Source organism: Umbribacter vaginalis (assembly GCA_001552935.1).
Classification (GTDB): Bacteria; Actinomycetota; Coriobacteriia; order Coriobacteriales; family Eggerthellaceae; genus Berryella; species Berryella vaginalis.
Genome location: KQ959688.1, coordinates 93,061 through 133,988 on the forward strand (window position 1 = coordinate 93,061; position 40,928 = coordinate 133,988).

General features: G+C 46.7%; 34 protein-coding genes (1 of these 34 running past the window's edge). 31 read left to right on the top strand and 3 right to left on the bottom strand.

Annotated elements, in window-relative coordinates; translation table 11 throughout:
* The 12 genes from glpK to atpC form a co-directional block, all read left to right on the top strand.
* On the top strand, positions 1–198 hold the end of the coding sequence (gene glpK / locus HMPREF3190_RS04240) for a glycerol kinase GlpK (RefSeq protein WP_066780701.1). 1,299 nt of this gene lie to the left of the window's left edge; only the last 198 of its 1,497 coding nucleotides appear in the window; its start codon lies beyond the left edge, outside the window; its stop codon occupies positions 196–198.
* Positions 199–280: 82 nt separating this feature from the next.
* On the top strand, positions 281–760 hold the full coding sequence (rpiB, locus tag HMPREF3190_RS04245) for a ribose 5-phosphate isomerase B (protein ID WP_066780703.1): 480 nt from the start codon (positions 281–283) through the stop codon (positions 758–760).
* Positions 761–936: 176 nt separating this feature from the next.
* Complete coding sequence (glyA, locus tag HMPREF3190_RS04250) at positions 937–2,190, top strand: serine hydroxymethyltransferase (RefSeq protein ID WP_066780705.1); 1,254 nt, start codon at positions 937–939, stop codon at positions 2,188–2,190.
* A 300-nt stretch (positions 2,191–2,490) separates the two neighbouring features.
* On the top strand, positions 2,491–3,141 hold the full coding sequence (upp, locus tag HMPREF3190_RS04255; RefSeq protein ID WP_066780707.1) for a uracil phosphoribosyltransferase: 651 nt from the start codon (positions 2,491–2,493) through the stop codon (positions 3,139–3,141).
* A 503-nt stretch (positions 3,142–3,644) separates the two neighbouring features.
* Positions 3,645–4,430 carry a F0F1 ATP synthase subunit A gene (gene atpB / locus HMPREF3190_RS04265; RefSeq protein WP_066780711.1) on the top strand — a complete coding sequence of 262 codons (786 nt, stop codon included), beginning with the start codon at positions 3,645–3,647 and terminating at the stop codon, positions 4,428–4,430.
* A 195-nt stretch (positions 4,431–4,625) separates the two neighbouring features.
* On the top strand, positions 4,626–4,826 hold the full coding sequence (atpE, locus tag HMPREF3190_RS04270; protein ID WP_066780778.1) for an ATP synthase F0 subunit C: 201 nt from the start codon (positions 4,626–4,628) through the stop codon (positions 4,824–4,826).
* Between the two features lie 41 nt (positions 4,827–4,867).
* Complete coding sequence (gene atpF, locus HMPREF3190_RS04275) at positions 4,868–5,476, top strand: F0F1 ATP synthase subunit B (RefSeq protein ID WP_066780712.1); 609 nt, start codon at positions 4,868–4,870, stop codon at positions 5,474–5,476.
* Complete coding sequence (gene atpH / locus HMPREF3190_RS04280) at positions 5,466–6,032, top strand: ATP synthase F1 subunit delta (protein WP_066780713.1); 567 nt, start codon at positions 5,466–5,468, stop codon at positions 6,030–6,032. The genes atpF and atpH overlap by 11 nt, the downstream gene beginning before the upstream one ends.
* 11 nt (positions 6,033–6,043) lie before the next feature.
* Positions 6,044–7,615, top strand: a complete 1,572-nt coding sequence (gene atpA / locus HMPREF3190_RS04285) for a F0F1 ATP synthase subunit alpha (RefSeq protein ID WP_449675093.1) — start codon at positions 6,044–6,046, stop codon at positions 7,613–7,615.
* A gap of 12 nt (positions 7,616–7,627) precedes the next feature.
* Positions 7,628–8,551: an ATP synthase F1 subunit gamma gene (gene atpG, locus HMPREF3190_RS04290; RefSeq protein ID WP_066780714.1), complete on the top strand. Its 924-nt coding sequence runs from the start codon at positions 7,628–7,630 to the stop codon at positions 8,549–8,551.
* Complete coding sequence (atpD, locus tag HMPREF3190_RS04295) at positions 8,552–10,015, top strand: F0F1 ATP synthase subunit beta (RefSeq protein WP_066780715.1); 1,464 nt, start codon at positions 8,552–8,554, stop codon at positions 10,013–10,015.
* Positions 10,008–10,421, top strand: coding sequence for an ATP synthase F1 subunit epsilon (atpC, locus tag HMPREF3190_RS04300; protein ID WP_066780716.1), 414 nt, complete (start codon positions 10,008–10,010; stop codon positions 10,419–10,421). Before atpD ends, atpC begins: the two co-directional genes overlap by 8 nt.
* A 436-nt stretch (positions 10,422–10,857) precedes the next feature.
* On the opposite strand, the gene HMPREF3190_RS04310 is transcribed toward atpC, so the two are convergent.
* Both HMPREF3190_RS04310 and HMPREF3190_RS04315 read right to left on the bottom strand, forming a co-directional pair.
* Complete coding sequence (locus HMPREF3190_RS04310) at positions 10,858–11,235, bottom strand: PIN domain-containing protein (protein WP_066780719.1); 378 nt, start codon at positions 11,233–11,235, stop codon at positions 10,858–10,860.
* Positions 11,235–11,912, bottom strand: a complete 678-nt coding sequence (locus tag HMPREF3190_RS04315) for a type II toxin-antitoxin system RelB/DinJ family antitoxin (RefSeq protein ID WP_066780721.1) — start codon at positions 11,910–11,912, stop codon at positions 11,235–11,237. The genes HMPREF3190_RS04310 and HMPREF3190_RS04315 overlap by 1 nt, the downstream gene beginning before the upstream one ends.
* A 404-nt stretch (positions 11,913–12,316) precedes the next feature.
* Between HMPREF3190_RS04315 and fdhF the strand changes: the two genes are divergently transcribed.
* The 16 genes from fdhF to HMPREF3190_RS04400 all read left to right on the top strand — a co-directional run bounded on the left by fdhF (position 12,317) and on the right by HMPREF3190_RS04400 (position 32,086).
* A complete protein-coding gene (fdhF, locus tag HMPREF3190_RS04325) occupies positions 12,317–14,557 on the top strand; it encodes a formate dehydrogenase subunit alpha (RefSeq protein ID WP_082715159.1) in 2,241 nt (746 codons plus the stop codon).
* Between the two features lie 153 nt (positions 14,558–14,710).
* Positions 14,711–15,274 (top strand): 4Fe-4S dicluster domain-containing protein, encoded by a 564-nt coding sequence (locus tag HMPREF3190_RS04330; RefSeq protein WP_066780727.1) that lies wholly within the window; start codon positions 14,711–14,713, stop codon positions 15,272–15,274.
* A gap of 84 nt (positions 15,275–15,358) precedes the next feature.
* Positions 15,359–15,952 carry a 4Fe-4S dicluster domain-containing protein gene (locus HMPREF3190_RS04335; protein ID WP_066780780.1) on the top strand — a complete coding sequence of 198 codons (594 nt, stop codon included), beginning with the start codon at positions 15,359–15,361 and terminating at the stop codon, positions 15,950–15,952.
* A 2-nt stretch (positions 15,953–15,954) separates the two neighbouring features.
* Positions 15,955–17,970 carry a hydrogenase 4 subunit B gene (gene hyfB, locus HMPREF3190_RS04340; RefSeq protein WP_066780730.1) on the top strand — a complete coding sequence of 672 codons (2,016 nt, stop codon included), beginning with the start codon at positions 15,955–15,957 and terminating at the stop codon, positions 17,968–17,970.
* Between the two features lie 13 nt (positions 17,971–17,983).
* Positions 17,984–18,925 carry a respiratory chain complex I subunit 1 family protein gene (locus HMPREF3190_RS04345; RefSeq protein WP_449675107.1) on the top strand — a complete coding sequence of 314 codons (942 nt, stop codon included), beginning with the start codon at positions 17,984–17,986 and terminating at the stop codon, positions 18,923–18,925.
* A 12-nt stretch (positions 18,926–18,937) separates the two neighbouring features.
* Entirely contained in the window at positions 18,938–20,392 is a 1,455-nt protein-coding gene (locus HMPREF3190_RS04350; protein ID WP_066780731.1) for a hydrogenase 4 subunit D, read from the top strand.
* A gap of 9 nt (positions 20,393–20,401) precedes the next feature.
* Positions 20,402–21,055: a hydrogenase 4 membrane subunit gene (gene hyfE / locus HMPREF3190_RS04355; RefSeq protein ID WP_066780734.1), complete on the top strand. Its 654-nt coding sequence runs from the start codon at positions 20,402–20,404 to the stop codon at positions 21,053–21,055.
* Between the two features lie 4 nt (positions 21,056–21,059).
* The gene (locus tag HMPREF3190_RS04360) at positions 21,060–22,661 is read left to right on the top strand and encodes a hydrogenase 4 subunit F (protein ID WP_449675111.1); all 1,602 of its coding nucleotides are present in this window, start codon (positions 21,060–21,062) and stop codon (positions 22,659–22,661) included.
* 11 nt (positions 22,662–22,672) lie between these two features.
* A complete protein-coding gene (locus HMPREF3190_RS04365) occupies positions 22,673–24,406 on the top strand; it encodes a hydrogenase large subunit (protein ID WP_066780738.1) in 1,734 nt (577 codons plus the stop codon).
* A 10-nt stretch (positions 24,407–24,416) separates the two neighbouring features.
* Entirely contained in the window at positions 24,417–24,959 is a 543-nt protein-coding gene (locus HMPREF3190_RS04370) for a formate hydrogenlyase complex iron-sulfur subunit (protein ID WP_066780740.1), read from the top strand.
* Complete coding sequence (locus HMPREF3190_RS04375) at positions 24,959–25,744, top strand: NADH-quinone oxidoreductase subunit B family protein (protein WP_066780741.1); 786 nt, start codon at positions 24,959–24,961, stop codon at positions 25,742–25,744. Before HMPREF3190_RS04370 ends, HMPREF3190_RS04375 begins: the two co-directional genes overlap by 1 nt.
* Positions 25,741–26,241 carry a formate hydrogenlyase maturation protein HycH gene (hycH, locus tag HMPREF3190_RS04380; RefSeq protein WP_066780743.1) on the top strand — a complete coding sequence of 167 codons (501 nt, stop codon included), beginning with the start codon at positions 25,741–25,743 and terminating at the stop codon, positions 26,239–26,241. The genes HMPREF3190_RS04375 and hycH overlap by 4 nt, the downstream gene beginning before the upstream one ends.
* Positions 26,234–27,067 carry a hydrogenase 3 maturation endopeptidase HyCI gene (locus HMPREF3190_RS04385; protein ID WP_066780745.1) on the top strand — a complete coding sequence of 278 codons (834 nt, stop codon included), beginning with the start codon at positions 26,234–26,236 and terminating at the stop codon, positions 27,065–27,067. Before hycH ends, HMPREF3190_RS04385 begins: the two co-directional genes overlap by 8 nt.
* 149 nt (positions 27,068–27,216) lie before the next feature.
* Positions 27,217–28,041 (top strand): formate/nitrite transporter family protein, encoded by an 825-nt coding sequence (locus tag HMPREF3190_RS04390; protein ID WP_066780747.1) that lies wholly within the window; start codon positions 27,217–27,219, stop codon positions 28,039–28,041.
* Positions 28,042–28,093: 52 nt separating this feature from the next.
* Positions 28,094–29,299, top strand: a complete 1,206-nt coding sequence (locus HMPREF3190_RS04395; protein ID WP_066780750.1) for a chloride channel protein — start codon at positions 28,094–28,096, stop codon at positions 29,297–29,299.
* A 384-nt stretch (positions 29,300–29,683) separates the two neighbouring features.
* A complete protein-coding gene (locus HMPREF3190_RS04400; protein WP_449676190.1) occupies positions 29,684–32,086 on the top strand; it encodes an RICIN domain-containing protein in 2,403 nt (800 codons plus the stop codon).
* Positions 32,087–32,256: 170 nt separating this feature from the next.
* Here the strand turns inward: HMPREF3190_RS04400 and HMPREF3190_RS04405 are convergent, their stop codons facing one another.
* Positions 32,257–33,039, bottom strand: a complete 783-nt coding sequence (locus HMPREF3190_RS04405) for a leucine-rich repeat domain-containing protein (RefSeq protein ID WP_066780754.1) — start codon at positions 33,037–33,039, stop codon at positions 32,257–32,259.
* Positions 33,040–33,633: 594 nt separating this feature from the next.
* Between HMPREF3190_RS04405 and dnaE the strand changes: the two genes are divergently transcribed.
* From dnaE to HMPREF3190_RS04430, 3 genes are all read left to right on the top strand, one after another.
* A complete protein-coding gene (gene dnaE, locus HMPREF3190_RS04415; protein WP_449676192.1) occupies positions 33,634–37,440 on the top strand; it encodes a DNA polymerase III subunit alpha in 3,807 nt (1,268 codons plus the stop codon).
* Positions 37,437–38,411: a tRNA pseudouridine(38-40) synthase TruA gene (gene truA, locus HMPREF3190_RS04420; RefSeq protein ID WP_449676194.1), complete on the top strand. Its 975-nt coding sequence runs from the start codon at positions 37,437–37,439 to the stop codon at positions 38,409–38,411. Before dnaE ends, truA begins: the two co-directional genes overlap by 4 nt.
* A gap of 501 nt (positions 38,412–38,912) precedes the next feature.
* On the top strand, positions 38,913–40,295 hold the full coding sequence (locus tag HMPREF3190_RS04430) for a sodium-dependent transporter (protein ID WP_066780762.1): 1,383 nt from the start codon (positions 38,913–38,915) through the stop codon (positions 40,293–40,295).
* Positions 40,296–40,928: the final 633 nt, after the last annotated feature.

The following is a 40,928-nucleotide window of genomic DNA, read 5'->3' on the forward strand; positions in this document are numbered from 1 at the left end:
TCCCATAATTTGGAAAGTAGCGTATTGGGGGCAGCGTATTTAGCAGGCCTTTCAACAGGATTTTTCGACTCGCTTGACACGTTGCGCTCGTTTCATGAAACTGATACGTTTTTTATGCCGAATGCGTCGCGCGAATATGCGCAGGGGCTCATCGCGCAGTGGCATCATGCTGTTGCCTGCGTGCGCCACCACCATTAACATACGTGTGGTACTATGACGACAGCTTTACACGGTATGTATGTTACTAAACGTTCCATAATTTCATAACGAAAGGGATATTATGCTTATTTCGCTTGCAAGTGATCATGCAGGGTTTGATATGAAACAGCAGATCAAAGAATATTTAACACAGCAAGGACATACGGTTATCGATCGCGGACCGTCAAGTGATGCGCGCGTTGATTATCCCGATTTTGCACAGGTGGTTGCGCACGATGTGGCGCATAATCAGGCGCAACGTGGAATACTCGTGTGTGGAACTGGTATTGGTATGGCCATATGCGCCAATAAGGTGCCTGGCATTCGCGCCGCCAATGTTATCAATCCGCAATTTGCGGTGTTGTGCCGCGAACACAACGACGCTAATATCATTACACTTTCAGGGCGTTTTGTAGATGTCGATACCAACCGCCAGATTGTTGATGCGTTTTTGAACACCGAATTTGCTGGTGGGCGTCATAGTGCTCGTGTGGAAAAAATGATGGCACTCGATGCACATGCGGACGCTTCTCCTGCTCACGACACGCAGCAAGGACAGTAGCCCGCTTCGCCCTGTTTGCTGCCGTACGCAGTGAAATTTATACCAGTAACAGAAAAAATACTCCTCTCACGCGCTTTTCGGTTCGTACTTTCTTAAAGTAGAACTACACAAAGGCAAGCACGTACCCTGCGCCCGTGCGCATAAGACGCTGTTTGTATGCGAGGTTAGGAGACCACATGACTTTGAACTATGTTGCAGCTGAAGACCCAGAAGTAGCGGCTGCACTAAAGGCAGAACTTAATCGTCAGCGCGGAACAATCGAGCTGATTGCTTCTGAAAACATTGTTTCACCAGCTGTAATGCAAGCAATGGGCTCAGTGTTAACCAATAAGTATGCAGAGGGGTATCCTGGCAAGCGCTATTATGGCGGATGTGAAAAAGTAGACATCGTTGAAACGCTCGCAATTGAACGCGCTTGTCAACTATTTGGTTGCAAGTTTGCAAACGTGCAACCTCACTCGGGTGCGCAGGCTAATTATGCAGCGTATATGGCGGTTGTAAAGCCGGGCGATACCGTTTTGGGTATGAGTCTTGATAACGGTGGTCATCTCACACACGGATCAAAAGCTAATTTCTCAGGCAAATTATATAATGTAATTCCGTACGGCTTAAACGAAGAAGAACGTATCGACTACGATGAAATTGAGCGTTTGACCACCGAGCACAATCCTAAACTTATCGTGGCAGGCGCGTCGGCATATCCGCGTATTATCGATTTTGAACGTCTTGGCGAAATTGCGCATGCTCATGGTGCGTATTTGATGGTAGATATGGCTCATATTGCTGGTCTTGTGGCAGTTGGTTTGCATCCAAGCCCTGTTCCTTATGCCGATATTGTTACTACGACAACGCATAAAACGCTGCGTGGGCCTCGTGGCGGCATGATTCTCACAAACAGCGAAGAACTGGCGAAAAAGATTAACTCAGCAGTGTTCCCCGGAACGCAAGGCGGCCCTTTGATGCACGTCATTGCAGCAAAAGCCGTTGCGCTGGGCGAATGCTTGCAACCCAGCTTCAAAGAGTACGGCCAGCGTATTATCGCGAACTGCGCTGCTATGGGTCGTGCTATGAGCGAGGGCGGCTTGCGCTTAGTAACAGGTGGTACCGACAACCATTTGTGTCTTGTTGACGTTACACCTGCTCATGTAACTGGTAAAGATGCTGAAAAGCTGCTTGAGTCGGTTGGCTTAACCGTCAACAAGAACACAATTCCTCACGAACAGCTGTCTCCCTTTGTGACCAGCGGTATTCGTGTTGGAACGGCAGCTGGCACCACGCGCGGCTTTAACGAGGATGAGTTCTACACCATCGGTTCGTGCATCGCAAAAACCTTATTTGCTGCCAATGATCAGGCAGAACTCGATCGCGTTCGCCAGCAAACGCAGGCTCTTATTCAAGCTCATCCGCTGTATCCCGAGTTTGATTATTAAGCGTTTCGGTGCGTATGTGCGCGATGAAATGCGCTTAAATACGCTATACTACATATGGCCATATACGGTCGGCATCATACGTGATGCTGGCCGTTGTTATGTAGAAGCAGAAAACCAAAGACAAACTGGTAAAACGATTGCAAATGTGCGTACAATAATGCATACATGCACACAGCTTTCACCCCTTTTAGGCTTGTGCAGTGCGTATGGTACCCATCGTGCTTATCACTCAGTACAACATCGGTGGTTTACTCTATAAGCTGGTAATATAAGCTTACATGCAAATGAGAAAGGATTGCTATGACACAGAAGCACACGTTTGGAGAGCGAGTAGTAGTTGTTGAGCATCCTATGGTGCAACATAAATTATCGCTGCTGCGTGATAAAACAACACCCTCGAAGCAATTTCGCGAATTAGTTCGTGAGCTTGCACTCTTTGAAGGGTATGAAGCAACGCGCGATCTGCCGCTTACTGATTGCAAGGTTGAAACACCGCTTTGCACCGCGCATTGTAAAACACTACAAGGTAAAAAGCTTGCTATTGTGCCTATTTTGCGTGCCGGGCTTGGTATGGTTGAGGGTATGCTTGAGCTTATGCCTGCTGCTAAAGTAGGACATTTGGGAATGTATCGCGACGAAACAACACACGAACCACACGAGTATTATGCAAAAATGCCTGAAGATATTGCATCGCGTGATGTGTTGGTGGTTGATCCTATGCTTGCAACGGGCGGATCTGCTACGGCAGCGCTTAGCTATCTGCGCAAACAGGGAGTAAAAAACATCAAGCTGGCTGTTATTGTGGCAGCACCTGAAGGCATTCAAGCAGTTCTTGAACACGACCCCGCGGTTACTATTTTTACCTGTGCTATTGACGATGGCATGAACAGTGATTGTTACATTATGCCTGGTCTTGGTGATGCTGGTGACAGAATTTTTGGTACGAAATAAGCCTGTCAGCACATTGTGCAGCACATTGTATAGAACGTTGTGTAGCAGCTCTTTATAAACCGTGTTATCCGTTTGCTGTCCTCGATAATTGCTTTTAAATTGTCGATGCAAATGTGGGTTGATACAGGTATAATAAGCGCTGTGTGTGAAATGTTGTGAGTGTTTTACGGAGGGGTGCATGATACTTGCTTTATGCGCTGGGTTCCTATCAGGCGTGTTAGGATTTGTCCCCCTGTATGGTGCCAACGAATATGCACGTCGTTCCTCGATAACGAATTCAAGCACGTATTTAGCGTTGTTTTTCGCTGCTTTTGTATTGTCATTTGCAATTTTAGCTGGCAGTGCTTCGTTGTGCTTGATCTTCGCGCGGCGCAGCGTTGTACTACCATTTGTACTTGCAGAATTTTTCGCACTTGTTGTTATTGCGATACTTTATAGTGTACGTAAGCTTTTAAGGCGCTAGCTTTACACAGGTAGTGTAAAGCCATACAGAAAGGAATGTTGTGAACCCTCTCGACATCGTTAAAGGTTACGTTCCCGAGTTGAAAGAATCATTTGATTCAGCGTTCGTGGCATCATTTGGTTCTGCGGGAATTACACAATACATTTTTTGGATGTTCATTACGTTTGCGCTTACGCTGATTGTTGTGTTGGTTGTTGGTCGCAAATTGCAGATGGTTCCTCATAACAAGTTCATCAATATGGTTGAATACGGCTACCAATTCATTCGCCGTGATGTTAGTGAAGAAACTATCGGGCATGGTTATAAGCGTCATGTTCCTTTCCTTGCAACACTCTTTTTCTTCATTCTTATTTCTAACGTTGTTGGTCTTATTCCTGGTTGCAAAACGCCTACGGGTTCTATTAGTGTCACGTGGGCACTTGGTATTATTTCGTTTATCTATTTCAACTACTGGGGTATTAAAGCTCACGGTGGCTGGGGTTATATTAAATCAATTGCTCCCAGCGGACTTCCTATTTTTATGGTACCTATCATTTGGTTTTTCGAATTCGTGTCGATGGTTTTGCGTGCATTAACGCTTTCTGTTCGACTGTACGGTAATATGTTTGCTGGTCACATGGCACTTGGCATGTTTTCAGTATTTATTTTCTCATTCATTCAATCAGTTATTGAAGGTGCATTTCCCGCAGTAGGCGGCATTTCTATTGTTTGGATGTTGTTCCTTATTGCTCTGTATGCACTTGAAACACTGGTTGCATTTTTGCAAGCTTATGTGTTTACGATTTTGTCAGCTGTGTATATTCAGTTGGCGGTTTCTGAGCACTAGGCACACCGAGCATTCGTGCTCACACGTCGATTGGCGGCACGATACGCCGCTTGCAATATTGCAGCATTGTAGTATTGCAGTGTTTTGATCGGTATCATCGGCACTATTCCACAGCCGTTGACGATAAAGTAAACGCGGTGTCTTTGAGGAACTCAAAGACGGCAAAAGGAGGACATTGTGGAAACTATCTTTGTCATGAGCGCTTTGAAGCTTGTCGGTTACGGCTTGTCTGTTATCGGCCCTGGAATTGGTATTGGCATTGCCTGCTATGGTATGTGCGTTGGTACAGCTCGTCAGCCTGAAATGGCAGGACGTCTGTTTACCGCCTTCATCCTGGGAGCTGCTTTGGTAGAAGCACTGGCACTTCTTGGTTTCGTTCTTGCATTCATTTTGTAATCGACTTTTGACAGCTATCAAAAGCAAAAGGAGGTTACTCAGTGAAGAAAGCATATAAAAGAGCATGGTTGCCCTTAGCTACGTGCGCTCTTGCAGGTAGTGCGCTCTTTGCTTCTCCTACGCTTGCCTATGCCGAATCGAAACAGGGAATAGCGGTTATTCTTCCCGATATGGTTGAATTTATCCCGATGGCAGTTGCTTTTATTATTCTGCTTATCATTTTAGGTAAATTTGGATGGCCGCTGTTTGAAGAGATGCTTACCAAGCGTGAGCAGTCTATTCGTGACGCGCTTGAGCAATCAGAAAACGCGCGCATGGATTCTGAACGCCTGCTTGAAGAGTACAAAAAAGAACTCGACGAAGCAAAACAAACTGCTGCAAAAATTGTAGCTGATGCAAAGCAAACGGGAGAAGCTACGAAAGCTGCACTTACTGAACAGGCGCAACGCGAAGCGGAAGCTCTTATCGAAAAAGCACGCAGCGCTATTGAAACCGAAAAGAAAGCTGCTATTACGCAGTTGCAAGCTTCGGTTGTCGATTTGTCGCTCTCGGTGTCATCACGTTTAATTGAGCATGATTTGTCCGATGAGGAGCATCGCGCTCTCATTGAACGTTATGTACGTGAGGCGGGTAGCTTCAATGACAAATAATCGACTTGTTCAAAAAAAGCAAATTGCTGTTTATGCACGTACTCTTTTCGATGCAGCGTATGCTGAGCAAAAGCTTGAAAGCGTGCTGAATGTGCGCGTTCGTTTGCAGGAACTGTGCCGTGCATTGCGCTCCGATTCTCAAATTGCACAAACGATACAAGATTCTGCGCTAAGCGACGCACAAAAAATGCAGCTTGTGGCATCTATTTTCGATTCCACACCTGCCGATACGCTTCTTAAAGATGTGTTGGGTGTTATGGCGCAGCGCGGCGAACTTGCGCTGTGTCCTGCGGTACAGCAAGCTTTCGAACAGCTTATTGTTTCAGAGTTGAAGCTTTGTGTTGTGTCCGTTACCAGTGCAGTAGCGCTTGACGATCACCTGCGCGAGCTTATTACGAACAAAGTCGAAGCCGATCTTTGCATGCGTGTTGTGTTAGACGAGCGAGTCGATCGCTCACTTCTTGGTGGAATTATTTTAAGTGCTCAAGGTAAATGTATTGATGCGAGTGTGAAATCGCGTCTTGAAATTTATCGTGACCAGCTTAAACGAGCATAAGGTGGAGGTGAATGCTAGTGACTGAAATTACCGCAAGTTCAATCGATCAGGCCTTACGCAAGCAGCTTGAAAACTTAGAAGTAGGCGTTGATTCGCGCGAAGTTGGTACTGTTATTCAAGTTGGCGACGGTATTGCGCGTGTTGATGGCTTAAAAGGCGCTATGGCAGGCGAGCTGTTGGAATTTGTTGGATCGAATGGCAAAAAAGTGTACGGTCTTGCTCAAAATCTTGAGGAAGATGAAGTTGGCGCTGTTTTGCTGGGAGATGTCACCGCAATCAAAGAAAACGACGAGGTTCATACGACGGGCAAAATCATGGAAGTTCCTTCGGGAAAAGGCATGCTTGGCCGCGTTGTGAATCCGCTTGGTATGCCTATCGATGGCAAAGGTGCCATCGAAGCTGAAGGCTATCGTCCGGTTGAATTCAAAGCTCCAGGCGTAATTAGCCGTAAGCCTGTTCACGAGCCAATGCAAACAGGTATCTTGCCGATTGACGCGATGGTGCCTATTGGACGTGGTCAGCGCGAGCTTATTATTGGCGACCGTCAAACAGGTAAAACCGCTATTGCCATTGACGCCATCATCAACCAAAAAGGCCAGAACATGATCTGCATTTATGTTGCAGTTGGTCAAAAGGCATCAACGGTTGCGGGCGTCGCAGAAACGCTTGATCGTTTTGGCGCTATGGATTACACCATTATCGTGTCAGCAACCGCAGCCGATTCTGCACCGTTGCAGTATATCGCTCCTATGGCTGGCGCTGCTATTGGTGAATACTTTGTGTATAACGGTGAAGATGGCAAACCTGCAGGTCCTAAAAATCCTGGTCGTCACGTTCTTATTATCTACGATGATCTGTCGAAGCAAGCTGTTGCGTATCGTCAAATGTCGCTTACACTGCGCCGTCCACCTGGACGCGAAGCGTATCCTGGCGATATTTTCTACCTGCATTCACGCTTGCTCGAGCGCGCTGTTAAGATGTCAGAAGAATACGGTCTTGGTTCAATGACAGCTTTGCCGATTATCGAAACGCAAGCTGGTGACGTATCAGCCTATATTCCTACGAACGTCATTTCAATTACCGACGGGCAAATCTATCTGTCAACTGACCAATTTTTCCAAGGTCAGCGCCCTGCTGTAAACGTAGGTTTGTCGGTATCGCGCGTTGGTGGTTCTGCTCAAACAAAGGCAATGAAGTCGGTAGCTGGTACGTTGCGCCTCGACTTAGCAGCGTATCGTGAACTGCAAGCGTTTACGCAATTTGGTAGCGACCTCGATAAAGCAACGCAAGATCAGTTGAATCGTGGTGCACACATGACCGAGCTCTTGAAGCAAGGTCGCTATGTGCCGCTGTCATTCATGGATCAAAGTATTGCTATTTATGCTGGTGCGCAAGGCTATCTTGACGATATTCCTGTGTCAGATACGGTTCGTTTCCGTACTGAACTGCTGGAGTATTTGCATGCGAATGCTCAAAACTTGATTGATACCGTGCAGCAGGAAAAGAAATTTAGCGATGAAACAAAAACGGCACTTGACGCGGCAATTGGGAGCTTTAAAACCCAGTTCGCGCCCAGTGAGTAAGGCGGCGCGCGTATGCCTAATCTTCACGACATAGAACGACGCATTGGTTCCGTTACGTCAACCAAGCAAATTACGCGTACCATGGAAATGGTAGCAGCTGCAAAGATCAGGCGCGCTACGTCACGTATGGAGCAGTCAATTCCTTGGGCAAGCGCTTTGAGTGAGGCACTTCAACGTACTGCTCAAAGTGCACCCGAGGCACTTGAAGCCTTAAGCTCGCGTCATGATGAAGTTAAACGCGTTGCGTTGGTTATTATGACGTCTGACAGAGGCTTAGCAGGTGGCTTTAACAGCACCATTTTGCGCTATGCAGAAGGTATTATTCGCGACAATAAACGCAACGGTATTGAAACCGATGTCATTTCGTGTGGCAAAAAAGGGCATGGTTACTTGCAGTATCGTGGTATTGAAACCGTGCTTGCGTTTCAGAATTTATCGGCCGATCCAACTTTTGATGAGGCTTGTGAAATTGCACATTATGTGTACGACGCGTATATGAACGGTTCTATCGATAAAGCACTGTTGCTGTTTAACCACGCGAAAAATAGCGCCGAGCAACGTTTAGTGAAAGAAACCTTGCTGCCTATTCCCGAGGAGCGTTTATCGGTTTTGCTGGGGCTTAATCATCACGGCTCACACGATAGTGTTCCCGATGAATTCGCAGATAAGCATCATGTTGATGTTGAGTTTGAGCCCGATGCAGAAACTACGATGCGCTATTTGTTGCGTGAATTTTTAAGCACGGAAGTGTATTTTGCGCTGGTCGACTCGGCTGCTGCCGAGCAAGGCGCGCGTCGTAGCGCTATGAAATCAGCTACCGATAATGCAAATGACATGGTTGAAACGCTTACGCGCTTATTCAATCGTGAACGTCAAGGTGCTATTACTACTGAAATTAATGAAATTGTTGGCGGCGCCGCAGCTTTGGAGGATTAAATGAGTCAAAATCTATTTACACGAGAGGAGCTAAAGGCAACCCTGGGTGCAAAGGGACGTATTGTGCGTATTGTTGGTCCTGTTGTTGACGTTGAGTTTCCACCTGAGCAAATTCCTGCAATTTATAATGCTCTTACTGTGGATGCAGAGACGCAAGCAGGCAGCTTGCACGTTGTGCTTGAAGTAGAAACACACCTTCCAGGTAACCTTGTTCGCTCTGTAGCCATGTCATCAACTGATGGCTTGGTACGCGGTCTTGAAGTTCAAGACACAGGTCATCCGATTATGATGCCTGTTGGCCCTCAAACTTTGGGGCGCATTTGGAATGTAATGGGTGAGCCTGTTGATGAAAAGCCTGTTCCTGATGACATTGAGGGTTACATGCCTATTCATCGTAGCGCTCCTTCATACGAGGAACTTTCTACGACAACTGAAATTTTTGAAACAGGTATTAAGGCCATCGACCTTATTGAGCCGTTTGTACGCGGCGGTAAAACCGGTTTGTTTGGTGGCGCTGGCGTTGGAAAAACCGTTATCATTCAGGAACTTATTAACAACCTGGCGCAAGAGCACGGCGGCACCTCGGTATTTACGGGTGTAGGCGAGCGTACGCGTGAAGGTACCGACCTGTTCCTTGAGATGAGCGAATCAGGTGTTGTGAATAAAACATGTCTGGTATATGGCCAGATGAATGAGCCTCCTGGAGCACGTTTACGCGTTGGCTTGGCAGGTCTTACCGAAGCTGAGTACTTCCGCGATCAGGGCCAAGATGTGTTGTTGTTCATCGACAACATCTTCCGTTTCACGCAAGCTGGTTCAGAAGTGTCAGCCCTGTTAGGACGTATGCCATCTGCTGTAGGTTATCAGCCTACGCTTGCTACCGAAATGGGCGACTTGCAAGAGCGCATTACGTCAACGAAAACGGGTTCTATTACTTCAGTACAGGCTGTTTACGTGCCTGCTGACGACTTAACCGACCCTGCGCCTGCAACGACGTTTACGCACCTTGATGCGCGTACTGTTTTGTCGCGTTCTATTGCTGAACTGGGAATTTATCCTGCTGTTGACCCGCTGGAGTCGTCTTCGCGCGCTCTTGACCCACAAATTGTTGGTGCTGAGCACTATCGTGTTGCGGTTGGCATCCAAGAGTTGCTGCAAAACTACAAAGACTTGCAAGACATCATTGCCATTCTTGGTATGGACGAGCTTTCTGAAGAGCAGAAACTTACCGTTAACCGTGCGCGTAAAGCGCAGCAATTCTTTGGTCAGTGCTTCCATGTTGCCGAGCAGTTCACAGGATTACCTGGTCAGTATGTTAAGCTGGAAGATACGGTACGTTCTTTTGCCGCTATTCTCGATGGTAAATGCGACGACATCCCCGAGCAATGCTTCCGTATGAAAGGCTCAATTGAGGATGTTTATGCAGCTCACGAGAAGATGAAAAAGGAAGAAGCTCATGACTAAGTTCCATTGCGTGATTGCTACTCCTACAGAACAGCTTTACGCAGGTGACGTAAGTTATGTTGGCGTGCCTGGTGCTGATGGAGATTTTGGCGTTATGGCAGGTCATGCTGGTTCTGTTTCTTTGCTTGGAGCTGGTGCGCTTACCATTCGCACTGACGATGGCGCTGCGAATGAGATGCACTATATCGTCTCGGGCGGCATTGCGGAAGTTATTGGAACAACATTGCGTGTTTTGCCGCGTTATGCTGTGTTACGCGAGAAGGTTGATAAGGCCGATGCTGCGCAGCAACTTGAGCAATTGCGTGGTCAGTTTCAGGAAATGACCAGCGAATATCGCACGAACAACCCCATTCAAGTGCGCGCACTTGAGGAGAAAATTGCGTGGTTTGAGAAGCAAAGCGCATAGGTGCGCTGGGCTGCAGCGTTTGTTGCTGTACCGCGCTGGGCTGCAGCGTTTGCCCTTGCAACGTTGAGCTGGGGCGTGCAGTTGCGGCGCTTGGTGTTGCGGCGCGCAGCTTCGATATACCAGATGTATCACGTGAAAGGCTTTGGCTCCACGCCAAAGCCTTTTTCTGTTGGGTGTAGTTTCTTATGTGGTTGGGACGCAGCACTACTAATTTCAACATGTTTGGTTTGCTGATATGTCAAAAGTACCTGCTAACAGGCCTAATACCTGCGCCCATCACTAAGCGTGCACCTTGAAGCCACGTACCGTGACCTTATCGTTTTTGCGTGCTGCCACTAACACGCTTGCCTACTTGTTGTAGCTACCGCGCATGCGTTTCACGCATCCACGCTTTATGCTTCTTTAACGATAACGTACATCCCTTCGTATAAGGATGCTACATACCCTCAATGAACAGGCTTTTCTTCATAATTGGGCGGTTAAAGCTAAGAATGGGGTTTCCAGCAATGGCGTTGCGCGCTAAGGTCATGCAGTCCGAGAAGTCAAGCGCGCTGGAGGCAAACAAGCGTATGGCATACTCTACAATTTTGGGTTCACTGATGTTGATCTCGCTTAATACCGAAAGCAGCACAGTTCCAATCATCGAGCGCGGCACGCGGTACACATCGCGCAAGGTAATCGCGCAGCGTGCAAGGTATTCGGGATACGTTCTTGCATTTCCCGAGGCAATAATTGAGCGCGCTTTGCGCGAGTTCACTTTGTCGTCGTTTAACAGATAACGCAACAATACTGATTCATCAATAATCGTATGCATTATTTCTCCTTGTTAAAATGATAATTTTCACTAAGCAATGGTTTTTTAAGCACATGTGATGAGCTTGTTGTGTGTCCAGCATCATGGGATGTAGCAGCTGGTTTACGTTGACGAGCTGGCAGAGGACTCGTATTTTGTTTAGCTTGCGTGCCTGACAAGTTTTCTTTCTTTGAATTGCTTATAGTACCTGCATTCATGCTCGCATTGTTTTGTTTCGATGGGTTATGTTCGTTTCTATAGAGAGGCTCATCGTTGACAAGCCCTGCAAATAGCTCGTTGTCAAAGGGAAGTGCTCTGGTAGTATCATCGGATCCTTGAAATTCTTCACATTCATCATCGGAAAGATTGTACGTTCTATCACCCTCAATATTCGTATCGCCAATAAGCCCCTCACCAATCATCAGTTCAGGAGCAGAAACAAGTGCGCTAATCCATGCATCACGCTCTTTTGCACGCTTCATGGGTGAGGCATACGGACTTAAGATGCCAAAATCCTTTCCACTGCCCGTTTTAGTTGATGGCGTAATTTCAAAAGGGAAGCATTGTTTTGAGACGCATTCAGTAATGAAAATACGAATAGCATCAGAAGTTGTTAGCCCCATTGAACAAAACAATTCATCTGCCGCTTGTTTTAGTTCGCTTCTTACGCGTGTTTGTAATAAGGAATCCTTATGCATGAACAGCCTTTTCTATATGTTTTGTGCTACACTTTTTAAGTTCGATTTTTCTACGTATAGTTATCGCTCTCATAACATGAACGTTATGAGACTGAAAACTGTAATTCCATTGTATTACATTTCGTTTTGTCATGCTCTAAATATAAAGAAATTATGAAGAAAATTTCATGAATAAAAATTTGTTACTTTTTTTCATTGATAACCAAAAAATAAAACTTGATAAGGGATTATGTAATTATGAATACCTTGTAGTGAATAAAAATATTTCGACTTATTAACAATTTAGGCGTACAATAAGAGCCATCCTGAATATATAGAAATCGTGAATAAATTCGGGAGTGTCATATTGGAGGGGCTTGATATTAAACGAGCTTTATATGTTTAGCGAGTAGAGGAGGGATAAAATGGAGAGACATATGACAGTCTGCCCGTATTGCGGTGCAGGTTGTAAATTCGACCTCGTTGTTGACGACGCTGGCAAAGTTGTTGCAGCTGAGGGGCTTGATGGTATTACCAATCAAGGCGAATTGTGTCTGAAGGGGCTTCACGGCTTCGATTTTATCAATGACACCAAAATTCTTACTCCACGCATCTATCATCCTATGATTCGCCGCACCAAAGACTCTGATTTGGAGCGCGTAACCTGGGATGAAGCACTTGACTTTACAGCCAAAAAGCTTTTGGCCATTAAAGAAAAGTACGGTCCAGATGCAATTATGTTAACAGGATCGTCACGTGGTCCTGGTAACGAAGCTAACTATGTTATGCAGAAATTCACACGTGCATGCATAGGTACGAACAACATCGATAACTGCGCACGAACTTGACACGGACCTACGGTCATCGGTCTGATGGACACAGTAGGTTCTGGATGCATGAGTGTAAACATTCCTGGTATGGAAGATTCAGAATGCATCATGTTATTTGGGTATAACCCCAGCGCATCACACCCTATCGTTTCTCGTCGTGTTGTAAAGGCGAAAGAAAAGGGTGCAAAGATTATCGTATGCGACCCTCGTATTATTGAAACTGCTCGTATTGCAGATATGCATCTGCGTATCAAAAACGGCTGCAACGTGGCGTTTTTGAATGCATTTGCTAACTCAATTGTGTCACATGGTTTGCACGATAAAGCCTTTATTGATGCTCATACGAACGGCTTTGATGAGTGGTGGGAGACTATCAAGAAGTATACTCCCGAGTCAGTCGAGCACATTACCGGTGTTCCAGCTGCTGAAATTCATAAAGCTGCAGAAATTTATGCCACTGCTAAATCAGCTGTTCTTGGCTGGGGCATGGGCGTTGCACAACAAAAGCAAAATGTACAAACCGTTCATACACTTGCTGCGATTGCATGTATCGCGCATCAAATTGGTAAACCAAATTCTGGTCTTGCTCCTGTTCGTGGTCAGAACAACGTACAGGGCTCATGCGATATGGGTATGTTGCCAAACCTGTATCCTGGCTATCAAAATGTTACCAATCCTGCGATGCGTAAAAAGTTCTCGAAAGCATGGGGTGTTCCTGAGGAAAAACTTTCCGATCACGACGGATACAAGCTTACCGATGTGGGACATCTTGCTGAAGAGGGCAAAGTGCATGCGTTCTACAACTTTGGTGAAGATCCTCTCCAAACAGAACCCGATTCTATCGAGCTTGAAGAGCAACTTCGCAAACTCGATTTATTCATTTGCCAAGATATCTTTATGACGCAAACAACGCTCATTGCCGATGTTATCTTCCCTGGCACTTCATGGGGCGAGCACGATGGCGTATTCTCTGCGTCCGACCGTACGTTCCAGCGCTTTATGGCTGCTGTTCCGCCTAAGGGCGAATGCTGGCACGACTGGCAAGTATTTGCTGAGCTGTCAACACGTATGGGTTACCCGATGCACTATAACGACACGCGCGAAATTTGGAACGAAATTCGCGAAACGTGCCCCGATTTCTATGGTGCTACCTACGATAAAATGGCTGGCGTTGGTCATGCTCAATGGCCTATTAGAACAATTAACCATCCGGGCACGCCTGTTTTGTTCTTAGGCGGTCAGTTTAACCAGCCCGATGGCCGCGCTAAATTGATGGCGCACGATTGGGAGCATCCTACCGAGCTTCCTGACGAGGAATATCCTCTCATCTTATGTACTGTTCGCGAAGTTGGTCACTATTCCTGCCGTTCAATGACAGGTAACTGCCGCGCGTTGTCACTGCTTGCTGAAGAGCCAGGTGAAATTCATATGCATCCTGATGATGCTAAAGCACGCGGTATTGGTGATGGTGAATTAGTTTGGGCGCATTCACGTCGTGGTCGTTCGATGACACGTGCGGTTCACGATGAGCGTATCAACAAGGGTACGGTTTACATGACCTACCAGTGGTGGATTGGTAAGTGCAATAATCTTACTATTCACGCTGTTGATGAGCGTTCGCATACACCTGAAGATAAGTTTAGTGCCTGCCAGGTTGATGCTATTGAAGATCAAGTATGGGCTGAACAGAAGCTTGAAGAGATGTATGACGATTTGAAGAAGCGCTTGGCTGATGCAACAGCAGCTCAGGATATTGATCCTGCTGCTGAACCAGAGCCGGAGTTCCAATCGAAGGTTTGGGAGAAAGACCCAGAACCAAGCTATACAAACGCTTAGCGAACGTGCGCCGCTTACCAGCGCACATATAAGACGAGTGCTAGCTGTTGTTGAATTTGACTTTGCTTGCTGGTAGACAGAGGCCAGCAAGCAAAGTTGCAGGGGTGCAAAAGGTTCAACAAGTGTGCTAGCTGAGGGGAAAGTGAGATTGCTATGGACGCACAAGGTGTTGGTGCTCGGTGTGTTATGGCAGACCCAACCGCCTGTATTGGTTGCAAAACCTGCATGGCGGCATGTTTGGCTAAACATGATGTTACGGGCGATGTTGCACAAGCTCGCCTGAATGTTATTTCAACTGCGGTTGTCTCAGCTCCTGTTGCATGTAGACATTGTACGGGTGCGCCGTGCGCATCGGTTTGCCCTACTCATGCGCTCTACAAAGATGGCGACAGGGTTGCTGTTGAAACAAGTCGTTGTATTGGTTGTCGAGGATGTGTTATGGCGTGTCCCTTTGGGGCCGTCGACGTGGTTATGCAAACAACCACCGAAACTTTGGGGAATTTAGTACTTCGTTCAGTGCAGCGTCCTATTGTTGTGAAGTGCGATTTATGCGCCGATCGACCAGGCGGTCCTGCATGTGTTGAAGCGTGTCCTACCAAGGGTTTGTTCGTGGTTGACCAGCAGAAACTCGCCGATAAAGTGAGGGAAAAGCGCCGCGAAGCTGCCAGTACGTCTACGTTGGGAGTATGCGCAAGTGTCGAGTGTGTATCGGCATAGGGGTGTGCATAAGAAGGCGCGCGTGGCCACATGCAGCGCGCTTTCGCTTCTTTCATGTGGCAGCTTAATAGGTTAGGAGTGGGTGTGAATCGATTTATTGCCGTTGACCCCGACAAGTGCATTGGATGTGGTACTTGTCGCGCGGCTTGTAGTGAGGGTCACCTTGAATATGGCTTGCAAGGAGAACCGAGATTATCTGTTATCCAAACATCAGATATCTCAGCTGCTCTTGCATGTCATCATTGCGAAGGTGCTCCTTGTCTGCAAGTATGCCCGGTGAATGCCATCGATCATGATAATGGTTCAATCCATATCAATGAGCAAACATGCATTGGCTGCAAATTGTGCGGCATTGCATGTCCTTTCGGTTGTATTCATCCTTCGGGTACATCTATTGCCGGTGTAGCAGGTATTATGATGGCTACGCCTACATATTCTAAGTCGCTTGAACCACTGCTCCGCTGGGAAGTTGGAGTAGTAACCTGCGCTGTGAAGTGCGATTTGTGCTCGTATGATCCCGTAGGAGGCCCTCGTTGCGTTGGCGCTTGTCCTACGAATGCACTTACGTACGTAAATGGCGAGCTTATGCAGGAAACTGTTAAAGAGCGTCGCCTTGAAACAGCTTCTGAGCATGAGGTTCTTGTTGACGACCTCCACGCATATCGAGGGGAGGAATAAGAGTGTTAGCAACTAATCTATTCTTATTCTCCATCCTCCTGTCGTGTGTCGGAGCGATAATATCGCTCTTTTTTTTGAAAAAGCCCAATACTTCTAAAATTATTGGCTGCGTATTTGGAGCTTTTTCTGCGCTTGCAGGATGTGGCTCGGGTTTAGTGGCTATGATTTGCCCGTCCGAGTATGTGCGTGTACCAACACCGTTTTCATTTGCTGACTTCAGTTTGTTGCTTAATCCGCTTGCGGGCTTGCTCATGTTAGTTATTTCGCTGCTTGCGCTTGCAGCATGGATTTACGGTGTTAATTATTTTGACGAATACAAGAAAAACGGACTTGGTACTGTTGGTTTTTTTATGAACCTCTTTATTGCGTCTATGGGCTTTGTTATTTGCTCCGACAACGCATTTTGGTTTCTCGTATTCTTCGAATTGATGTCATTGACATCATACTTCTTGGTTGTTATCGAACAAAACGCTAACTCTATTAAAGGTGGCTTTTTGTATTTGATAATGGCTCATGTTGGTTTTTTCACCATCATGATTTCATTCTTTGTGATGTCGGGTATTACCGGCTCTTTCGAATTCCAATCGTTTAGAGAATACGGTTTCGATCCTATTATTGCATCGCTCGTATTCGTACTGTGCTTTATCGGCTTTGGTTGTAAAGCGGGTATGATTCCATTTCACTCATGGTTGCCGCAAGCTCACCCTGCTGCACCTTCCAATGTATCAGCACTCATGTCTGGCGGCATGATTAAAATTGGTGTATTTGGAATGGTAAAAGTTGGGCTTGATATTTTGCAGTCTTCGCAGTGTGAATTATGGTGGGGCATTTTAGTTTTGCTGTTTGGTGCTGTCTCTTCGGTTCTCGGCGTTGTGTACGCTCTAAACGAGCACGACATCAAAAAACTGTTAGCGTATCACTCAGTAGAAAACATCGGCATTATCTTACTGGGAGTGGGAACTGGCTTTATGGGTCTTGCCCTTAACAACAACGTTGTTGCAGTTCTCGGATTTATGGCAGGCTTTTATCACCTGCTTAATCATGCTATGTTTAAAGGCTTGCTGTTCTTGGGTGCAGGTTCTGTTTTGTATGCAACCGGTACGCGTAACATGGAAGTTATGGGTGGTCTTGGACGCGTTATGCCTGTTACCGCCATGTGCTTCCTTATCGGTTCGCTTGCAATTTCGGCAATCCCGCCTTTGAATGGTTTTGTGTCTGAGTGGTTTACGTACCAATCGATGATCACCATTGCCATGCAAAGTGATGGCGTCATCAAAGCGTTTGCAGCTTTTGGTGCTGTGTCGCTTGCTATTACTGGTGCGCTTGCTGTTACGTGTTTTGTAAAAGCGTATGGCGTTACGTTCCTATCGAAAGCACGTTCAGAAGTTTCTGCTAATGCGCGTGAAGTACCTGTTCCAATGCGTATAGGCATGATTATCATTGCTGCGATTTGTATCTTCTTAGGTCTTGGCGCAACCTTCGTTTCGCCAATCATGAATCATGCAGCAGAAGTAATGGTACAACGTGCGGGTTCTTCGCCTGCGTTTAATGTGTTGCTGGTTAACGACTCAACACTTGGATTGATGTCTACTATAGTGATGGCAATCCTGTTGGTTGTGTTTATTGGCTTAGGCATTTTCCTGCGTTCGCAAATGAGCAAAGCCAGCGTAACAGTTCGTCAAGATCCTTGGTGCTGCGGTTACTTGCCCGATGCGCATATGCCTGTCATTGCAACGAGCTTCGCAGCTCAAGTAGGTGAAATTCTTAAGCCTCTCTACAAAGTGAGAACGTTCTTCGCATCGTTTGCTCCCAGTTTTGTGCGTGCTTTTGACAAAACAGTTGATGGATGTAAAGTTGCTGAGCAACTGGGCGACAAATACATCGTTGATGCAGGTGCAAACTTAGTTGTGTGGCTTAGTAATAAAGTGAAAGCAATTGAAGGCGGCGACTTCCGTATTTATATCTTGTACGTGTTAGTTGCGCTTATCTTGCTGCTTGCTTTATCGGTTCTTATTTAGAAGGAGGTGCGAGATGTTTAACTTTGGTATTTTAGTACTAGTAGGTGTTGTCCAAGTTGTTGGACTGGTGCTCCTCGCACCGCTTTTTACGGGAACTTCTCGTTGGTTGCGCGCTAAGTTGCACACGAGAAAAGGTCCGTCTGTTTGGCAAGATTATTACGATATTTTCAAGCTTATGAATCGTCAAGATATCCATACCGCTGATTCAAGCTTTGTATCGCGCCTTATGCCTCCCTTATTTATGGGTAGTTGTTTAGTGGTTGCATTTGGCATGCCGATGATTTCCCGCATGAGCCCTGTTCCAGTGCTAGCTGACATCATAACGATTATCTATCTGATGGCACTTCCGCGCTTCTTTTTCGCGCTTGCAGCTGTTGATAGTTCGTCGGCATACAGTGGCATTGGTGGTATCCGCGAGCTTATCATTGGTGTTCTTGTTGAACCGTCGATGATGTTTGCGCTGTTTGTAGCTGCACTTGCAACGGGCACTACCAACGTTGGTGTTATGGGAACGGTTGTTGGTGCAGGTATGGCACAAACGCCTGTTGCTCTTATTGTTGCTGGTATTGCTTTTGCAGTTGCTTGCTATTTCGAGCTCGGTAAGCTTCCTTATGATGCTGCTGAAGCTGAGCAGGAAATTCAGGAAGGTCCTTTGCAAGAATATTCAGGCGCTTCACTTGCCATGATTAAAGTAGGCATGGGCATCAAGCAAATCGTTGTTATTTCTTGGTTTGTAGCAATCTTCCTTCCTTTTGGATCTGCTGCTGACACATCGTTGGTAAGCCTTGCTATTGGTGTAGTGGTGTTTATAGCAAAAGTTGCCGTTATTGGCTTTGTGGCATCAGTGATTGAAAACATTGTTGCACGTGTTCGTTGGATTTATATTAGTCGACAAACATGGGTTGTGGTTGGCATTGCGCTTATCGCAGTCGTGTTTAGTATTCTGGGATTATAGGGAGGAGTTACTATGTTAGACGTTATTCTTCCCGCGCTCGCTGCAGCATCGGTGTTGGTGCCATTTGTCATGGCGCTGCTGCTGACCATGATTCCACAAAAATGTGCGAAGTGGATGTGCATTACTGCTGCATCAATTTCCACAGCCTTTACCTTAGCTATCTGGATTATTTTAGCGATTAGTGGTCAGGATAGTATTTCTGTTCCGTTTGTTGCCTTTGGCGACACCACAGTTCTTGGATTTGTTTTCGACAAAGTAAGTGTTATGTTTGCACCGTGCTTTGTTGGTATTGGTTTGCTTATTTCAATTTATTCAGTTGGATACTTGAATTCAGGAAACCGCGAACACCCCGATGCGCCACGCCGTCGCTTCTATGCATTCTTCACGGTATTTATTGGTGCTATGGCCGGTTTGGTGTATTCGTCAACCGTGCTCAGCCAGTTGCTGTTCTTCGAAGTAACCGGTGGTTGTTCTTGGGCTTTGATTGGCTACTACGACACGAAAACTGCTCGTAAGTCGGCTATGAAAGCTCTTATCCTTACGCATATTGCGTCATTGGGCTTGTACTTTGCGGCCGCTATTATGTTCCTTAACGTTGGAACGTTTGAAACAGCTGCTATTTCACTGCTTGATGACAACACGAAAATTGCCGTGTTGCTGCTGATCCTTATGGCAGCATGGGGCAAATCGGCGCAGCTGCCATTTTATATGTGGCTGCCATCCGCTATGGAGGCGCCAACTCCTGTTTCTGCATACTTGCACGGCGCATCAATGGTTAAAGTTGGTGTAGCAGTGTTCGCACGTGCTCTTATTGGAGCAGGTCAAGTTCCAGAAGTTGTGGGTTGGGTTGTAGTCATTGGCGGTATCGCTACCTGCTTGTTTGCGTTTATGATGTACTTACCACAAAAAGACATGAAGCGCTTGTTAGCGTTCTCAACGATTTCGCAGTTAGCGTACATCTTCCTTGGATTTGGTTTTTGCATTTTCGGAAGTCAGCTTGCCTTTAATGGTTCAGTAACTCACGTGTTTAACCACGCATTTACCAAAACGCTCTTCTTCCTTATTGCTGGTGCGTGCTCCTATACTATGGGAACGCGTATGCTGCCTCGTTTGAAGGGCTTGCTGAAAAAACGCCCCTTACTGGGTATTGGCTTTGGCATGGCCGCGCTTGCTATTGCAGGTGCGCCCCCGATGAACCTGTTCTTCTCGAAGTACATTATCTTCTGCGGAGGTATTCAAGCTGCTGAAGGTAATCCGGTACTGATGTTTATTGTTGTTGTTGCATTGATTGAGACAGTTGCTTGCTTTGCATGGTTCCTTAAATGGACAGGCTTCGTGTTGTTCGGTGAACCATCCGAGACGGTTGCTGCAGCTGCGCCTATTCCAAAACCGATGGTTGGCGTGTTCTGCGTGCTTATTGTTATGGCGCTGTCCTCAAGCTTTATTGCAGCCGCTTGGATAGGGTAGGGGTTCATTATGTCAGGATATACTCTCGTTAATATTTTGGGAGGACTGCTCATTGTAACCTCAATGGTTGTTCTCATGGTTAAAGGAGCAAAACCTGCCGCTATCTGCTACGGTCTTCAGTCGTGCGTTTTGGTTGGCATCTTTCTTGCTCTTGCTGCCGTTACCGACTCAGAAGAGCTGCTTAAGTGGGCTGGATCTGCATTTGTAACGAAAGCACTTATTGTTCCCGGCATTATCATCTTTTTGTCGTACAAAATTAAAGATGCAGGATCGACACTTGCTCCGCGCGTTTCGGGTCCATTCTTGTTCGTTATTGCTGCTATTGAAGTGGGTGTTTGCTTGGCTGTTGTGCAGGCATTCGATGTGCCTACCGCCCAGGAAGTGAAACCAGCACTTGCTATTTCACTTGCACACTTCCTTATTGGTATGACGTGCATTGTTTCTCAACGCAATATTGTTAAACAAATTTTCGGTTACTGCCTTATGGAAAACGGATCGCATCTTACGCTGGCTTTGCTGGCACCTAATGCGCCCGAGCTGGTTGAAATTGGTATTTCAACCGACGCATTTATCGCCGTTATCATCATGGCAGTTGCGTGCTACCGCGTGTACAAAGTAGCACATACGCTCAATGCCGAAGACTTAATGGAACTGAAAGGTTAGGAGGATGAATATGGATTACTCGTCGCTTCTAGTCTTACTGTTAGCATTTCCTTGTTTGGCTGGTATTTTGATGGGCATTTTGCCTTCAAAGCATCTGCCTATGCCAGTGTTTGAAGTGCTGCATGTGATTTCAATTACTGTTGTTCTGGTGGTTTCGCTTATTGAAGTGTTTGCTGTTGTATTCGGTGGACAAACGGAAATAACTGCCCTAGGACTGTGGTTCAGACTCGATTCGCTGGGTGCTATTTTTGTCACACTTATTGGTGTTATCGGATTTTTAACAGGTGTGTATGCACTTTCTTACATCCGTCACGATGCAGAAATTGGCCATATGCCACCTGCGCGCGTGAAACAGTTTTATCTGTTCTTCAGCTTCTTCTTGTTTACGATGCTGATTGTGGCATGTTCGAACAACATCATTTTGATGTGGGTAGGTATTGAGGCAACTACCTTATCGACCGTATTTTTGGTTGGCGCTTACGATGCGAAGTTATGCCTCGAAGCTGCATGGAAATACGTTATCGTATGTACTGCAGGTGTGGCTTTTGGTATGTACGGCACCTTGCTTATTTATGCAAATGCCTCTCAGGTTCTTACCGATCCTCATCAGGCAGTGTTGTGGACCTCAGCCCTTTCAGCTGCTGATCAGTTGAACGCTGGTATTGTGGAAGTTGCATTTGTGTTTGCCGTTATTGGTTTTGGTGCAAAAGCAGGTTTGTTCCCGATGCATACCTGGCTGCCTGACGCTCACTCAGAAGCTCCGTCTCCTGTTTCAGGTTTGCTGTCAGGCGTTTTATTGAAATGCGCTATTTTGGTTATCATTCGTTTCTACATTATTGCTGTAAAAGCAGTAGGCGAAACGTTCCCACACACGGTACTTATTACCATCGGTATTGTGTCGGTTGTTATGGCTGCGTTTGCGGTTCTTGCCCAAGACGACATTAAGCGTAAGCTGGCGTATTCATCGTGCGAAAACATTGGTCTTATTGCACTGTTCTTAGGATTTGGTGGTCCGCTGGGTATTGCAGCTGCACTTTTGCACTGCTTAACACACGGTATTACCAAGGCGCTCGTGTTCTGCATTTCAGGTAACATTCTTATGCGTTACGGAACACGTGACCTGCGCAAGATTAGTGGTATGATGAAGATAATGCCGGCCAGTGCCATCATTATGGCAATGGGTTTGTTCTGCTTGTCAGGATTCCCACCCTTTGCTTTGTTTGTGTCGGAAATTTCGGGTATTACCGCAGGTGTACTGAAAGGCCATTGGGTAATCTTGGTGGTGCTCGTACTGGCTCTTACGGTGGTTGTTGCTGCCTTTGCCCAGGTAGTAACGCGCGCAGGGTTTGGTAAAGTGCCAGAGACGATGGAAAAACGAGACGTGCCACCCCTTGCGCTTGCACCTGAGATTGTTTTGGTAGCTCTTGCCTTATGGTTCGGTGTTGCCATGCCTGCGCCCATTATGCATAGCGTCGATAAAGCAACGGCAATTGTATTGCAGCAAGATGGGCCGGTATTACAAAATGCTCCCGTATTCAAAGGCGTCTACGCACTCTTCGAAGGTCAGCCCTCAGAGCTTGCGTCTTCGAATAAGAGTGGACAGTAGAGGAGGGGATTATGAATAACGAAGCTACTATTGCTGAACGTCGTGGTGCAAGCCATATTGAAGCGTTGAAAGAGCGCCTTCCTGGCGTTGTCCGTAACGTTGAATGGCAAGATCACGACCAGCTTACCGTTACTGTTGATACCAACTCACTGCCCGACGTAGTAGAGTTTCTCTATTTCGGACGCGGTGGTTGGATGCCTATGATGGTAGGTAACGATGAGCGTTCTATTATTGGTTCGTATGCCTTGTATTATGTATTGTCAATGGAAGAGATGGATCCGTGTTATCTGACAGTTCGCTGTGAAGTGCCTGAGGATACCTGTGAATTCCCATCGGTAACACCGCGTGTTCCAGCTGCAGTTTGGTCGGAGCGCGAAGTGCGCGACATGTTCGGCTTAAAGCCGGTTGGGTTGCCTGACCAACGCCGTTTGGTGCTTCCTGACGACTGGCCTGATGAGTTGTATCCTTTGCGTAAAGACAGCATGGATTATCGTCATCGTCCTATGATTGCGCGCGAAGCAGAAAACTATGAGTTCTTGGCTGATACGCAAGGCAAAGAAACAACCATTATGCCCATGGGTCCTTTGCACGTTACTTCCGACGAGCCTGGCCACTTCCGCTTGTTTGTTGAAGGCGAACACATTGTTGACGCTGACTACCGCTTGTTTTACGTTCACCGCGGAATGGAAAAAGTTGCAGAATCACGCATGAACTACGATGCTGTTACCTTCCTTGCCGACCGTGTGTGCGGAATTTGTGGTAACGCTCACTCTGTTGCGTATGCTGAAGCAGTAGAACATGCTCAGGGCATTGAAGTGCCTCTGCGTGCGCAGTACATTCGTGCGATCACGCTTGAAGTTGAGCGCATGCACTCGCACCTGTTAAACCTTGGTTTGGTATGTCACTATTGCGGTTTTGATACCGGATTCATGCACTTCTTCCGCGTTCGTGAAGATTCGATGCGCTTAGCTGAGCTGCTTACTGGTCACCGTAAAACATACGGTGTAAACCTGATTGGTGGTGTACGTCGTGACGTGTTAAGCGAGCAGCGTACTGAAACGCTTTCAGCACTTGCTAAGTTGCGCAAAGACGTAGAAATTCTTGTTGACGAGCTTATGAGCACGCCGAACTTCATAGATCGTACGAAAGGCGTTGGCATTCTTGATCCAAAGATTGCGCGTGCGTTTAGCCCGGTTGGACCTTGCATGCGTGGTTCAGGATTCCCGCGTGACGTGCGTTTTGACCATCCGTTTGACGGTTATAAGTACATTCAGGATGATTTCCATGTACGCTCGCACAACGGTTGCGATGTTATGAGCCGTACGCTGGTTCGTATTGAAGAGTTCCTTGATGCAATTGGCATGATTGAGCTGTGGTTAAACACTATGCCAACAGGTCCTATCTTGAATCAAGACTGGAAATACACGCCGCATAAGTTCGGTTTGGGCTTTACGGAGGCTCCGCGTGGCGAAGATACGCACTGGGCAATGGTAGGAGATAACCAAAAATGCTATCGTTGGCGTGCAAAGGCTGCTACGTATAGTAACTGGCCAATTTTGCGCTATATGTTTAGAGGAAATACCGTTTCTGACGCAGCGCTTATCGTGGGTAGTATGGACCCATGCTATTCCTGTACCGACCGTGTGACCTTTGTTGATGTTAAGAAAGGCACCGAGAAAACTATCAGCAAAACGGAACTGGAATCGTATTGCTTGCGCCGTACGTATTCTCCGCTGAGAGATTAGGTGATGTGACATGCTTAAAACTCTACGCAACATAATTAAAGCGGGCGACTCTACTATCGCATATCCTTTTGCACCGTATCCTACCGTGCCAGAAATGCGTGGTAAGCCCGAGCACAGCTTAGAGCGCTGCATTGCCTGCGCCGCGTGTGCTGTTGCATGTCCGCCTAATGCTATTCGTATGGAAACGAAAGTTTCTGAGGGCAATATCGAGTGGCAAATCAATTATGGTGCTTGCATTTTCTGCGGGCGCTGTGAGGAAGTTTGCCCTGTGGAAGCCATACGTTTGGGCGATCAGTTCGAGCTTGCGGTTATGTCGAAACCCGACTTGATTGAAACATGCTCGTATGAGCTGCAACGTTGTTCTGAATGCGGCAAGTATTTCGCACCGAAAAAAGAAGTTGACTATGCATGCCGTGTTTTGTCACGTCTTGAAAACGATGAAGAGGCAGAAAACGCAATCCGTGTTGCGGGCTTATGCACCGAGTGCAAGGAGCGCGCTGATGCCTATCACGCTCGCACGATCGCGCGCTCAAGGCAAGAGGGGGTACACTAATGGCACATACAGTTTTTCCTGAACGCTTACAAGCGCGCTTAGATCCTATTACCGTTGATGAAAAGGTAAAAGAAGCCAAAGCTGCACTGTTAAAGCACATCAAACGTTCAATTTATATTTATCGTGTAGACTGCGGTGGTTGTAACGGATGCGAAATTGAAATTTTTGGTACCATTACACCAATTTTCGATACCGAGCGTTTTGGTATTAAGAATATGGCAAGCCCACGTCATGCAGACATTCTGGTTTATACCGGTGCTGTAACGCGTGCCATGCGACTGCCAGCTTTGCGTGCGTATGAAGGTGCGCCTGATCCGAAGCTGGTTGTATCATATGGCGCATGCGGTTGTACCGGCGGTATTTTCCACGACAATTATTGTGTGTGGGGCGGTACCGATAAGCTTATTCCGGTTGATATTTATATTCCTGGATGCCCACCTTCACCTGCACAAACTATTTATGGCTTTGCAATGGCATTGGGTATTTTGGGTCAGCGTCTTCACGAAACGCATCTTCATCAGGCAGAAGGCGAGCAAGCTCCACTGCTGCATAACCATTTGCCATACAAGATGAAAGTTGAACTTGAACGTGAAGCACGTATACTTTCTGGCTATCGTTATGGTCGTGAACTGGTAAATCGTTTTATGGATACGCTTGACGCGCCTGATGGTGATGTACTTGGTTCGGTAAATCGCCTTATTACTAATGAAGACGATCCACGTAAAGTTGAAGTATTTAGTGAGCTTAAAGACATACTCGAAAAGAAGGTTGTGGGTATGCGATGAAAAACCACGACTATACACCTGGTGAAAATCGGATGGAGTCGGTTGGTACGCAAGGAGATAGGATTAATTTCTATCTCCTGCGCCGTAAGTTTGTTGATTCCGCTCAATCTATTCCAGACGATGCGAAAGAAGTTTTGTATTATACGATGTCAGTGGGGCATCATACCGGTGTGGTTGACTGCTTTGAAAAGTCACTGAGCATTCCTATTGCGACGTATGAAAAAATTTGTGAATTGATGGAAAACGATGAAGCTAAACGTAAGTTAAAAGGTGTTTTAACGTTTGGTGAAATCGAGATCAATAAAGAACACACGCCGTTTTTGCTTCCTGCTGCGCGTTTGGCGCTTTCGACCATCGATGTATACGATGAAGTGGGAAAATACACGATGCCGTTAGACACAACCGAGCTTCCACTGCTGGTGAATTTGGTTGATTTGCTGTTGAAAGTACGCAATGAAACTAATGTTTACCTCATGGTAAGGAGGGGCTTTGAGTAATCAAGAGCCACTCGATACGGATGCGTCATGGAATCGCGATGCTGTCGTGAACACTGACGGCGCTGCTGGTGCCGCTGGTGCCGTGGCTGGTGCTGCGGGCGGTGCGGGCACTGCTGATGTTCATGCCGCAGGTGTTGCTGGAATCGATGCCTACGATGAAGATTTTTCTGCCGTAGAAGAAGCACGTGCCGTGATGGCCCGCGACGAACTGCCGCTCGTGCCTCTGGCGCCATGTGAAACGAGCGCCTCAAGCGTGAAGGCATCAGGCGCAGGTAGCGCAGGCAGCGCTGATAGCGCAGGTAGCGCGGCGGCTGTATCAAGCGCCTCGGCTTCAAGCTCAAGCGCTTCATCTTGCCATCATCCCGATGGCCCACTTGTGCTGTTCACCGCTGGTAGCGTTTTGCGCGGCGACGATGCGGTTGGTCCTCTTCTTGCAAAAAATTTAATGGATGCGCCGCTTGAAGGCTGGGAAATTGTCGATGGCGGACAAACTCCTGAAGACGATTTATATTACATTCGCGAACTGTGCCCCCGTAAAGTAGTATTTGTTGATGCTGCTCAAATGGGCTTTGAACCAGGAAGCATTCGCCGCTTAACAGCGCAGGATGTTGCCAAACAGTGCATGATAACCACGCATTCGCTTCCTATTTCTTTCTTGCTTGGTCAGCTGGGAGAAGTATGCGACGACGTGGTATTTCTTGGAGTTCAGGTTAAGGGTACTGAATTTTTTGATCCACTGTCTGACGAGGTTCGCGCAGCTCTTGAAGATATTGAGCGCACATTACGAGGAGGTGAAAGCCTGGAGCGCTACGAGTCACTTGTGTAGGGGAAATACATGTGAACAGGCGCTTCGATGACACTAGCTCTCTGAGATGCAGTACACTGCACCTCTGCAACGTTTAGCACATCACGGTACGTGTAGCTGGGAGAATATGTCTTGCGTGTTATGGTAAGCGATCGGAAATGGAGAGACTTATGGATGCTCTAGATGTAAAAAAAGTTGCTCCCGATTCACTCGGGCCAGCAGATATTGTTACTAAAGCAGAAACAATTGCTGTTGGAAAAACAAAAATGACGTCACTACGTACGTTTTTAGCAGCACTTCTTGCAGGTGCGTTCATCGCTTTTGGCGGTACGTATTTCTGCGTTTTCCTTGGTGATACCACGCTGCCTTTCGGTGTTCAGCGTGTTGTGGGCGGTATTTGCTTCTGCCTTGGCCTGGTATTGGTTTTATGCTGCGGATGCGAGCTGTTTACGGGCAATTCTCTTATGATGTCAGCGAAAGTTTCTAAGAAAATTACCTGTGCACAGTTGCTTAAAAACTGGGGCATTGTATGGGTTGGAAACCTTGTTGGAGCACTTATTGCCGTATTTTTGATGTATATGTCAAAAGTACAGGTTATGAACCATGGTGAAGTTGCTATGACAATGGTTAATGTTGCTGCTGGTAAAGTTGCGCTTGATCCTGTTACGATGTTCTTTAAAGGCATTATGTGTAACGTGTTTGTATGCTTGGCGGTATGGATTGGTTTTGGTGCGCGTACTACCGTTGATAAAGTAATCGGTATTATTCTTCCTATCTCGGCATTTGTTGCGCTTGGTTTTGAGCACTGTGTTGCGAATATGTCATTTTTGCCGATGGGCTTGCTGCTGAACAGCATGGGCGTTGGAGCTGCAGGTGCTGTTACACTTCAAGGCGTTATTACCAACTTGGTTATTGTTACCATCGGTAACGTCGTAGGCGGCAGTTTGATAGCGCTTGTGTACCGCGCAGCCTATGGTACAATGAAAAAAGACTAGGGTACACTTGCATTTACCCTGTTCATAAGGGGTTAAGTGATAAGGAGAACCTATGCATCGTCAGTTAGCAATAATTGGTGGAGCAGTTTCAGTAGGCGTAGCCGGTGGCTGCGCCTCTGTTATTCTTACGTATACTTCAGCATGGGCAGAAGAGATTTTTGCTCAGTATCCGTTGATGATAATAGGCATACTTGTTGCTCCATTTTTAACGTGGCTACTGTATCGCGTAACGCACGTTGACATTAATACGTCTACCTATGGCGTGTTGCGTGCAACACAAGCTGGTAATCATACATCGCCTGCGCTTGCGCTTGATATTATTGCAGGTACGTTTTTAACGCTCGTGAGCGGTGGTGCCGTGGGAAAAGAAGGCGCCGCAATTCAGGCTGGAGCTGCGTTTTCTTCGGGCGTCGCACGCGTGCTGCGACTGCCAAGCGCGGTGATTCCCTACGCCATTGCCGCCGGCATGGCAGGTGCTTTTTCTGCGCTTATGCTTGCTCCGTTAGCAGCTATTCTCTTTATAATTGAAATTATCAAGTTTAATGACGAACAAATTCGCTCACCCTACCTGCTTATGATTCCTGTGGCGTCATTTGTGGCGTACGCGGTGGCGCGCCTGTGTAATGTTGGTTTGCCATGGCAGGTGCTCAGTGAGGGAGTGAGCGCTACGTCAACAGCGCAGATTGCGCTTATTGCACTGGGAAGTCTGCTTGCGGCGTTGTTCGCGATGCTGTTTGTTGCGAGTATGAAAGTTATAAGCGGAACAACGAGTATCCTGCTGGCGCGCCCTTGGCTTCGCTATCTGGTTGGAGCGGTGGTTGTACTTGCATTTGTGCTGGTCACACACGGTGTGTATAGCGGTACCGGATTGCGCGAAATTACGGCCGTTATGCACGGCTCTGTCTTTTCTGTTGTAGATGTGGTTTTAAAGATTGCTTTGTGTGCGCTTTGCTTGGGTTTCGGATTTAAAGGCGGCGAAATTTTACCCGTATTTTGCCTTGGAGCGTTGTGTGGAGCGTGGTGGGCACCAATTGTTGGCGTTGACGTGGTATTTATGGGCGCTATTTGCTTAGTTGCTGCTTTTGGTGCAGCTACCGGTGCACCGCTTGCTGCACTTGTGTTTGGTGTGGAAGTGTTCGGCTTTGCTGCACTACCATATTTCGTGTTTGCAGCCGTTGTTGGTGCGCTTTTTTCTCGCTTCTTGAACTTGTATGACGGCAAAACATTCACGCTTGGTGTGCCGCTTGATCGTCCGTAATATTGTGTAGTAACCCAATACTGTGTAGTAACCAGTATCTGCGTCTGTGTAGTAACCAGTATCTGCGTAGCGCTGATCGTGTTCACGTAGCGTGTTTGTTTAGTGTATGTATGGTGCACGGTGGGGTACTTTGCATGTATATTTTCTGTAAAAGCGTCCAATGCCGCTATTTTTATTTTATAAATTGACGCATTAATTCCAGTTCATAGACTGTTTTTTTATCATACGCATAACCGAGAGCTATTCAGGGAATGTAAGGTTAGTGGTATATAATACCACTATTTACGAGTGCAGATTTATATTTTGCGAGTAGATTTGCGAGTAGAGTATTAATGGTGCTCATAGATAAGTTATGAGGAACAGCACATGAAAGTTTATGCAAGTATGGTACACCAGATTGGCTTATTAGGTTTATCTCAGCAGGTAAAAAGCAAATTTTCGAATTCAGGACGGATGGGAAGTGCTGCTGTGGCTTGTGGTATGCGTATGCTGTTTGGCGCGCTTGTAGTATCGCTATTATCGCTGTTTATGTGCGCGTCAAGTGCGTGCGCACCGTATGCTTATGCCGATAACTCAACATTGTTTCTTTCTACGAATACTCAGATAAAATCTAACGTTGCGTATCGAATTGTGGCAGCTGCTGATAATGCTTGTGCGATAACACCTGATGGGGAAAGCGTAGACAACGGAGCTCGAGCAGTATTTTCTAAACCGACCGCTCGATTAATACAGCAGTATCGCATTGTGCCGCTTTCTAATGGGTATTACAAAATTCTTAACCTCGCAAGTAACAACGCGCTTGATGTTATGGCTGCTCAAGCTACACCTTTAACCCCTGTACAATTTTATGAAGATAATGGAACACCTGCTCAGCAGTGGAAACTTGTTCCTACACGCGAAAATCGTTTTGTGCTTCAGTCGCGATTATCAAAGACGCTTGTTCTGGATTGGTGCGATGGGCATATCCGTGGAAGCAACAAGTTACAAATAACGCGTCCGAACGGATCGTGGTTTCAGGAATTTTGCATTCAGCCACTGGGCGTTTTGATTGATGAACCCTCTCAATCGGGTGATAATTCATCCGCAGGTGACAACAATTCGAATACGGATAATAGCGATAATTCTAACTCTCAAGCTCAAAATGACCCGTCTGCACCGCCTGCATCTGCGCCTGGTGCACCGCGTATTGAATCGGGTAGCGTCTATGAGCTGCAAAGCGCGCTTAATCGTAATGTTGTGGTAGGTGTTGTGGATGGCTCGCGTGCTGACGGCGCAGGTATCGAGCTTGAATCACGCGATACACGCATTGGTCAATATTTTCGTTTTGATGATGCAGGGGATGGCTATTATACACTCATAAATATTGCCAGCGGTAAAGCACTTGATGTACAAGCTGCGTCAAGTGATAACGGTACGCCGGTATGGTCGTATGAGTCGAACGGAACCGTTGCTCAGCAGTGGAAGCCCGTGTGGAACGGATCGTCGTTTACGCTCTATTCACGCCTTTCGCCTCGTGTTGTGCTTGATATTCCTGCATCCGATGCGCGCAATGGTGCTGCGCTGTGGATTTATGAAGCCAACAAAACGCCTGCTCAGAATTTTAGACTTATTTTTCACAAGGCGCTCACACAGGCTCAGACGCTTCGTGATGCCTTTAACTTGAGTAAAGGACCTTTCGCGTTTCGCAGCATGCTTGACACGAATGAAGTGCTTGATGTGGCTGATGGAAGTCGCGATGATGCTGCAAACGTCCAAGTATATAGCTGGAATGGAACACGTGGCCAACTGTATACTGTTACCTCTGCAGGTGAAGGCATATATCGCATTGCTAATGCAGGCTCAGGGAAGAATGTTAATGTAGCGTGGGGTCAAACGAAACCAGGTTCTAATGTTCAACAGTATGAAGACGATGCTACCCTTGCTGGTTATTGGTTCTTTAAGCGCATTGCGCCTGATGTGTTTGGTATTTTCTCGGCAAAAAGTGGTTTAGCGCTTGATGTGTGTGCAGGTCAGGCAAGTGATGGACAAAATATCTGGGTATGGGAAGCTAATGGTACTCCTGCTCAGCAGTGGCAATTAAGTGCTGAAGAGCTTTCAACAATACCAGAACCAGATCCTAATCCAGCTCCTAGGCCCAATCCTGCGCCGTTGCCGTCAGGCTCTGTTTTAAATGGTGTGGATATTTCGCACTATCAAGATGGCATTGACCTTGATATTACACCGTTTGATTTTGCAATTATGAAAGCAACAGAGGGCTATACCTATGTTGACCGTACCTTTAATAGATTCGTGAGAAAATCGATTGCCAATAATAAAAAAATAGGCGCGTATTCGTTTGCTCGTCAGGGTGATTGGAAAGTTCAAGCTGATCATTTTATTAAGAATGTGCGTCCTTATTTGGGAAACATTGTACTGGTGCTTGATTGGGAAACGCAAGAAGTTACCGATCAAGGTCCGCAATGGGCAAAGCAGTGGCTCGATTATGTGTATCAGCAAACAGGCGTGCGACCGCTTATTTATATGTCAAAGTCGGTTACTCGTGCGTACGATTGGACAGCTGTTGCGCGTGATTATAAGTTGTGGGTAGCGCAATATGGTTCGAATGATCCAAGTGGCTATCAGGAAAAACCGTGGACAGATTCTAAAGGCTTTGGCGCGTGGTCGGCACCTACCTTGTTTCAGTACTCCTCGAGTGGACGCTTACCTGGTTATGATGGCGACATCGATTTGGATATGTTTTATGGAACAGCAGATGATTGGGATAGTTTAGCTGCTATTTCACGATAAGCGTGCAGTGTGGTTGGTGTGTTCCCACTCGGGCATAAAGCGCCCGTGTGGTTCGTACATTCCATTCATGCATAAACCCCATAGCGTAGTGCGTGGCTGGAACGCTTGCGATTGATGAACACAGCGTATGTTATGGCTGGTACGCTTGTGATTGCCGGCCAATGCGCGTGTTATGGCTGCTGAGCGCTGCACTCATCACTGGGCGGGTTTTGGTCTGTTTGACGAGCGTTTTCCTCAAGCGCACTTTCATCAATGAATTCAAGGCTATCGGGAAGTGTTACCGGCGCAAGGCGGTAACACTCCTTAAACGCACCTTCTTCCAGCGACATTAAACTGTTTGGTATGCTCACGTTGCGTAATTCACTGCATCCTAGAAAAGCGCGTTGTCCAAGCCAGCCTAAATACGGTGGCAGCGTGATGGATGTAAGTGAAATGCATCTGCTAAATGCATCATTTTCTATCATTTCAAGACTATCAGGAAACTCTATCGTTTCTAAATTAACGCATCCTTGGAATGCCTCGTCGTGTATATGGGTAAGACCATCAGGCAAAACAAGATGTTCAAGCCCTGCGCAATTTTGGAAGCACCCACGTTGAATTTCAGTAAGCGTATGCGGCAGAGAAATACTGCTCAGCGATCGACAGCGCAAAAATGCGTGCTCATCGATAGTAGTTACACCTTCGGGAACGTCAATTTCATGTAATTTCCAGCAGCCTAAAAACGCTTCTTCTCCTATGTGTGTCAGCGTTGATGGGAAGTGCACAACCTCAAGATTGCTGCAGCCCGTAAAGGCGTTTTTCTCAATTGTTGTTACGCCCTCAGGGATATCGATGCGCTCAATCGACAGATTCCACGCAAAGCAGCTTTGCCCTATGACGGTAATATTATCAGGGATAATGGGATGTTCATTTTCGCCAGAATAGGCGTTGCAGGTAATATCAAAATGTTCCATAATCGCTCGCAATCGTAGAAGCGCGTCGTGCTTGGATAGTATGTGTATGCACCTGTGTTGATACAGCAAACATATACGTATGTGTTTCTGTGCCTGTTCCTATGTTTGTCCCCAAGCTTATGCTTATGTTTGTACCCGTTTTTGTGCTTGTGCCCGTACGGGGTCGAGCATCGTATATACCCATAGACTGTGTTGCATCTGTGCACCGTACATACATCGGTACCAGTATATACTCTGGTATCTGCTGAGAGTTTGGTATTGCGTATGTGACTGTATCTGTGCGTAGTGTTGTTATATCAAATTTCAGTATTTTTGGCTATGCGTACACTACAAGCTCGGCTAAAAAATAACGTACTAAAGTCGTAAAAAATCCATCATTTGTTCGCTCGAGTTTAGTGCTTAGTATTGATATGATGAATACATCAGAAAGTGTAGGGCACCGTGCATCTGCGCGAAAGTATTTCCTGATAACAGATATTATTCCTGTTCACCGTTGCGTTTCACGTCGTTTTGTTTTGTGTGCTCATCAACCAAAGGAGTATTATGGGCTTTGTTCATTTGCACAACCATACAGAATATTCCTTGCTCGTAGGTATGAGTAAAGTAAAAGCTTTGGTTGCGCGCTCGTCACATTTAGGTATGCCTGCTGTTGCTGTTACCGATTTCGGCGTGATGTCGTCTGTGCCCGAGCTGTGCGATGAATGTGCAGCATACAATAAAAAGCTTGCAAAGGAACCAAGTGCTGACGAGCCGTCTGCTTGCGCTGTTAAGCCAATCTACGGTTGCGAGATTTATATTCACAATCCGCTTGCCTCAATGCGCACAAACGATACGGGTGTTTATAACCTTGTGCTGCTTGCAAAAACGAATGAGGGCTATCACAACCTTATGAAGTTGTCGTCGATAGGGCAGGTAGATAACGTTAACGACAATGCATGTGTTCCGTTTGACAAACTTAAAGAATACAGCAAAGGGATTATCTGTTTGTCGGGTGCATCACAAGGAAATATTGTTGGCGTGCCGCCATCAAAAGGATTGCTACCAACGCTTCTCCAAACTGGTCAAATGCAAGCTGCGCGTGAAGTAGCAGCGCTTCTTGCCGACTGTTTTGAAAAAGGCGATTTTTATATTGAAGTGCAATGCCCTGAAACCGCAGGTGCAGCATCTGAGTATGGTGCTGCAGGTAATTTGTATGCCGTGCATGATGCAAACGATGTATCAGACAATGGCGATGTCTATGACGCCTATGACGATCCATATGCTGATCCGTATATGGACGATCCGTATGCTCAAGGTGCATATGATGACGCATATTATTCGTCAGAGGGCGCTCACTACAACACTTCTGGAGAAGGTGTGTATTCGGACGCATCGTATGACGAATTTTCCCAAGGCACAGGGAGCGCAGATGGGTATGGCGCTTCCGGCCAAGCAGCTGCCAGTGCGTCTGCAGGTGCAAGCTTATCATCAGGTTCTATGCCGGGATCTTCATCGGGATTGTTAGCAAGCGATCAAGCTCGCTTGAACGAAGCACTGAAACAACTTGCCTGCGAGCTTGCGTTACCGCTTGTTGCAACGAACAATACCTATTACGTGAATAACAAAGATGCTGAAGCTCACGATTTGTTGCTGTGCATAGGTGACGGCGCAAAAGTGCACGATTATGAGCGCAAAAAGCTTCCTCATCAGCAATTTTATTTGAAATCAGAAGCCGAGATGCGCGCTGCGTTTTCTACTATGCCTGAAGCGTGCGATAACACGGTGAAAATTGCCGAGCAATGCAATGTTGAACTGGAGCGCGACGTTATTTTGCCGCGTTTTAAGTGGACGGAAGGTTATACGGAAGTTCAGTGGTTTCGCAAGTGTGTTAAGCGCGGATTAGAGAAACGCTATGGCTTGCCTGTTCCTTCTGACGTGCGAAAACGTGCTTCTTACGAAATGGGTGTTATTACACATCAGGGTTTTGCAGCATATTTTCTTATTGTACAGGAGTACATTCAGTGGGCGCGTAGCCAGGGCATTTGTGTTGGTCCTGGTCGTGGTTCTGCTGCTGGCGCTATTGTGTCGTATGCGCTTGAAATTACCGACCTCGACCCGCTTCAAAACGGGTTGCTGTTTGAGCGTTTTTTGTCGCCTGAGCGCGTTGAGATGCCCGATATTGATGTCGACTTTGAAGATGAACGTCGCTTTGAAGTGCGCGACCATATTCGAGAAATGTATGGAGCTGATTGCGTTTCAGGCGTTATTACATTTGGAAAATTGCAAGCAAAAAATGCTGTTCGCGATGCTGCGCGCGCATTGGGTGTTGACAACCGTGTAGCTGATGACATAGCAAAATTGGTAGGTGAAAACGATAGTTTAGCTGATGACTTGGAAACAAACGACCAGCTTAAAGAGAAGTTTGAAACAGACGAAACCGTTAATAATGTTATTACGAGCGCTATGAAAATTGAAGGGTATGCGCGAAACGAAGGCGTGCATGCCTGCGCAACGATGATTTGCCGCGATGCGCTTGACAACCATGTTCCTATGAAACGTGACACAAAAGGTGGCGGCTTTATTACTCAGTTTGACGGCCATTATACTCCTGAACTGGGATTATTAAAGATGGACTTTCTGGGCTTGCGTACACTTGGTATGTTGTCGTGTGCGTGTCGTTATATTAAACAGACGAAAGGCGTTACGCTTGTTCCTGAAAAAATCCCTATTGATGATGCAGGTGCGTTTGCACTTATGCAATCGGGGAATATGGACGGTTTATTCCAGGTAGAAAGCGCGTTGTATGTGTCGTTGTTCCGCCGTCTTCCGCCGCGTCGTTTTTCGGATATTGTTGCGTCAATTGCACTAAACCGACCAGGTCCTTTGGAATCAGGTATGGTGGACGACTATGTTGAAGTAGCATCAGGGCGCGTTCAGGCGCATTATTATGACGAGCGTCTGCGTTCTATTCTTGAAGAAACCTATGGCACGATGGTGTACCAAGAGCAAATTATGCTGGTATCGATGGAGATGAGCGGTTTTTCTGCTGGAAAAGCTGACCGTCTTCGTAAAGCAATGGGTAAAAAGAAACTTGATATTATGCGCCAGCTGAAAGAAGATTGGAATAAAGGCGCGGTTGAGCGTGGCTACGATATTGAAATTGCCAAGCGCATTTGGGATGATGCCGAAAAATTCGCAAAGTATGCATTTAACAAGTCGCATTCAGCTGCGTATGCTGTTATTGTAATGCGTACTGCGTATATGAAAGCGCATTATCCGTTTGAGTATATGGCGGCAGTATTATCGAGCTATATTACTAATAACGACAAGCTTATTCACTACATCATAAGCGCAAACAATAATAAAACACCGGTAATCCCGCCTGATGTTAATCGATCGGATGTGATGTTTACCCCTGATGAGCACGGTATTTTATACGGGCTTGCAGGTATTAAAGGCGTTGGTATTGAAGCTGCTCAAGCGATTGTTGATGAGCGTAAAGCACATGGTACATTTTCCTCGCTGCATGATTTTGTGTATCGTGTAGATACGAATAGCTACAACAAAAAAACTATCGAGGCACTTATTTATGCAGGTGCGTTCGATTCAACAGGATATACGCGCATGCAGTTGCAAACAATGCTCCTGGAAAGTGATTTGCTGGCAGCTGCTTCAAGCTATCATGCGCATAAGCGCTCAGGGCAGTTGTGTTTTTCCGACTTGCGCTCTGGTGGTAGTACGCCTATAAGTGCAGAGGAAATTCCAGCAAGTACCGGCATTGAGTGGCCGCTTCTGCAAAAACTTAAGCTTGAGAAAAATACGCTTGGCTTGTATCTATCACAGCATCCTACGCATCCGTATAAGCGTATATTTGAGAAATTATCACCGTATACGATGCGTTCGCTTAGTAAGCATCGCGATATTCAAACGGGTACTTTTGTTGGTATGATTACCAATTTTAACTTTCGTCTTACGCGTAAAGGCAAGCAAATGGCAACGTTTGATCTTGAGGATGCTTCAGGTTCAATTCCGTGCGTTTGCTTTGACTATCAGGGGAAAAACGACCGTTTTATCATCAATGATGCGATTGTTAAAATTACGGGAAAGTTTGAAAACGGAGAGAGGGGAGCGCAAATTATCGCTTCTAAACTGGCGAATATCGATTTGCTTGATTATCATGAAAGCCCGCAGCAAGAAACGCGTGCCTTAGCGCCTTGTGTCGATATTTACGTTGATGGCTCGCAATTTAGTGCTAACTTTCTTCGCAGCTTGCGCACTACGTTGCTGCGTTTTCCTGGAGATGATATCGTGGTATTGTATGTGGTTGACATGAATAATCATCATTATAAGTGTACGCTACCTTTGCGTGTGGATGCGAAGAATGCCGATTTGCAACAGTTTATACGGAGTTTACGTTCGTGAATAATAACGAAAATATAGCGTGGGAACGTGCACATAGGGAACGTGTTTCCGCAGGTAACGGCTACGATGCCGCGTACGAAAGCGTCGTTGCGGGTGAGAAAGATGCCGCATGCGCGGCGGAGAATGATAGCGTCTTAGATGCTGGCCGCTTTATTACCTGTGCAGCTCAGCTTTCCTACAACGGTGCTCCCTTCCACGGCTTTGCGCGCCAACCGCACCAGTGTAGCGTGCAAGGCAACGTTGAAGCGGCGCTTGCAACGCTGTTTCGCATACCTGTTCAAACCGTTTGCGCAGGTAGAACCGATGCCGGCGTTCACGCGCGCAGACAGGTGATAAGTTTTGATATGCCTACCAGCTTTGAAGAACGCATTCGCTCGCCTCGTAGTTTATTCGCGCTTAATGCACTTACGCATGATGCGATAGCGATTCATGATATTAAGGTTGTTGAACAGGGGTTTTCTGCACGCTTTGACGCTATCGAGCGCACGTATCGCTATCTTATTTACAATGCAGTTGCACCGTGTGTGCTTATTGCGCCTTTGTGTTGGCATATTACCAAACCACTTGATGTGTCTGCTATGCAACAAGCTGCACAATTTTTTATTGGTGAGCATGATTATAAAAGTTTTTGCCATGCTCCTTCCGCGGTAGGAAAGCCAACGTGTCGTTTTGTGCGTTGCGTTAATATTATACCTGTTGAAGTGTGGGGTTACGCGTGCATTGCGATCGAAGTTGTGGGGAACGCGTTTTTACACTCGATGGTGCGTACGATGGTGGGAACGCTTGTGCACGTAGGGCTTGGAAAGCGCCAGCCGCAGTGGATTGAACAGGTGCTTCATACGCGCGATCGGCGTGCTGCTGGGCCATGTGCTCCTGCATGCGGCTTAACGTTTTGGGATGTTTCCTATCCGTCGGTTACCTTTGAGCGGGAACAACAGCAGTTTAGTGCTGCATGGGGAGCACGCTTATGAGTGGCACATATAGTACGCAAACTCGCATTTCTCGAAACCCCGCTTCCGCACCGTCGCAGTCGCAGCAGGTTGCGGGCTCACACAGCGCTTCCGCACCTGCCACCAGTGCCTCGACTACGCCCAACGCCACGCCGTCTTCTAACTCCACGCAGCCTCCACATCCAGCCGGTGTTGCCACGTTTACGTGTTTGTACGAGAGCAAAGACAAAAAATACTGCCTTTTCGCAGATGAAAATGGCCATCTAACGAGTGTAAAAGCACACCGCCTTTCATAGCTTTGTTTCTAATACGTTAACTTGTAATGTTTCTTATTCAAATCTGCAATAAATTCTCGTGCTTTTTGCCGCAATACTAGGTATAATGTGCGAAATTGTTCATCGATCTTTGTTACGCATTTACAATTTAGCGCCTTGAAGAGGGCATAGCAGCCTCTTTGGGTGCGCTACATCTTTTTCGATGGTGTAAATACACGGACAGAGACCAAGAGAAAGAAGGGCTCTTATGTCAAGTAGTACACAAGAACGCTCCTCCTGGTCGGGGAAGTGGGCGTTCATCTTAGCAGGCGCCGCATCTGCGGTTGGCCTGGGGAATATGTGGCGATTCCCGTACTTAGCTGCGAAATATGGTGGCGGTACCTTTATTCTTACATATCTCATTTTAGTATTTACTTTTGGTGTAACCCTTCTTCTTCTTGAGTGCGCACTCGGCCGTCGCACGGGACTATCTGCTATTGGTGCTTTCCGCCATTTCGGAAAGAAATTCGCGTTCATTGGTGTTCTTGCATCGGCGGTGCCGTTCATTATTGCGCCCTATTACAGCATTATTGGTGGCTGGGTAACAAAATATACCTTTGCATACCTTATGAATGGACCTGCAGCTTTAGCCGATGACGGTAAATTCTTTACGAGTTTTATTTCATCGCCAGTTGAGAGCTTTGTGTGGATGGCAGTGTTTATGATTGTGGTGTTCATCATCGTTGGCTTAGGCGTTGATGGCGGTATCGAGCGTGCGAATCTTGTTATGATGCCGGCGCTTATCGTAATGGCTATTGCACTGGTGGTATACATTATTTCGATGCCAGGCGCTATGAGCGGCGTTGCGTATTACCTGATTCCTGATGTAGCGAAATTCTCGCCCGAGCTGTTTGTAAGCGCGCTGGGCCAGATGTTTTACAGCTTATCGCTGGCAATGGGCATCATGATTACCTACGGTAGCTATTTAGACAAGAAATCGAGCTTACCTCATTCTGTTGCAAATATTGGTATGTTCGACTTGGGTGTATCAATTTTAGCTGGCTTAATGATTGTTCCTGCCGCGTTTGTGGCCATGGGTTCTGGTGAAGCGGTTGCGGCAAAATCGGGTCCGTCTTTGATGTTTATAACGCTGCCAAAAGTGTTTGAAAGCATGGGACCACAAGTTGCAACTGTTATCGGTTTCCTGTTCTTCCTGTTGGTGGCGTTTGCTGCTATCACCAGCGCAATATCGCTGATAGAAACCATGACGTCAATCATCATGGACGGCAAAGGCTACTCGCGCAAAAAGGCGTTCACCATCACGTGTGTATTTACGTTTGTGATGGGTATCTTTATCAACCTGGGCTTTAACGGGCTGTCGTTCTTCCAGCCATTAGGCAAAGGCTCGACAATCTTAGACTTGTTCGACTTTGTTTCAAACTCGGTGTTAATGCCTATCGTTGCTGTTCTGACCTTGGTATTTGTTGGCTGGATTGTGAAGCCTAAGACGCTGATTGACGAAATTGAAGTGTCAGCGCCCTTCAAGCTTCAAGCTGCGTGGAGCGTAATGGTGAAATACATTGCTCCTGTTCTGGTAATCGTGATTATGGTTGCCTATGTGGGCGCGCAGTTCGGCGTGTTTAAGTTCTAGAACGCGTCTGATTTCGAGAACGTGTTTAGTTCTAGAACGTGCTTGAGTTTTGGAGCGCGGTTAGCTTTCAGAACGTATCTGAGTTGTATTTGTTCTGAACTGGTGTTCTGTGATTACTGTATGTGTTCCGTTCGTTGTTTGTGCTGGTAATATGCATGAGATTTGAGTGCGGTACACATGAAGAAGTGCTGTACACGATATACTAAATGAGAAAAGCGGATGCCTTTGTGGCATCCGCTTTCTTGTTGCGTGTTTGTTGCGCTTTGCGTTTGGTTGCATGCTAAGCGTCGCACGAGTTGAATGTTGTGTAGAGCATCGTGTTAAGCGTTGTACTGAGCGCCATGCGTGCATAGATTACGCACCAAGCGTCGTTCATGCAAAGTGCTCAATCCGAGCGGCGAGCGTGCTTGGTGTTTGGGCCGTGCGCCCAATCCGAGCACCTGACCCGAGTGGCGTGCGAGTTTATTTCTCCTGTTCATCTACCTTGTTAAACACTGCTTTCAGAACATTAATGACGCGATCCCCAACCACTTTTTGCCCTCCTAACAGATACATATGCTCGATGGTATCGTTGTAGAGTGCAACAACGCCGTTTACGGTAGTTTGGTTACTGTCATCAGCCAGTACCAGCAC

Coding starts and splice junctions, on each gene's coding strand:
- rpiB (WP_066780703.1), top strand. CDS start 281: ATGCTTATTTCGCTTGCAAGTGATCATGCAGGGTTTGATATGAAACAG.
- glyA (WP_066780705.1), top strand. CDS start 937: ATGACTTTGAACTATGTTGCAGCTGAAGACCCAGAAGTAGCGGCTGCA.
- upp (WP_066780707.1), top strand. CDS start 2,491: ATGACACAGAAGCACACGTTTGGAGAGCGAGTAGTAGTTGTTGAGCAT.
- atpE (WP_066780778.1), top strand. CDS start 4,626: ATGAGCGCTTTGAAGCTTGTCGGTTACGGCTTGTCTGTTATCGGCCCT.
- atpH (WP_066780713.1), top strand. CDS start 5,466: ATGACAAATAATCGACTTGTTCAAAAAAAGCAAATTGCTGTTTATGCA.
- atpA (WP_449675093.1), top strand. CDS start 6,044: ATGCTAGTGACTGAAATTACCGCAAGTTCAATCGATCAGGCCTTACGC.
- atpG (WP_066780714.1), top strand. CDS start 7,628: ATGCCTAATCTTCACGACATAGAACGACGCATTGGTTCCGTTACGTCA.
- atpD (WP_066780715.1), top strand. CDS start 8,552: ATGAGTCAAAATCTATTTACACGAGAGGAGCTAAAGGCAACCCTGGGT.
- atpC (WP_066780716.1), top strand. CDS start 10,008: ATGACTAAGTTCCATTGCGTGATTGCTACTCCTACAGAACAGCTTTAC.
- HMPREF3190_RS04310 (WP_066780719.1), bottom strand. CDS start 11,235: ATGCATACGATTATTGATGAATCAGTATTGTTGCGTTATCTGTTAAAC.
- HMPREF3190_RS04315 (WP_066780721.1), bottom strand. CDS start 11,912: ATGCATAAGGATTCCTTATTACAAACACGCGTAAGAAGCGAACTAAAA.
- HMPREF3190_RS04330 (WP_066780727.1), top strand. CDS start 14,711: ATGGACGCACAAGGTGTTGGTGCTCGGTGTGTTATGGCAGACCCAACC.
- HMPREF3190_RS04345 (WP_449675107.1), top strand. CDS start 17,984: ATGTTTAACTTTGGTATTTTAGTACTAGTAGGTGTTGTCCAAGTTGTT.
- HMPREF3190_RS04350 (WP_066780731.1), top strand. CDS start 18,938: ATGTTAGACGTTATTCTTCCCGCGCTCGCTGCAGCATCGGTGTTGGTG.
- hyfE (WP_066780734.1), top strand. CDS start 20,402: ATGTCAGGATATACTCTCGTTAATATTTTGGGAGGACTGCTCATTGTA.
- HMPREF3190_RS04360 (WP_449675111.1), top strand. CDS start 21,060: ATGAATATGGATTACTCGTCGCTTCTAGTCTTACTGTTAGCATTTCCT.
- HMPREF3190_RS04365 (WP_066780738.1), top strand. CDS start 22,673: ATGAATAACGAAGCTACTATTGCTGAACGTCGTGGTGCAAGCCATATT.
- HMPREF3190_RS04370 (WP_066780740.1), top strand. CDS start 24,417: ATGCTTAAAACTCTACGCAACATAATTAAAGCGGGCGACTCTACTATC.
- HMPREF3190_RS04375 (WP_066780741.1), top strand. CDS start 24,959: ATGGCACATACAGTTTTTCCTGAACGCTTACAAGCGCGCTTAGATCCT.
- hycH (WP_066780743.1), top strand. CDS start 25,741: ATGAAAAACCACGACTATACACCTGGTGAAAATCGGATGGAGTCGGTT.
- HMPREF3190_RS04390 (WP_066780747.1), top strand. CDS start 27,217: ATGGATGCTCTAGATGTAAAAAAAGTTGCTCCCGATTCACTCGGGCCA.
- HMPREF3190_RS04395 (WP_066780750.1), top strand. CDS start 28,094: ATGCATCGTCAGTTAGCAATAATTGGTGGAGCAGTTTCAGTAGGCGTA.
- HMPREF3190_RS04400 (WP_449676190.1), top strand. CDS start 29,684: ATGGTACACCAGATTGGCTTATTAGGTTTATCTCAGCAGGTAAAAAGC.
- HMPREF3190_RS04405 (WP_066780754.1), bottom strand. CDS start 33,039: ATGGAACATTTTGATATTACCTGCAACGCCTATTCTGGCGAAAATGAA.
- dnaE (WP_449676192.1), top strand. CDS start 33,634: ATGAGTAAAGTAAAAGCTTTGGTTGCGCGCTCGTCACATTTAGGTATG.
- HMPREF3190_RS04430 (WP_066780762.1), top strand. CDS start 38,913: ATGTCAAGTAGTACACAAGAACGCTCCTCCTGGTCGGGGAAGTGGGCG.